Annotated in this window: 52 protein-coding genes; 23 read left to right on the top strand and 29 right to left on the bottom strand. The window is 66.6% G+C overall.

Annotated features, from left to right (window positions below; translation table 11 throughout):
* The 9 genes from KHY18_RS15125 to KHY18_RS15085 form a co-directional block, all read right to left on the bottom strand.
* Positions 1-300 (bottom strand): GTP-binding protein (locus KHY18_RS15125; protein ID WP_249729145.1); only part of this gene is annotated, 300 nt, incomplete at its 3' end.
* 152 nt (positions 301-452) lie between these two features.
* Positions 453-2,561 carry an elongation factor G gene (fusA, locus tag KHY18_RS15120; protein ID WP_213301414.1) on the bottom strand — a complete coding sequence of 703 codons (2,109 nt, stop codon included), beginning with the start codon at positions 2,559-2,561 and terminating at the stop codon, positions 453-455.
* Between the two features lie 143 nt (positions 2,562-2,704).
* Positions 2,705-3,178, bottom strand: a complete 474-nt coding sequence (gene rpsG / locus KHY18_RS15115) for a 30S ribosomal protein S7 (RefSeq protein WP_159911513.1) — start codon at positions 3,176-3,178, stop codon at positions 2,705-2,707.
* A gap of 162 nt (positions 3,179-3,340) precedes the next feature.
* Entirely contained in the window at positions 3,341-3,718 is a 378-nt protein-coding gene (gene rpsL / locus KHY18_RS15110; protein WP_159911512.1) for a 30S ribosomal protein S12, read from the bottom strand.
* Positions 3,719-4,062: 344 nt separating this feature from the next.
* On the bottom strand, positions 4,063-5,244 hold the full coding sequence (locus KHY18_RS15105) for a D-alanyl-D-alanine carboxypeptidase family protein (RefSeq protein WP_213301411.1): 1,182 nt from the start codon (positions 5,242-5,244) through the stop codon (positions 4,063-4,065).
* A gap of 88 nt (positions 5,245-5,332) precedes the next feature.
* Positions 5,333-5,974 carry an alpha/beta hydrolase gene (locus KHY18_RS15100; protein WP_213301408.1) on the bottom strand — a complete coding sequence of 214 codons (642 nt, stop codon included), beginning with the start codon at positions 5,972-5,974 and terminating at the stop codon, positions 5,333-5,335.
* 78 nt (positions 5,975-6,052) lie between these two features.
* Entirely contained in the window at positions 6,053-6,409 is a 357-nt protein-coding gene (locus KHY18_RS15095) for a (2Fe-2S) ferredoxin domain-containing protein (RefSeq protein WP_213301405.1), read from the bottom strand.
* 73 nt (positions 6,410-6,482) lie between these two features.
* Positions 6,483-7,595, bottom strand: a complete 1,113-nt coding sequence (locus tag KHY18_RS15090) for a VanZ family protein (RefSeq protein WP_213301403.1) — start codon at positions 7,593-7,595, stop codon at positions 6,483-6,485.
* Between the two features lie 23 nt (positions 7,596-7,618).
* Positions 7,619-8,047 carry a CopD family protein gene (locus KHY18_RS15085; RefSeq protein WP_213301401.1) on the bottom strand — a complete coding sequence of 143 codons (429 nt, stop codon included), beginning with the start codon at positions 8,045-8,047 and terminating at the stop codon, positions 7,619-7,621.
* Positions 8,048-8,199: 152 nt separating this feature from the next.
* On the opposite strand from KHY18_RS15085, the gene hemB reads away from it, so the two are divergent.
* Complete coding sequence (gene hemB / locus KHY18_RS15080; protein WP_213301400.1) at positions 8,200-9,210, top strand: porphobilinogen synthase; 1,011 nt, start codon at positions 8,200-8,202, stop codon at positions 9,208-9,210.
* Between the two features lie 14 nt (positions 9,211-9,224).
* The gene (locus tag KHY18_RS15075) at positions 9,225-10,325 is read left to right on the top strand and encodes a magnesium transporter CorA family protein (RefSeq protein WP_213301398.1); all 1,101 of its coding nucleotides are present in this window, start codon (positions 9,225-9,227) and stop codon (positions 10,323-10,325) included.
* Positions 10,326-10,470: 145 nt separating this feature from the next.
* Here KHY18_RS15075 and KHY18_RS15070 read toward each other — a convergent pair whose 3' ends face one another.
* On the bottom strand, positions 10,471-11,160 hold the full coding sequence (locus KHY18_RS15070; RefSeq protein ID WP_213301396.1) for a dienelactone hydrolase family protein: 690 nt from the start codon (positions 11,158-11,160) through the stop codon (positions 10,471-10,473).
* Between the two features lie 163 nt (positions 11,161-11,323).
* Here KHY18_RS15070 and KHY18_RS15065 point away from each other — a divergent pair, with 163 nt between their 5' ends.
* The gene (locus KHY18_RS15065) at positions 11,324-11,959 is read left to right on the top strand and encodes a MarC family protein (protein WP_213301394.1); all 636 of its coding nucleotides are present in this window, start codon (positions 11,324-11,326) and stop codon (positions 11,957-11,959) included.
* On the opposite strand, the gene KHY18_RS15060 is transcribed toward KHY18_RS15065, so the two are convergent.
* The 5 genes from KHY18_RS15060 to KHY18_RS15040 all read right to left on the bottom strand — a co-directional run bounded on the left by KHY18_RS15060 (position 11,956) and on the right by KHY18_RS15040 (position 16,183).
* Complete coding sequence (locus tag KHY18_RS15060) at positions 11,956-12,339, bottom strand: hypothetical protein (RefSeq protein ID WP_213301392.1); 384 nt, start codon at positions 12,337-12,339, stop codon at positions 11,956-11,958. The two genes, KHY18_RS15065 and KHY18_RS15060, sit on opposite strands and share 4 nt — an antisense overlap.
* Before the next feature lie 214 nt (positions 12,340-12,553).
* On the bottom strand, positions 12,554-13,219 hold the full coding sequence (locus tag KHY18_RS15055) for an ABC-type transport auxiliary lipoprotein family protein (RefSeq protein WP_213301389.1): 666 nt from the start codon (positions 13,217-13,219) through the stop codon (positions 12,554-12,556).
* A 9-nt stretch (positions 13,220-13,228) separates the two neighbouring features.
* Positions 13,229-14,206 carry an MlaD family protein gene (locus KHY18_RS15050; protein WP_213301386.1) on the bottom strand — a complete coding sequence of 326 codons (978 nt, stop codon included), beginning with the start codon at positions 14,204-14,206 and terminating at the stop codon, positions 13,229-13,231.
* Positions 14,206-15,063, bottom strand: coding sequence for an ABC transporter ATP-binding protein (locus KHY18_RS15045; RefSeq protein ID WP_213301383.1), 858 nt, complete (start codon positions 15,061-15,063; stop codon positions 14,206-14,208). The genes KHY18_RS15050 and KHY18_RS15045 overlap by 1 nt, the downstream gene beginning before the upstream one ends.
* 1 nt (position 15,064) lies before the next feature.
* Positions 15,065-16,183: an MlaE family ABC transporter permease gene (locus KHY18_RS15040; protein WP_213301380.1), complete on the bottom strand. Its 1,119-nt coding sequence runs from the start codon at positions 16,181-16,183 to the stop codon at positions 15,065-15,067.
* Positions 16,184-16,444: 261 nt separating this feature from the next.
* Here KHY18_RS15040 and KHY18_RS15035 point away from each other — a divergent pair, with 261 nt between their 5' ends.
* Positions 16,445-18,175 (top strand): GMC family oxidoreductase, encoded by a 1,731-nt coding sequence (locus KHY18_RS15035; RefSeq protein WP_213301377.1) that lies wholly within the window; start codon positions 16,445-16,447, stop codon positions 18,173-18,175.
* A 1-nt stretch (position 18,176) separates the two neighbouring features.
* Here KHY18_RS15035 and KHY18_RS15030 read toward each other — a convergent pair whose 3' ends face one another.
* Together KHY18_RS15030 and KHY18_RS15025 are read right to left on the bottom strand one after the other, a co-directional pair.
* Positions 18,177-18,482 (bottom strand): hypothetical protein, encoded by a 306-nt coding sequence (locus KHY18_RS15030; RefSeq protein ID WP_213301374.1) that lies wholly within the window; start codon positions 18,480-18,482, stop codon positions 18,177-18,179.
* A gap of 63 nt (positions 18,483-18,545) precedes the next feature.
* The gene (locus KHY18_RS15025) at positions 18,546-19,847 is read right to left on the bottom strand and encodes an ammonium transporter (protein ID WP_213301371.1); all 1,302 of its coding nucleotides are present in this window, start codon (positions 19,845-19,847) and stop codon (positions 18,546-18,548) included.
* Positions 19,848-20,294: 447 nt separating this feature from the next.
* On the opposite strand from KHY18_RS15025, the gene KHY18_RS15020 reads away from it, so the two are divergent.
* The 4 genes from KHY18_RS15020 to KHY18_RS15005 all read left to right on the top strand — a co-directional run bounded on the left by KHY18_RS15020 (position 20,295) and on the right by KHY18_RS15005 (position 23,541).
* Positions 20,295-21,053 (top strand): TSUP family transporter, encoded by a 759-nt coding sequence (locus KHY18_RS15020; protein ID WP_213301368.1) that lies wholly within the window; start codon positions 20,295-20,297, stop codon positions 21,051-21,053.
* A gap of 170 nt (positions 21,054-21,223) precedes the next feature.
* A complete protein-coding gene (locus KHY18_RS15015; protein ID WP_213301365.1) occupies positions 21,224-21,997 on the top strand; it encodes an ABC transporter substrate-binding protein in 774 nt (257 codons plus the stop codon).
* A 24-nt stretch (positions 21,998-22,021) separates the two neighbouring features.
* Positions 22,022-22,804 carry an amino acid ABC transporter permease gene (locus KHY18_RS15010; RefSeq protein WP_213301362.1) on the top strand — a complete coding sequence of 261 codons (783 nt, stop codon included), beginning with the start codon at positions 22,022-22,024 and terminating at the stop codon, positions 22,802-22,804.
* Positions 22,801-23,541, top strand: coding sequence for an amino acid ABC transporter ATP-binding protein (locus tag KHY18_RS15005; protein ID WP_213301359.1), 741 nt, complete (start codon positions 22,801-22,803; stop codon positions 23,539-23,541). Before KHY18_RS15010 ends, KHY18_RS15005 begins: the two co-directional genes overlap by 4 nt.
* Positions 23,542-23,555: 14 nt before the next feature.
* On the opposite strand, the gene mrdA is transcribed toward KHY18_RS15005, so the two are convergent.
* From mrdA to KHY18_RS14985, 4 genes are all read right to left on the bottom strand, one after another.
* Positions 23,556-25,640, bottom strand: a complete 2,085-nt coding sequence (mrdA, locus tag KHY18_RS15000) for a penicillin-binding protein 2 (RefSeq protein WP_213301356.1) — start codon at positions 25,638-25,640, stop codon at positions 23,556-23,558.
* Between the two features lie 49 nt (positions 25,641-25,689).
* Complete coding sequence (gene mreD, locus KHY18_RS14995; protein WP_213301353.1) at positions 25,690-26,208, bottom strand: rod shape-determining protein MreD; 519 nt, start codon at positions 26,206-26,208, stop codon at positions 25,690-25,692.
* A complete protein-coding gene (gene mreC / locus KHY18_RS14990; protein WP_213301350.1) occupies positions 26,205-27,215 on the bottom strand; it encodes a rod shape-determining protein MreC in 1,011 nt (336 codons plus the stop codon). Before mreC ends, mreD begins: the two co-directional genes overlap by 4 nt.
* 95 nt (positions 27,216-27,310) lie before the next feature.
* Positions 27,311-28,354 carry a rod shape-determining protein gene (locus tag KHY18_RS14985; protein WP_213301347.1) on the bottom strand — a complete coding sequence of 348 codons (1,044 nt, stop codon included), beginning with the start codon at positions 28,352-28,354 and terminating at the stop codon, positions 27,311-27,313.
* A 211-nt stretch (positions 28,355-28,565) separates the two neighbouring features.
* Between KHY18_RS14985 and gatC the strand changes: the two genes are divergently transcribed.
* From gatC to KHY18_RS14945, 8 genes are all read left to right on the top strand, one after another.
* Positions 28,566-28,865, top strand: coding sequence for an Asp-tRNA(Asn)/Glu-tRNA(Gln) amidotransferase subunit GatC (gatC, locus tag KHY18_RS14980; protein ID WP_213301343.1), 300 nt, complete (start codon positions 28,566-28,568; stop codon positions 28,863-28,865).
* A 12-nt stretch (positions 28,866-28,877) separates the two neighbouring features.
* A complete protein-coding gene (gene gatA / locus KHY18_RS14975) occupies positions 28,878-30,380 on the top strand; it encodes an Asp-tRNA(Asn)/Glu-tRNA(Gln) amidotransferase subunit GatA (RefSeq protein ID WP_213301340.1) in 1,503 nt (500 codons plus the stop codon).
* Between the two features lie 23 nt (positions 30,381-30,403).
* Positions 30,404-31,849: an Asp-tRNA(Asn)/Glu-tRNA(Gln) amidotransferase subunit GatB gene (gatB, locus tag KHY18_RS14970; RefSeq protein WP_213301337.1), complete on the top strand. Its 1,446-nt coding sequence runs from the start codon at positions 30,404-30,406 to the stop codon at positions 31,847-31,849.
* A gap of 80 nt (positions 31,850-31,929) precedes the next feature.
* The gene (locus KHY18_RS14965) at positions 31,930-33,039 is read left to right on the top strand and encodes an HPP family protein (protein ID WP_213301334.1); all 1,110 of its coding nucleotides are present in this window, start codon (positions 31,930-31,932) and stop codon (positions 33,037-33,039) included.
* Positions 33,040-33,271: 232 nt separating this feature from the next.
* Positions 33,272-33,556 carry a hypothetical protein gene (locus KHY18_RS14960; protein ID WP_213301331.1) on the top strand — a complete coding sequence of 95 codons (285 nt, stop codon included), beginning with the start codon at positions 33,272-33,274 and terminating at the stop codon, positions 33,554-33,556.
* 233 nt (positions 33,557-33,789) lie between these two features.
* Positions 33,790-34,023, top strand: a complete 234-nt coding sequence (locus tag KHY18_RS14955; protein ID WP_213301328.1) for a hypothetical protein — start codon at positions 33,790-33,792, stop codon at positions 34,021-34,023.
* Between the two features lie 85 nt (positions 34,024-34,108).
* A complete protein-coding gene (locus KHY18_RS14950; protein WP_213301325.1) occupies positions 34,109-35,260 on the top strand; it encodes a GTP pyrophosphokinase in 1,152 nt (383 codons plus the stop codon).
* A 49-nt stretch (positions 35,261-35,309) separates the two neighbouring features.
* The gene (locus tag KHY18_RS14945) at positions 35,310-35,684 is read left to right on the top strand and encodes a hypothetical protein (protein ID WP_213301322.1); all 375 of its coding nucleotides are present in this window, start codon (positions 35,310-35,312) and stop codon (positions 35,682-35,684) included.
* A gap of 7 nt (positions 35,685-35,691) precedes the next feature.
* Here KHY18_RS14945 and KHY18_RS14940 read toward each other — a convergent pair whose 3' ends face one another.
* A complete protein-coding gene (locus KHY18_RS14940) occupies positions 35,692-36,333 on the bottom strand; it encodes a DUF4124 domain-containing protein (protein ID WP_213301319.1) in 642 nt (213 codons plus the stop codon).
* Between the two features lie 8 nt (positions 36,334-36,341).
* On the bottom strand, positions 36,342-37,052 hold the full coding sequence (pyrE, locus tag KHY18_RS14935; protein WP_213301316.1) for an orotate phosphoribosyltransferase: 711 nt from the start codon (positions 37,050-37,052) through the stop codon (positions 36,342-36,344).
* 11 nt (positions 37,053-37,063) lie between these two features.
* Here pyrE and KHY18_RS14930 point away from each other — a divergent pair, with 11 nt between their 5' ends.
* The 3 genes from KHY18_RS14930 (at position 37,064) to KHY18_RS14920 (ending at position 39,491) form a co-directional block, all read left to right on the top strand.
* On the top strand, positions 37,064-37,867 hold the full coding sequence (locus tag KHY18_RS14930) for an exodeoxyribonuclease III (protein WP_213301313.1): 804 nt from the start codon (positions 37,064-37,066) through the stop codon (positions 37,865-37,867).
* Between the two features lie 125 nt (positions 37,868-37,992).
* Positions 37,993-38,973 carry a saccharopine dehydrogenase family protein gene (locus KHY18_RS14925; RefSeq protein WP_213301310.1) on the top strand — a complete coding sequence of 327 codons (981 nt, stop codon included), beginning with the start codon at positions 37,993-37,995 and terminating at the stop codon, positions 38,971-38,973.
* Between the two features lie 59 nt (positions 38,974-39,032).
* The gene (locus KHY18_RS14920; RefSeq protein WP_213301307.1) at positions 39,033-39,491 is read left to right on the top strand and encodes a nuclear transport factor 2 family protein; all 459 of its coding nucleotides are present in this window, start codon (positions 39,033-39,035) and stop codon (positions 39,489-39,491) included.
* Here KHY18_RS14920 and KHY18_RS14915 read toward each other — a convergent pair.
* Both KHY18_RS14915 and KHY18_RS14910 read right to left on the bottom strand, forming a co-directional pair.
* The gene (locus tag KHY18_RS14915) at positions 39,488-40,270 is read right to left on the bottom strand and encodes an SDR family oxidoreductase (RefSeq protein WP_213301305.1); all 783 of its coding nucleotides are present in this window, start codon (positions 40,268-40,270) and stop codon (positions 39,488-39,490) included. The two genes, KHY18_RS14920 and KHY18_RS14915, sit on opposite strands and share 4 nt — an antisense overlap.
* Complete coding sequence (locus KHY18_RS14910) at positions 40,267-40,596, bottom strand: nuclear transport factor 2 family protein (protein ID WP_213301303.1); 330 nt, start codon at positions 40,594-40,596, stop codon at positions 40,267-40,269. Before KHY18_RS14910 ends, KHY18_RS14915 begins: the two co-directional genes overlap by 4 nt.
* Before the next feature lie 99 nt (positions 40,597-40,695).
* On the opposite strand from KHY18_RS14910, the gene KHY18_RS14905 reads away from it, so the two are divergent.
* Positions 40,696-41,604: a LysR family transcriptional regulator gene (locus KHY18_RS14905; protein ID WP_213301301.1), complete on the top strand. Its 909-nt coding sequence runs from the start codon at positions 40,696-40,698 to the stop codon at positions 41,602-41,604.
* A 10-nt stretch (positions 41,605-41,614) separates the two neighbouring features.
* Here KHY18_RS14905 and KHY18_RS14900 read toward each other — a convergent pair whose 3' ends face one another.
* Positions 41,615-42,367, bottom strand: a complete 753-nt coding sequence (locus KHY18_RS14900; RefSeq protein ID WP_213301298.1) for an SDR family NAD(P)-dependent oxidoreductase — start codon at positions 42,365-42,367, stop codon at positions 41,615-41,617.
* A 128-nt stretch (positions 42,368-42,495) separates the two neighbouring features.
* Between KHY18_RS14900 and KHY18_RS14895 the strand changes: the two genes are divergently transcribed.
* Positions 42,496-43,404 carry an AraC family transcriptional regulator gene (locus KHY18_RS14895; protein WP_249729143.1) on the top strand — a complete coding sequence of 303 codons (909 nt, stop codon included), beginning with the start codon at positions 42,496-42,498 and terminating at the stop codon, positions 43,402-43,404.
* Here the strand turns inward: KHY18_RS14895 and KHY18_RS14890 are convergent.
* The 3 genes from KHY18_RS14890 to KHY18_RS14880 are packed head-to-tail and all read right to left on the bottom strand — an operon-like array spanning position 43,401 to position 48,992.
* Entirely contained in the window at positions 43,401-44,813 is a 1,413-nt protein-coding gene (locus KHY18_RS14890; RefSeq protein ID WP_213301295.1) for an efflux transporter outer membrane subunit, read from the bottom strand. The genes KHY18_RS14895 and KHY18_RS14890 overlap by 4 nt on opposite strands.
* 10 nt (positions 44,814-44,823) lie before the next feature.
* Positions 44,824-47,916, bottom strand: coding sequence for a MexW/MexI family multidrug efflux RND transporter permease subunit (locus KHY18_RS14885; protein ID WP_213301292.1), 3,093 nt, complete (start codon positions 47,914-47,916; stop codon positions 44,824-44,826).
* On the bottom strand, positions 47,913-48,992 hold the full coding sequence (locus KHY18_RS14880) for an efflux RND transporter periplasmic adaptor subunit (RefSeq protein ID WP_213301289.1): 1,080 nt from the start codon (positions 48,990-48,992) through the stop codon (positions 47,913-47,915). Before KHY18_RS14880 ends, KHY18_RS14885 begins: the two co-directional genes overlap by 4 nt.
* Before the next feature lie 283 nt (positions 48,993-49,275).
* On the opposite strand from KHY18_RS14880, the gene KHY18_RS14875 reads away from it, so the two are divergent.
* Entirely contained in the window at positions 49,276-49,869 is a 594-nt protein-coding gene (locus KHY18_RS14875) for a sigma-70 family RNA polymerase sigma factor (protein WP_502768964.1), read from the top strand.
* Positions 49,870-49,930: 61 nt separating this feature from the next.
* Complete coding sequence (locus KHY18_RS14870) at positions 49,931-51,067, top strand: FecR family protein (RefSeq protein WP_213301286.1); 1,137 nt, start codon at positions 49,931-49,933, stop codon at positions 51,065-51,067.
* The last annotated feature ends 294 nt before the right edge of the window (positions 51,068-51,361 follow it).

Raw genomic sequence — 51,361 nt, 5'->3', positions numbered from 1 at the left:
GTCCATTTGAGCAGCGCCGGTGATCATGTTCTTCACATAGTCAGCGTGGCCTGGGCAGTCAACGTGGGCGTAGTGGCGACCAGCGGTTTCGTATTCGACGTGCGAGGTATTGATGGTAATACCGCGGGCCTTTTCTTCAGGCGCCTTGTCGATTTCGTCGTACTTCTTGGCTTCGCCGCCGAACTTGGCCGACAGAACGGTTGCGATAGCAGCCGTCAGGGTTGTCTTGCCGTGGTCAACGTGACCGATGGTGCCCACGTTGACGTGGGGCTTGGTGCGTTCGAACTTACCTTTTGCCATGAGATTTCTCCAAAAGAGCAAAACCTGTGTGATGTTTAACGTCTGCATCGAATTGCTGATTCCCCCCGCACAGGAAACAGGGAGGCACTCAATCGCAGACCTGGCAAGCCCGAAGGCCATCCTTGCGGACAGCCGACGGACAAAAACCTATTTTACTTCGTGCGGGCAGCCATGATGGCTTCCGAAACGTTACGGGGAGCTTCAGCGTAGTGCTTGAACTCCATCGTGTAGGTAGCGCGACCTTGCGTTGCCGAGCGCAGCGAGGTGGCGTAACCGAACATTTCCGACAGCGGGACTTCGGCACGGATGGCCTTGCCGCCACCGACCATGTCGTCCATGCCCTGGACCATGCCGCGACGCGAGGACAGATCGCCCATCACAGTACCGGCGTAGTCTTCGGGAGTTTCCACTTCCACGGACATCATGGGTTCCAGAATCACGGGGCTGGCCTTGCGGCAACCTTCCTTGAAACCGAAGATGGCAGCCATCTTGAACGCGAGTTCGTTCGAGTCCACATCGTGGTACGAACCGAAGTGCAGCGTGACCTTGACGTCAACCACGGGGTAGCCAGCCAGCACGCCTTGCGTGACGGCTTCGTTGATACCCTTTTCGACCGCGGGGATGTATTCGCGAGGAACCACACCACCCTTGATCGCGTCGACGAACTCGATGCCCTTGCCGGCTTCGTTGGGTTCGATCTTCAGCACCACGTGACCGTACTGGCCCTTACCGCCCGACTGACGCACGAACTTGCCTTCGGCATCTTCGACGGTCTTGCGGATGGTTTCGCGGTAAGCCACTTGTGGCTTGCCAACGTTGGCTTCCACGCCGAATTCGCGCTTCATGCGGTCGACAATAATTTCCAGATGCAGCTCGCCCATACCGGCGATGATGGTCTGGCCCGATTCTTCATCGGAGCGCACGCGGAACGACGGATCTTCAGCGGCCAGGCGCGACAGGGCAATACCCATCTTTTCCTGGTCGGCCTTGGTCTTGGGTTCCACAGCCTGGGCAATCACGGGCTCGGGGAAGACCATACGTTCCAGGATGATGGGGAAGTTCAGGTCGGACAGGGTTTCGCCGGTCGTCACGTCCTTCAGGCCCACGCAGGCAGCGATGTCGCCGGCGCGAATTTCTTCGACTTCCAGACGTTCGTTGGCATGCATCTGCACGATACGGCCGATACGTTCCTTCTTGCCCTTGACCGCGTTCAGGACGGTGTCGCCCTTGGTCAAAACGCCCGAGTAAACGCGCACGAAAGTCAGCTGGCCCACGAAGGGGTCGGTCATCAGCTTGAAAGCCAACGCAGCGAACTTTTCGCTGTCGTCTGCCTTGCGCGTCAGCTTCTTTTCTTCGTCGTCAGGATCGGTACCTTCGATCGCAGCCACTTCCACGGGAGCGGGCAGGAACTGGATCACGGCGTCCAGCATGCGCTGAACACCCTTGTTCTTGAAGGCCGAGCCGCACAGCATGGGCTGGATTTCAACAGCCAGAGTACGCGTGCGCAGACCGCTCATGATTTCTTCTTCGGAGAGGGTGCCCTCTTCCAAGTACTTGTTCATGAACTCTTCGCTGGCTTCAGCCGCGGCTTCGACCATCTTTTCGCGCCACTCGTTCGCCACGTCGACCAGGTCGGCGGGGATGTCGCGGTATTCGAACTTCATGCCCTGCGACTTTTCGTCCCAGAAGATGGCCTTCATCTTGAGCAGGTCAACCACACCTTCGAAACCGTCTTCGGCACCGATTGGCACGACGACGGGCACGGGGTTGCCCTTCAGGCGGGTCTTGATCTGCTCGACGACCTTGAAGAAGTTGGCGCCGGTACGGTCCATCTTGTTCACGAAGGCCAGACGGGGCACGCGGTACTTGTTGGCTTGGCGCCACACGGTTTCCGACTGGGGCTGCACGCCACCCACAGCACAGTAGACCATGCAGGCAGCATCCAGCACGCGCATCGAGCGCTCGACTTCAATCGTGAAGTCGACGTGGCCGGGGGTGTCAATGATGTTGAAGCGGTGCTCGGGGAACGAGTGGTCCATGCCCGACCAGAAGCAGGTCGTGGCAGCGGAGGTGATCGTGATGCCGCGCTCTTGCTCTTGCTCCATCCAGTCCATGGTGGCAGCGCCATCGTGCACTTCGCCCAGCTTGTGGTTCACGCCGGTATAGAACAGGATACGCTCGGTGGTGGTTGTCTTACCTGCGTCGATGTGAGCAGAAATACCGATGTTGCGGTAGCGCTCAATGGGGGTCTTGCGAGCCATGGTGGATCCTTAATTGATCATCTGGAGAATCACTGCCACTCCAACAAAGTGGGCAACAGTTAATTTGGGGGCGCTCTGAATCGAGACAAGGCCGCAGGCAAAAATTTGCGAGCGGCCCCGTGTCAAGAAAGCGCTAACGCCGTTTAGAAGCGGAAGTGGCTGAATGCCTTGTTGGCTTCGGCCATACGGTGCACTTCATCACGCTTCTTCATCGCGCCGCCACGACCTTCGGTCGCTTCCAGCAGCTCGTTGGCCAGGCGTTGAGCCATGGACTTTTCACCACGCTTGCGAGCGGCTTCCTTGATCCAGCGCATGGACAGAGCCAGACGACGGACAGGGCGCACTTCAACAGGCACTTGGTAGTTTGCACCACCCACGCGGCGGGACTTGACTTCCACCATGGGCTTCACGTTGTTGATAGCAACCACGAAGGCTTCCAGAGGATCCTTATCGGGGTGCTTCTTGTGGATCAGTTCCAGGGCGCCATAAATGATGCGCTCTGCAACTGCCTTCTTGCCGCCTTCCATGATCACGTTCATGAATTTGGACAGCTCTACGTTGCCGAACTTAGGATCCGGCAGAATTTCACGTTTGGGGACTTCGCGACGACGTGGCATTTTTTACCTCTATCTTTGCTTCAGTTGGCATCTTTTCAGACACCGCGGGGGTCAACAGGACTCCCACTTACTCGACCCACGCAAAACATTTGCGCTTGGGGTCACTACGTTTGAACTACCTGCCCGGCAGGACAAACACCGAAAATCTGTCTACAAAAAGGCTTAGGCCTTCTTGGGACGCTTGGCACCGTACTTGGAGCGCGATTGCTTGCGATCCTTGACGCCTTGCAAGTCGAGCGAACCACGGACGATGTGGTAACGCACACCTGGCAAATCCTTGACACGACCGCCGCGAACCAGCACGACGCTGTGTTCCTGCAGGTTGTGGCCTTCACCGCCAATGTACGAAATGACCTCAAAACCGTTGGTCAGGCGCACCTTGGCGACCTTACGCAGAGCGGAGTTAGGCTTCTTAGGCGTCGTGGTGTACACACGTGTGCACACGCCGCGGCGCTGTGGAGAGTTTTCCATCGCAGGGCTCTTGGACTTGATCGTTTCGACCGAGCGCCCCTGACGAACGAGCTGGTTAATGGTTGGCATGTATACGTCCCTAAACGTAAAAAACGAAAACGTGAATCCCTTCGGAATTTCCGAAAAGCATTCGACTGTAGCAGCTTGGCTCAAGCAAAGCAAGCCGCCTCGCCAAGCACCCCTGCCTTCCTAGCATGTATTGGAGGCACTGGTGAGAAGCTGCGAGCAAGCGCGGGGAGCCAGGTTTTGCCGCCGGGCCGCCCCAAGGCAAAACGCGGCCCCCTCGGGGGGCAGCGACCACACGAAGTGAGGGAGCGTGGGGGCCAGTTTTGCCGCCGGGCCGCCCCAAGGCAAAACAGCCCCTCGTGGAGGGGCAGCGCAGCTACACGAAGTGAGCAAGCGTGGGGAGCCAGTTACTTTATCCAGAGGCGGATGGCGTCCCAGAGGCGGCCGAAGAAGCCGGCCTGCTCGACGGCTTCGAGCGCCACGAGTGGTACTTCGGCAACAACCTGGCCGTCCAGCGTCACCTTGAGCGTGCCCATGGCCTGGCCCTTGGTGAACGGGGCGATCAGCGGATCCTGGCGCACGACTTCGGTCTTGAGCTTGCCGGCCGAGCCTGCGGGCACGGTCACGACGATGGCATTGGGCTGGCCGATCTGGATGGTGCTGGCCTGGCCCTTCCAGACTTCGGGCGTGGCCACGGGCTGGCCTACGTCGAACAGCTTGACCGAGTCGAACGCGGTATAGCCCCAGTTCAGCAGCTTCTGGCTTTCGGTGGCGCGCGCATTGGAGCTCGAAGCGCCCAGCACGATGGACAGCAGGCGGCGCTCGCCCACCTGGGGCATGGTGCGCTTGGCGGTCGACACCAGGCAGTAGCCGGCAGCGGCGGTGTGGCCGGTCTTCAGGCCGTCGACCGTGGGGTCGCGAAACAGCAGCGTGTTGCGGTTGGTGCCGTTCGACGCCGGCGTGCCTTCGTAGTGGTACTGCTTGGTCGAGTAGTAGTGCATGTACTCGGGGAACTCCTGCATCAGGCGCTGGGCCAGGATGGACAGGTCGCGCGCCGTGGTCAGGTGACCGGGTTCGGTCAGGCCTTCGGGGTTCTTGTAGCTCGTGCCCTTCATGCCCAGGGCCTTGGCCTGCTCATTCATCAGGCGCACGAAGTTTTCCTGCGAACCGCCCACGCCTTCGGCCAGCGCCATGGTGGCGTCATTGCCCGACTGGACGATCATGCCCTTGATCAGGTCGTCGACGGGCACCTGCATCTTGGGGTCGATGAACATGCGCGAGCCGGGCATCTTCCAGGCGCGTTCGCTGACCGGGAAGCGCTGCTCGAGCGTGATTTTCTTGGCGCGCAGCGCATCGAACACCAGGTAGCCGGTCATCAGCTTGGTCAGCGAGGCCTGCTCGATGGGCGCGTCGATGTCCTTGGCACCCAGGACCTGGTTGGCGGTGACGTCGACCAGCAGGTAGTTGCGCGCGGCGATTTCGGGCGGCTGGGGCAGGCTGATCTGGGCCAGCGCGAAGTTGGGCGCGAATGCGGGCGCCATTGCCACGGTGACGGCAAGAACACGCAAGGTGTTGAATATCGGGGTCATGTAAGGCTCAGGGGAAACAGGAAAAAACGCCCGCCAGTGCAGCGAGCGGCGAAGCGTGGCTGGCGGCTGCGGCCGCCAACCTTGGACGTCACAGACCCGGCAGCAGGTGGCGGACCACCAGGCTCTTGAGCAGCGGCAATTGTCCGTGAAAGAAATGACCGCCTCCGGGGACAACTGTGACAGGGAGTATCTGCGGGCGCGCCCAGTCCATGACCGAGGACAGCTCCACGGTGTCGTCGGCTTCGCCATGCACGATCAGCGTGCGCTGCTGCGCATCGGCGGGCACGGGGGCGACGCTGAAGCGGCTGGTGGCCGTGCCGACCAGTACCGCACGCTCGATCCGGCCTTCGGGCCAGAGCTGGGCCAGCGCATGGCTGGTCACGAAAGCGCCGAACGAGAAGCCGGCCAGCGCGATCGGGCCTTCGGGCGCGACCTGGCGCACGACTTCGAGCAGGTCCTGCAGTTCGCCCTGGCCCGCATCGTGCGTGCCGGCGCTTGCGCCCACGCCGCGAAAATTGAAGCGCACGGCGGTGAAGCCGCTTTGCACGAAGGCGCGCGCCAGGGTCTGCACGACCTTGTTGTCCATGGTGCCGCCAAACAGCGGATGGGGGTGGGCGATGATGGCCACACCGCGCAGGGGCTGGCCCGCGTTCAGTACAGCGGCGTCGCGCAGCGCCTCGATGGCGCCGGCGGCGCCCGTCAGGGTCAAGCGTTCAGTCTGGGCATTCACGTTGCAATTCCATGGAAGCGGCGCGTGCCGAGGCCGGCGCGCGCCTGAAAGACAGGGGCTGGTCGGATGGAGTGGGTTTCAGCGGCCGAGTTCCGGCGGCGTGAGCAAACGCTCGACAATTTGTCCGTTTTTCAGGTGCGACTCGACGATTTCGTCGATATCGCTGTCATCGATGAAGGTGTACCAGGTGCCTTCGGGATAGACCACGGCGACCGGGCCGCCCGCACAGCGGTCCAGGCAGCCGGCCTTGTTGACGCGCACCTTGCCGGGACCGGACAGGCCAGCGGCCTTGACCTGCGACTTGCAGCGGTCAAAACCTGCCTTGGCGCCGTGCAGCGCGCAGCAGTCTTCACCTCCGGGGCGCTCATTGAGGCAAAAGAAGATATGGCGGGCGTAGTAGCCGCCTGCGCTCTGGTCGGAAGTGTTGTCGCTCATGGGTGTCCATTTTAGGTGCGCCATCCCGGCAAGCCGCTGCGCAGGCAGGCCGATGCGGATGGCGCGGGGTGAATCAGTGGGGCTGCGGCAGACGCGGCCGGTCGCGGCGCGCGACCTTGAGCAGCACAAAGCCCAGCGTCGCATAAGGCCAGAGCCAGCTCAGCCATTGCCCCAGGCCGTAGAAACGGATGAAGCGCCCCTGCTCCCAGGTCTGCAGGGTCTGCGCGAAGTAGGCGCTGGTGGGCGCCTGGTTGAGCAGGCTCAACTGCCACATCAGTACCAGCAGCAGCACGGCCGCGCAGGCCCGCCCGGGCAAGGCGACCAGCGCCGCGGCCAGCGCCAGCGCGAACCAGATCGCGAGCTGGGCCGGCAGGCCCAGCCACTCCCAGGCATGGACCGGGCCGTAGCTCAGCGCCCACGACAGCGCCGTGGCGGCAATGCCCAGGCCCACGCCCAGCACGGCCAGCACCGCGCGCCGGCCGATATGCGGCACCACGCAGTAGGCCAGCAGGCAGGGCGCGAGCAGGCCCAGCACTTCGCACAGCAGCTCGCCACCTGGCGACAGCGGCACCAGCGGCGCATCGCGCAGCGGCAGCCATTCCAGGAAAGGGGTGTCTTCGAGCAGCTCGATCAAGGCCGATTCGAGGCGCTCGAAGACCTGGCCCAGGCTGAACGGCACGGCCGCGGGCACCAGCAGCGCCATCGGCCAGAGCACTAGCAGCACGATGGCGCCGCGCGCCTGCGCGCTGAACCAGCGCGCGCGAAACACGCTCCAGCGATCGAGCGCGCCCAGGCGTTCAAGCAGCAGCGCCAGCAGCGCGCCTATCAGCGTTCCGCTGGCGTTGAGCACCAGGTCCATGTTCGACGGCACGCGCCGCGGCAGATAGATCTGCAGGAACTCCATCGCGGCCGACAGCAGCGTGCCGGCCAGCGCCGCCACGGGCACGGCCGCGCGCGGCATGCCCGAGCGCTGCAAGGCCAGCGCCAGCAGAAAGCCCAGCGGCCCGTAGCCGACGACGTTCATGTTGACGTCGAACCAGGTCCAGTAAGGCGGAGGAATGGTGGCCGTGAAAAACACCCAGGGGTTGATGCCCTGGGCGCGCCAGCCCGTGAAAGGAAACAGGCTCGCAAAAAAGATCAGCGCCGAATAAACCAGCGCCAGTGGCCAGGCAGAAGTCTTGTGCACTGCGCCGCGGCTCCCTGTGGCCCTCAAAAGGGCTTGACGACCACCAGCACGACTGCCGCGACCAGCAGCAGCACCGGCACTTCATTGAACCAGCGGTACCAGCGGTGGCTGCGCTGGTTCACGTCATCGATGAACTTGCGCAGCAGCCGGCCGCAGGCATGGTGGTAGCCCAGCGCCAGCAGCACGACGAACAGCTTGGCGTGCATCCAGCCGTTGCCCGGGCCGCGGCCTATGCCATAGCCCTGCCACAGCCAGAGACCGAGCAGCAGCGCCGGCACGGCGAGCAGCGTGGTGAAGCGCATCAGCTTGCGCGCCATCAGGAGCAGCCGCTCGCGCTCGGCGACCGAGCCCGGAGTGACCATCGCCAGATTCACGAAGATACGCGGAAGATAGAACAGTCCCGCGAACCAGCTCGCAACGAACACAATATGAAAAGCTTTGACCCATAGCATGTGCCCAGTGTACGGGCCCGGCCCGGCGCACAGCTGCGCCGCGGCGCAAAACCGTACGCCAGCGCGTGCTCGGCCTTGCGTTTCCAGCCTGGCGCCGCAGGTTTTGCCGCTCCCTGCCCCTGCGGCATGGCGAATGGGGCACAATTTTCCCCATGCATCTTTCCAGCCCTACCCCCTTTCCCCACAACCGCCCACGTCGCCTGCGCCGCGACCCGTTCACCCGCAACCTGGTGCGCGAGAACCTGGTGACGGCCCACGACCTGATCTATCCGGTGTTCGTGCACGAAGGGACGCAGCGGCGCGAGGCCGTGACGTCGATGCCCGGCGTAGACCGCCTGAGCCTGGACCTGCTGCTGCCCGTGGCGGAAGAATGCGTGAAGCTGGGCATTCCGGTGCTGGCACTGTTTCCGGCGATCGATGCCGCGCTCAAGACGCCCGACGGCAAGGAAGCACTGAACCCCGACGGCCTGATTCCGCGCGTGGTGCGCGCGCTCAAAAAGGAATTCCCCGACCTGGGCGTGATGACCGATGTGGCGCTGGACCCTTACACCAGCCACGGCCAGGACGGCGTGCTCGATGCCTCGGGCTACATCATCAATGACGAGACCGTCGAAATCCTCGTGGGCCAGGCGCTGACCCATGCCGAGGCCGGCGTCGACATCGTCGCGCCCAGCGACATGATGGACGGGCGCATAGGCGCGGTGCGCGAAGCGCTCGAAGCCCAGGGCCACATCCACACGCGCATCATGGCCTACAGCGCCAAATATGCGAGCGCCTTCTACGGACCGTTTCGCGATGCCGTGGGCACGCGCGGCGCGCTCGGCAAGGCGGACAAGAATGTCTACCAGATGGACCCGGGCAACAGCGACGAAGCGCTGCGCGAAGTCGCGCTCGACCTGGCCGAAGGCGCAGACATGGTGATGGTCAAGCCCGGCATGCCTTATCTGGACATCGTGCGCCGCGTCAAGGACGAGTTCAAGGTGCCGACCTTCGCCTACCAGGTGTCGGGCGAATACGCGATGATCAAGGCGGCCGCGGCCAACGGCTGGCTGGACCACGACGCAGTGATGCTCGAAAGCCTGCTGGCCTTCAAGCGCGCTGGCGCCGATGGCGTGCTCACGTACTTCGCGATCGACGCCGCGAAAAAGCTGCAGCAACGCTGATCACAGTCCGGGCCATGCGCACCCTTCACATCGCCGCCACCGGCCCGGCCCAGGACCTGGGCGAGGAGCTGCCGCTGGCCCCGCCTTCGTCTACGGGCTTCTACTGGGTCTCGTGCACGCGCTCCGAGTTCGCGGCCCATCTGCCGGCACTGCAGGCGATGCTGCACCGACAGTGCGGCGTGCCGCTGGTCGACCTGCATGTCTCCGACCTGCTCAACGCCCAGCTGCCGTCGAATTACGACGCAACATCGCAATACGACCTGCTGGTGTTCCAGCGGCTGGCGACGGCCGAAAGCGGCGACGCCGCGCCGGCCACGCCGCAGCACGGCCCGCCGGTGCTCACGCGCATCGTCACGCGGCCCGTGGGCATGGTGGTGTTCGACCAGCTGCTGCTGACCGTGCACCCCGACGCCTGCCCGGTGCATGCCTATTTCCTGCTGCGCCTGCTGTCGGAGCAGCCCACGGACGCGCGCGGAGGTCCGGCCAAGCGCACCAACAGCCCGGCCGACCTGATGCTGCGTCTGGTCAACCACATGGTCGATGGCTATCTCGAACTGCGGCGCGACCTCACGCGCCAGCTCGACCATTGGCAGTCGGCGCTGCTCGAACCCAAGGCGCGGATTTCCAACTGGAGCGCCATCCTGGACGCGCGCCTGGCGCTGCACCAGCTCGATGAAATCTGCGAGGACCAGCGCGCCGCGATACAGGAATGGATAGAGGCGCTCGACGCCTGGCCCGCCGAGTCGATGCCCACGCTGCAGCGCGAGCGCGAACTGCTCAAGGTGCGCTCGCGCGACGTGCTCGAGCACATAGAGCGCGTGGTCCACCATGTGCGCCGCCTGGAGCAGAGCGCCGAGACCGCGGTGCAGATGCATTTCTCGCTGCAGAGCAACCGCGCCAACGACATCATGCGCACGCTGACCACGATCACCGCCGTGTTCCTGCCGCTGAATCTGATTGCAGCGGTGTTCGGCATGAACTTCGAGTTCATTCCGCTGGTGCACAAGCAGGACGGCTTCTGGTGGGCCGTCGCGGGCATGGGCGTGGTGTCGCTGGTGCTGATTTCCTTCTTCTGGCGCAAGCGCTATCTGGACCGGCTGGAGCGCGCGCCGTAAGAGGCGCCGCTAACACGACCCAGCAAATCGAAGATTTGCGGTTGCTGCTAGGCGCGGCCGGCCAGGCGCGGTGCCGCAGGCAGTGCAAGTAGCACGACAAGGCGACGCAACGACGCAGCAAGGGTTGTGTTAGCGGCGCTAAGCGTCAGGCCAGGTGCTTGTCGAAGAAGGCCAGCGTGCGATCGCGCGCCAGCAGCGCGCTGCTTTCGTCATAGGCACCGCGCTGGTCGCAGTTGAAGCCATGGTCGGCGTCATACAGATGGACTTCGACTTCGGGATGGGCGCGGCCGAAGGCCTGCACCGATTCGACCGAAATCCAGTGGTCCTGGCGCGCGAAATGCGCGAGCACCGGGACCTGCGGCGCACGCGCCACTTCGGCCGGCGTGGTCATGCCGCCGCCGTAATAGCTCACGGCCGCCGCCAGGCCCGGCAGCGTGCAGGCCGCGCGCCAGGTCACCAGGCCGCCCCAGCAGAAGCCGACGATGCCGACCTTGCCGCCGCTGATCGCCGCCGCATGGGCGATCGCCGCCTGCACTTCGGCCATCGCGCCCGGCGCGGGCAGCGCTTCGGTCGCAGCTTTGAGCGCCATGCCGCGCTCCATGTCGGCGGGCTGGTAGCCCAGGTCGACATCGGGCTGCACGCGCGCGAACATGGACGGTGCCACGGCCGCGTAGCCGCGCGCCGCGAAACGGTCGGTCACGGCCTGGATGTGGGCGTTGACGCCGAAGATTTCCTGCAGCACCACGATGGCGCCGCGCACCGGGCCATCAGGCACAGCAACCCACGCGGGGGCGCTGAAACCGTCGGCCGAGGTCAAATTCACGAAATTTCCCATGCTCTGCTCCGTTCGATGTGGATTGGTCGTGCACCGGCATCGGCGCCAGGTGCTGTAATGGCGCAGCAAATGCGCGATCAACGTGCATTCTCACAGGAGACCGCATGACGCACCAGGCGCTACTTCAGATCGGCCGATTCGACCTCTGCGGAGGCGCGCGCTGATGGACCTCAAACCACTGATCACGCTGGTGGCCATCGTCAATCCGCTGGCCATCATTCCGTTCTTCATCCACTACACCCAGGGCTTCAGCGACGCCCAGCGGCGCGACACCATACGCACGGCGGCGTTCAGCGCGTTCTGCGTGATTTCGGCCTGCGCGCTGCTGGGCTTGCAGGTGCTCGACTTCTTCAACATCTCGCTGCAGAGCTTTCAGGTCGGCGGCGGCCTGCTGCTGCTGATCAGCGCCATGAACATGCTCAACGCGCGCCCGGCCGAAGACCGCCCCAGCGCGGCGACGCTCGAAGCCGGCGTGGAAAAGGCGGCGATGGGCAACAGCATCGCGGTCGTGCCGCTGACGATTCCGCTACTGACCGGACCGGCCGCGATGTCCACCGTGGTGATCTACGCCGACCAGGCGAAGGACATCTGGCAGCACCTGGCGCTGATAGGCTATGGCGTGGTGGTGGCGCTGGCGACGGCAATCTGCTTTTCGCTGGCACAACCGATTGCGCGCGTGCTGGGCCGCACCGGCATCAACGTCATGACACGGCTGATGGGCCTGATCCTGGCCGCTCTGGCGGTCGAAGTCATGGCCGGCGGGCTGATCAAGATGTTTCCAGTGCTGGCGATGCGCTAGCTGGCGGCGCGCGCCGCGCCGCCCGTGCAGCGCTGCCTGACCCGGCCCGACAGCGCATTGCAGCGCGCCTGGGCGATCTTGTGCTGCGATTGCGCCTGAATTTCGCGCGTCTGCCGGCCTTGGGCCAGGCGTTGGCGCCGGGTTTCGAGTTCGGCCTTGGCGACTTCGGCCCCGGCATGGGCCTGGCGCTCGCAGCGCTCCTCGGCAGCGCCATCGAGCTTTTCGCAGCCCAGCATGTCTTGCTGGAATTGCAGGGAAATCCGGCGTTTCGCCGCCATCTGTTCCGATGCGGCGGTGCCCATGGCCGTGCTGGCCAGGACCGCCACGCTCGTCAACACACCGATGATCAACAGCGCAGGTAATTTGCGCAGGGCTTGCATAACGTCACTCCTTGTTCGTCTCACCTTGCGCATGCACCGGCACGCGCTGCGTCAAGGTGGACGCAGGTAATAACTTATTGCAATCGAACAGGAAGAGTCGATAGTATGCAAAAGCTGGAGTGGACTTTAGAAGAAACGCCGCGCCAGCCGCGTAGGGAGAGCACAGGCAAGCGCCGTCAGCAACCGCCTACGCCCACTCGCAATTCGTGCCCGGTCAACGTCCGAGCTGCAGCAGCCAGGCCTGCATGTCGGCAACGACTTTGTCGGTCGCCTGGGTCAATGCGCGCACGCCGCTGGCCGCATCCGCGCCGGCTGCGGGCTGCTGCACGACGAAAGTCGTCTGGCCCACCAGCATGTCGCCCTGTGGCCGCCGGTCGACAAGCGAAGCGCGCAGGCGCACCCAGCCGACGCTTTCCTGGGCCGACAGGAACACATGGCTGAACTCCTCGAGTTCGACCCTCAGCAAGGCGGGCAACTGGCCCTGCACCTTGGGCTGCGACGGGCCGTCGCCTCCCAGCAGCACGACACGGTCACGGCCCAGGCCGCTGCTCAGGCGCTGCTGCACCAGCTGCGCGGGCGGGCGCGTCCAGCGCGCGAGCTGGTAGGGGCGCACCACCTGGGCCTCGGCGTAGGCCAGGCGGTAGAGCACCGAAGTTTCCGCGTCCCTGAGGCCAGGGGCCTCGATTTCGGCCAGCGCGATCGCGGGCCGCTGGGCCTGGGGCGCGGGCGCCGTGGCGACCGGCACCGGGCCGAAGTCATAGCGCACGGCGGCCGCGGGGGGCTTGGGCAGCACCGAACAGCCGACCAGCCACAGGCAGGCCAGCGAACCGGCGACCCGAAAAGCGTTGGTGCGCGCAGCCTCGAAAAAAGAAGCGGACATAACGGATTCCTAAGGCAAGGGGGTGGGGGCAACAAAACCGGGTTCGCCGGGACCGGCGACTGCGCTGCCGTTGCCGTAGATCACCGATTGCGGGTTGTCGCTGAAGGCACTCGCGGCAGTGCCGAGCTGGCGCGCGGCGCGCGACACGCCGTCGGCGGCGTTGGTCACGCGCGGCAAGGTGGTGCGGCTCAGGCTGTCGGCGGCGCGCTCCAATGACTGCGTGCCCGCAGCAATCTGCTGCAACGGACCGTCGGGAGCATTGATGCGCTGCACGGTCTGGCCCAGCTCGTTCGCCACCGCCGTGGTGCTCTTGCCGGCCTGGTCCAGCGATTGCAGCGTCTTGCGCGCATCGGCGGTGAGCGCCGGAATGTCGGCCAGCGCCGGATCGAGCCTCTGGGTCAGCGTGTGTTGCACGCCCGCGGTCAGGTCGCGCACGCCAGCGGCGGCGCCGGCAATGTTTTCCAGCGCGCTGCTGAAGCGCTGCTGGTTTTCATCGCCCAGCATGTCGTTGAGCCGGCGCGTGACTTCATCGACGCGGCCCAGCAGCGCCGGACCCTGGTCGGCAAGCATGCTCAGCGGCGAGGATTTGAGCCACAGGCGCGGCAGGCCGCTGGCGCCGGGCGGCAGCTGCGGCTGGGGTTCGGCGGCGTCGTCAAGCTGCACATGGGCCAGGCCCGTGACGCCCTGGTAGCCGAGCACCGCGAAAGTAGTGGGGGAAATCGGTGTTTCCGTGCCCACGGCGATGCGGATCAGCACATTGCCGGCGGTCTGTGGATCGAAGCCGATATGCACGACCTTGCCCACGGGCACGCCCTTGTAGCGCACGGCCGCCTGCGGCTGCAGGCCGCCTATGCCGTCCTTGGTCGTGAGTTCGTACTGGGTGTACTGGCTGTGGTCGCGGGTCAACCACATCGCGAGGCCGGCCAGCAGCGCTGCCACCAGCACCACGAACAGGCCCGCCGCCATTGCATGCGACTTGTTTTCCATCAGGTTTCTCCTGCGGCCGGCTGGCCGCTGCTCAGGGGCGCCATGGCACGCCGGCCCCGCTCTCCCCGGAAAAAGGTTTCGACAAAGGGATGGTCGAAGGCCGCGACTTCGCGCGGCGGGCCCGTGACCAGCACCTTCTTCTCGGCCAGAACGGCCACGCGCGAGGACAGTGCGAACAAGGTGTCGAGGTCATGGGTCACCATGACCAGCGTCAGCCCCAGCGCCGCGTGCAGCTCGCGCAGCAGCGCGCAGAATTCGTCGGCGCTCGTGGGATCGAGGCCGGCCGTGGGTTCATCGAGCAGCAGCAGCGGCGGATCCATGATCAGCGCGCGCGCCAGCGCCACGCGCTTGATCATGCCGCCCGAAAGATCGGAAGGCATGCGCGCCGCATGCTCGGGCTTGAGCCCGACCATCTGCAGCTTGACCATGGCCGCGTCGCGCACCAGGTCGTCGGGCAGGCTGCCCTGCTCGCGCAGCGCGAAGGCGATGTTGTCGAGCACGTTGAACGCCGAAAACAGCGCGCCATGCTGGAACAGCATGCCCACGCGGCTGGCCGCGCCTTCGCGCCCCATTTCGGCGGCCGGCCGGCCCAGCACTTCGACCGTACCCTTGCTCGGCTTGAGCAGGCCCAGCATCTGGCGCAGCAGCACGGTCTTGCCCGTGCCCGAGCCGCCGACGATGGACAGCATCTCGCCGCGCTCGACCACCAGGTCCAGGTCCTGGTGCACGGCGAACGCCTTGTCGCCCTGGCCGAACACGCTCCACAGCCCGGCGATGCGCACGACAGGCACCGACGTCGCGGCGTCGGGCACGGCCTGCGCGGTCGTGGAAGGGGCAATTTCGGTGGCGTTCGTCATGTCAGATTCCCACGTCCTTGAACAGAATCGCGAACACCGCGTCGACAATGATCACCATGGTGATCGCCGACACCACCGAGGCGGTCGTGCCCTGCCCCAGGCTCTGGGTATTGGGCTCCACGCGCAGCCCCCAGTGGCAGCCGATGAGCGCGATCAGCACGCCGAAGACCATGGACTTGCCCATCGCGAGCCATAAATTGGCCGATTCGACCGCTGCGGGCAAGGCCTGGGCGAAGTAGGCGGGCGTGATGCCCATTGTCAGATCGGCGGCCAACATACCGCCGGCCAGCGCGGCCAGCGTGGTCCAGACCGCGACCAACGGCATGGCCACCGCCAGCGCCAGCGCGCGCGGCAGCACCAGTCGGAAGCCATGGGAAATACCCATGACCTGCATGGCGTCGAGTTCTTCGTTGACGCGCATCACGCCGATCTGGGCGGTGATCGCCGAGCCGGAACGGCCGGCGACCAGAATTGCGGCCAGCAGCGGGCCGAGTTCGCGGATCAGCGAAATGCCCAGAATATTGACGATGAAAGATTCGGCGCCGAACTGGCGCAGTTGCAAGGCCATCAGAAAGGCCAGCACCACGCCGATCAGAAAGCCGACCAGGGCCGTGATCGGCAGCGCGGTCGCGCCCATGCTGTAGAGATGGCCGGACACATCGCGCCACGGCGCACGCTGCGGCCGGCGCAGCAGGCGGCCGAAATCGAGCAGCAGCTGGCCAATCAGCTCGACCAGCTCCTTGAGGTGGCTGCAGCCCGCCAGCACCAGCATGCCGAGCTGGTCGATCTGCTGGCGCGGGTGCCAGCCGGGCTTGGCCGGCTTCTCGCACTGGCTGTACTGTTCGACGTGGGAAAGAATTTCACGGTGCGCGTCGCTGACCTCGTAGCTCGCCGGCCAGGCACCGCCCCAGTGGCGCCAGAGAATCTGCGCGCCCACATAGTCAAGCCTACCGATGCCCGTGAGGTCCCAGGCCGAAGCGTCGGGCACGGCCTGCAGTTCGCGCTCCAGCCGGCGCCAGTCAGCACGTTCGGCAAAGCCCGCCGCGGTCCAATCGCCTTTTGGCAAGGCGCGGCCGGCAGCGGAGTCGAACACAACAGAAGGGGCAAGCGAAGGCGGCATCAAGTGTCAGTGGCGGGGAGAAAGAAACCGGGCCGCAGGGCTACCGGCGGCATCCAGTTTTGCATATTCCTCGGGCCCCGGCGCGCAGGACGCGACCTCGTTGTGCACTCTAGCGCAAGCGGCTGGGGTAAGGGAATTAAAAATGCCCGCTTTTCGCCCCGGGCAGAGGCAGTCTCCGCGCGCTTTCCCTATCGACAGGCTACGGCCTATCGGGACAATGGGTCGCAGCCCTCTCCAACCAGCGCCTAGCGACCCGGACCCATGAGCGACACCACTTTCGACTACATCATCATCGGGGGCGGCACGGCCGGCGCCCTGCTGTGCAACCGCCTGAGCGCCGACCGCAGCAAGCGCGTGCTGCTGATCGAGGCCGGACGCAAGGACGATTACCACTGGATTCACATCCCCGTCGGTTATCTCTATTGCATAGGCAACCCGCGTACCGACTGGCTCTACCAGACCGAAGCCGAGCCCGGGCTCAACGGCCGCAGCCTGCGCTATCCGCGCGGCAAGACGCTGGGCGGCTGCAGCAGCATCAACGGCATGATCTACATGCGCGGCCAGGCCCGCGACTACGACCAGTGGGCGCAGCTCACGGGCGACGACGCCTGGCGCTGGGAAAACAGCCTGCCGCATTTCATGCGCCACGAAGACCATTGGCGGCTCGATGTCGGCGGCAGCGCCGACGCGCGCTTCAAGAGCCTGCACGGCAACAAGACCACGGGCAGCACGGGCGAGTGGCGCGTGGAGAAGCAGCGCCTGCGCTGGGACATCCTCGACGCGTTCTCCCAGGCCGCGCAGCAAAGCGGCATTCCCGCCAGCGACGACTTCAACGGCGGCGACAACGAAGGCGTGGGCTATTTCGAAGTCAACCAGAAGGCCGGCTGGCGCTGGAACACGGCCAAGGCCTTTTTGCGCCCCACCTGCTACGGCCGCGCGAATTTCGAGATGTGGACCATGGCCCAGGCGACGCGGCTGATCATCGACACCCAGCCCGACGGCAGCCAGCGCTGCACGGGCGTCGAAGTCGCCACCGGCGACGGCCTCGACATCGTGCACGCGACCGGCGAAGTGCTGGTCTGCGCGGGTGCGATCAACTCGCCGCAGCTGCTGCAGCTGTCGGGCATAGGCCCGGCGCAGCTGCTGCAAAAGCATGGCATTCCCGTGGTCAAGGACCTGCCGGGCGTGGGCGCCAACCTGCAGGACCATTTGCAGATTCGCACGGTGTTCAAGGTGAAGGGCGCGCCCACGCTCAATGTGCTCGCGTCCAGCCTGCTGGGCAAGGCAAAGATCGGCATGGAGTACGCGTTCAAGCGCAGCGGGCCCATGAGCATGGCGCCGTCGCAGCTGGGCGCGTTCACGCGCAGCCGCCCCGAACTGGCCCACCCCAATCTCGAATACCACGTGCAGCCGCTGTCGCTGGATGCGTTCGGCGAACCGCTGCATGCGTTCCCGGCGTTCACCGCCAGCGTCTGCAACCTGAACCCCACGAGCCGCGGCACGGTGCAGATCCGCAGCGCCGACTACCGCCAGGCGCCGGCGATCGCGCCGAACTACCTCAGCACCGACGAAGACCGCCAGGTCGCGGCCGACAGCCTGCGGCTCACGCGGCGCATCGTCGCCCAGCCCGCGCTGGCGCGCTTCGCGCCCGAGGAATACAAGCCCGGCGTGCAGTTCCAGACCGACGAGGAACTGGCGCGCCTCGCGGGCGACATCGCGACCACGATCTTCCACCCCGTGGGAACCACCAAGATGGGCCGTGACGACGATCCCATGGCCGTGCTCGACAGCCAGCTGCGCGTGCGCGGCATCGCCGGGCTGCGCGTGGTCGACGCGGGCGCGATGCCGACCATCACCAGCGGCAACACCAACTCGCCCACGCTGATGATGGCCGAGAAAGTCGCCGAGTGGATTCGCAAGAGCCAGGCCAGGCCGGCCGGCAGCGCGGTGCACGAGCCCGCCCCGCCGCCGCGCGTTCCCGTGGTGGCCTGAACTAGCGGATACCGCCCACATAGCGCTCGACGCCGCCTGCAGGTGGCGTTCGGTTCAGCGCGGGCATGGCCGCAAAGCCCGCGGCCGGCGCCGTCGGCGCGAGCTGCATGGCGCGCTCGAGCTTGTCGGCCCATTCGCCGAGTTCGGGCAATGCGTCCTGCTGGGCACGCAGGCGGCAAAAGCGCACGACTTCGCGCGCGTAGTCGGCGTTGCAGGCCATCCATTCGGTGTCGGTCACGCGCCCGGTCTTGCGCCGCAGCAGCACATGCACATGGGCGGCCACGGCCAGTTTTTCACTGTCAAGCATCGCAAACTCCTGCTGCGGGATTGAACGCCCGCGCGTTGCCGCGCAGGTCCATGCGGTCTCTGGCTAACCCAGCCGCTCGCGGTGCAGCGAAAGGTCCAGCCCGGTCTGCTCGCTGGCATCGGACACGCGCAGCCCCACCAGACGGTCGGTGAGCCACAGCAGCACGCCCGTGGCGACAAAGCTGAACACCGCGACCACCAGCACCGTCAGCATCTGGGTGCCGATGTGGCCCTGCACGCCGGCGATGCTGCGGCTCGCGAACACGCCCGTGAGCAATGAGCCGACGATTCCGCCTACGCCATGCACGCCGAATACGTCGAGCGCATCGTCGGCGCCCAGCGCGCGCTTGAGGCCGGTCGCGCCCCAGTAGCAGACCGCGCCCGCGATCAGGCCGATCAGCAGCGCCGGGCCCAGGCCCACATAGCCGGCCGCGGGCGTGATCGCCACCAGCCCCGCGACCAGGCCCGAACACAGGCCCAGCAGCGACGCGCGCCGGCGCAGCAGCCATTCGGCGATCAGCCAGCCGAGCGCGCCGCCCGCAGCCGCGAGATGCGTCACGGCCAGCGCCAGCGCGGCGCGGCTGTCGGCGGCCAGCGCCGAGCCCGCATTGAAGCCGAACCAGCCGATCAGCAGCAGGCTCGCCCCCAGCATGGTCCAGCCCAGGTTGTAGGGCTCGAACGCCTCGCGGCCATAGCCCTGGCGCGGGCCCAGATACCAGGCGCAGGCCAGACCCGCCGCGCCCGCGTTGACATGCACCACGGTGCCGCCCGCGAAATCCAGCGCCCCGAGGCGCGCGAGCCAGCCGCCGGCCTCCCAGACCCAGTGCGCGACCGGCACATAGACGGCCAGCGTCCACAGCGCAACGAACACCAGCAGCGCCGTGAAACGCATGCGCTCGACCAGTGCGCCCACCAGCAGCGCCGCGGTGATCACCGCGAACGACAGCTGGAACATCGCGAACGCAGCTTCGGGCACATTGGGCGCCATGTGGCTCACGCTCACGCGCTGGCCCGCCCAGTCCGGGTCCAGCCCCGCAAAGCCCAGGCGCGTGAAGCCGCCCAGAATGCCGTCGCCGGGCGTGAATGCCAGCGAATAGCCGGCGGCGAACCACAGCACGCTGACCACGCAGGCCACGAGCAGCACGCTGGCCAGCGTGTTGAGCACGTTCTTGCGCCGCACCATGCCCGCATAGAACAGCGCCACGCCGGGCAGCGTCATCAGCAGCACCAAGGCGGTGCAGACCATCAACCAACCGGTATCGGCCGCATTCAGGGCGGCCATTTCAACCATGGTGGGGGCCACCAGCGGCGCGGCCGGCGCCGCGGCCGCGGGCAGCGCCCAGGTGGCAAGCACTGCTCCCCCCATGGCGAAGCCGGCTGCAGAGTAAGAGTGCTGCGCCTTGGCGTGCGAGTGTCTGGAGATGTCTTGCCTGCCTGTCATGTCCATGCCATGCCTCCGGGAAGAGTGGTTGCTGACAGAGACGCAAGCACAGGGCGTGCCAAAACAGATACAGAAGCGCGCTTTTATTTGCAAAAAGTCACACTAAATACACATATGCACTCCCCTGGATACCCGTTCACTCCGGGAAACTCCCAATGCACCAAGCGAGTGCAAGCGTTACAGTCCAACCACTCAAGTGCACCTCGGTGCGACGAAGAGGGGCCGAGGAGACACTACTCGACATAGAAATAGACCAATATTCAAAAAGCATACAGCGAGATGCCTTTACAGAGCGCCGGCCCAGTCCGGCGCTTTTTTATTGGTCGCTGCATACATGGGCATGCACCCTGACGGTGCGACAATCTCGCCCCTATGGAATGGCTCTTTGTTTCGCTGGCCTCGATGCTGGCCGGGTTTGTCGATGCCATCGTTGGCGGGGGTGGACTGATCCTCGTGCCGGCGATTTTCGCGGCGTTTCCCCATGCGCCCCCGGCCACGCTGCTGGGCACGGGCAAAAGTGCCTCCGTTTGGGGCACGACCATGTCGGCCTGGCAATACGGTCGGCGCGTGCGCATTCCCTGGGCCGCGCTGACGCCGGCGATCGTGATCAGCTTTGCCGGCTCGTTCGCGGGCGCCTGGGCGGTCACCGTCATCTCCTCCGATTTCCTGCGCAAGCTGCTGCCGGTGGTGCTGGTGCTGGTGCTGGCCTATACGCTGCTGAAGAAAGACATGGGGCGCAACCACGCGCCGCGCTTCGCGGGCCGCGCCGAAACCCTGGTCGCCTGCACCATTGGCCTGGTCATTGGCTTCTACGACGGCTTCTTCGGTCCGGGCACGGGCAGCTTCTTCGTGTTCCTGTTCGTGCGCCTGCTGGGCTATGACTTTCTCAACGCCTCGGTCTCGGCCAAGCTGCTCAACATCGCGACCAATGTCGCGGCCATCGTGCTGTTCAGCCTCAAGGGCCATGTCTGGTGGCATTTCGCGCTCCCTCTGGCACTGGCGAATGTCATGGGCAGCATGCTCGGCACCTACATGGCCTTGCGCCACGGCACGGGCTTTGTGCGCAGCATCTTCATTCTCGTGGTCAGCGTTCTGATCCTCAAGACCGGCTACGACGCGTTCCTGCGCTGAAGCCGCGCAACGGGCCTTAACAAAGCCCGAACGCAGACAAGTAAGCAAGCGCTCGCAACGACCACAGTCCTTGTATGGCAAGGAATTCCGGTTTTAGTATGTTGCGCCGGGCTTGCGGCGCGCGCCATCATGGCGACACAGGGTCCGGGCCCTGGTTCCAGGAGATGCGCATGAAATTTCTGCCAATCGTCACTTTTGCGGTCGCGCTGTGCGTGGCCGCCAGCGCCGCCCAGGCCAGGCCGCTGGAGGCCGTGCGCCAGGACGGCACGCTGCGGATCGCCACCGAAGGCCACTACGCGCCGTTCAATTTCTTCCAGGGCAAGCAGCTCACGGGCTTTGAAGTCGAAATCGCCGAACTCGTGGCGCAGAAGATGGGCCTCAAGCCCGAATGGAAAACGCTCAGCTTCGACGCGCTGCTCACCGGCCTGCAGCAGGACCGCTGGGATGTGGCCATTGCCTCGCACGCGATCACCGCCGAGCGCGCCAAGGCCGTGACCTTCGCCGCACCCCACTACTGCTCGGGCGGCACCATTGTCTCGATGGCGCCGAAATTGCGCCGCGCCAGCGACCTCGCGGGCAAAGTGGTCGCGGTGCAGACCGGCACCACCTATGCGGCCGAAGTGCAGCGCCTGCCGGGCGTGCGGGCGGTGAAGAACTTTCCCAGCGACACCGATGCGCGCAGCGCGCTGGTTTCCAAGCGCGTCGATGCAATGGTCACCGACCGCTTCATCGCCAAGGAGCTGCTGCGCAAATCGCCCCAGGCCGGGTTTCATATGGGCGAAATGGTGACGGTCGAGCGCATTGCCGCGGCCATGGCGCTGGGCAACACCGGCCTGGCCGACGCCTGGTCGCAGGCGCTGCAGGCCGTGATGGCCGACGGCAGCTATGCCAAGGTGGCGCAGAAATACTTCCAGGAAGATATCCGCTGCCCCGCCGGCCGCTGACCCGGCGCTGCCCGCAAGGCCCTTATGTCCATCGCTTTCCGGCCCGCTCACTGGTCGCGCCTGCAGCGCAGCAATGCGACGCTGGTCGCGGCGCTGCTGTCGCTGGTGCTGGTCATGGCCACGCTGGGCTGGCTGTTTTCCTGGCTGCCCGAACCCATAGGCTCGAGCGCAGAGATATTTGCCGAGGGCGCGCGCACCACGCTGTGGCTCACGCTGGTCAGCGGCGCCGTGGGGCTGGCGCTGGGCACGGCGACGGCGCTGGCGCGCACTTCGCGCTGGGCGCTGCTGCGCTGGGGCGCGCGCTTTTACCTCTGGGTGATACGCGGCACGCCGCTGCTGGTGCAGATCCTGTTCGTCTATTTCGCGCTGCCCATGCTCGTGCCCGGCCTGCGCCTGCCCGAGTTCGAAGCCGCGGTGCTCGCTCTGGGACTCAATGCGGGCGCCTACAACAGCGAAGCGATTCGCGCCGGCCTGCTGGCCGTGCCCCAGGGCCAGACCGAAGCCGCGCGCGCGCTGGGCCTGAGCCGGCGCCATGTGTTCCTCGACGTGGTCATGCCCCAGGCGTTCAAGATGGCCTTGCCGCCGCTGGTCAGCAACTTCGTCGCGCTGCTCAAGGACTCGTCGCTGGCCTATGCGATCGGCGTGGTCGAGCTGACCAATGTGGGCAACCGCCTGCAGTCGCAGACTTTCCAGCCCATCGCCACGCTGAGCACGGTGGCGCTGACCTATCTGGTGCTGACCACGCTGGTCACGCAGGCGACCCAGGCCATCGAATACCGCTTCGACATCGAAGGCCGTTCGCAATGAGTGCCGCGCCCTACATCGTCGTCGACCGGGTCTGCAAGTCGTTCGGTGCGCAGCCGGTGCTGCGCGACGTCTCGACGCAGTTCCGCACGGGCGAAGTCAGCGTGATCATCGGCGCCTCGGGCTCGGGCAAGTCGACGCTGCTGCGCGCCATCAACCGGCTCGAGCCGCACGACAGCGGCACGATCACCATTGCCGGCGTGCCCGTCGGGTCCAACGAGGCGACGCTGCAACAGCAGCGCACCGACGTGGGCATGGTGTTCCAGCAGTTCAACCTGTTCGGCCACATGACGGTGCTCGACAACCTGACGCTCGCGCCGCGGCGCATCCACCGCACGCCGCGCGCCCAGGCCAACACCCAGGCCATGGCCTTGCTGCGCCGCGTGGGCCTGCAGGAGCACAGCGCCAAGTACCCGTGGCAGCTGTCGGGCGGCCAGCAGCAGCGCGTGGCGATCGCGCGCGCGCTGGCGATGCACCCCAAGGTGATGCTGTTCGACGAGCCGACTTCGGCGCTGGACCCGGAAATGGTGCAGGAAGTGCTGGACGTGATGCGCGAACTCGCGCGCGCCGGCATGACCATGATCGTCGTCACCCACGAGATGGGCTTTGCGCGCGAAGTCGCCGACCGCGTGCTGTTTTTCGACCAGGGGCGCATTGCCCATGAAGCCCCTCCGGCCGAGTTCTTCGGTCAGCCGGCCAATGACCGCATTCGGGCCTTCATTGGGCGCATGGGCGGATAGCCGCGGGCCGCGGCTCAGTCTTCCGGTATCCAGCCGACCGCAGCCGCGGCCGGAATAAGCGGCTTCTGCGCCGCTGCCGCGGGGCGTGCGCCGCCATCCACGGGCGCGGCCGCGGGGAAAGGATCGGGCAGTGCCTTGCGCGGCAGGCCTTCGACGGACACGCTGTCGGCGGGTACGGCGATATCGTTCGCGCGGCGCGGCTGGCCCATGGGCAGGCGCGCCTGGCCGGAACGCACCGAAGCGATGTCTTCCTCGCTGGGGTACTGGCCCAGCAGCCAGTAGTCGAACACCCGGCGCGCGATCGGCCCCGCGGCGGCCGCGCCAAAGCCCGCGTTCTCGACGATCAGCGCGAGCGCGATCGTGGGCTTGTCGGCCGGCGCATAGGCCATGTAGAGCGAATGGTCGCGCTGGTATTCGGTGAGCTTGGCTGCGTTGTACTTGTCTTTTTGCCCCACGCTCACCGCCTGGGCCGTGCCGGTCTTGCCGGCCGAGGTATAGGGCGCACCCGCGAAAATGCCGCGTGCCGTGCCGTCGACCGTGACCGCCGCGACCGCGCGGCGCACGGCTTCGACGTTCTGCGGCTTGTAGCCCAGGTCTATGCCCGCGGGCTGGGCCAGCTGCTGGTAGCGCCGGGTCAGCGCATCGATCTTGCCCAGACCCAGATGGGGCTGGTGCTTGACGCCGCTGTTGGCCAGCGTCGCCGTCGCATGCGCGAGCTGCAGCAGCGTGAAGTTGTTGTAGCCCTGGCCGATGCCCAGCGAAATGGTTTCGCCCGCATACCATTTCTTCTGCTCGGGGCGCTTGTAGGTGTTGCGCTTCCACTCCTGGCTGGGCAGCACGCCGCGCACTTCGCCGCGCACGTCGAGGCCCGTGATCTGGCCGAAGCCCAGCGGCTTCATGAAGTCGTGCATCGCATCGACGCCCATGTCGTTGGCCAGCTGGTAGAAATACACATTGCTCGACTTGACGATCGCGCGGTGCAGGTCGACCGGGCCGTTGGGGTGACCGCTGCGGAACGTATGGCCGCCGAAAGTCCAGCTGCCGTTGTCCTGCGTGATGCTGTCGGTGCGGCGCGCGCCGCGTTCGAGCGCGCCCAGTGCCATGAACGGCTTGTAGGTCGAGCCCGGCGGATAGGTGCCGCGCAGCGCACGGTTGAGCATGGGCCGGTCTATGGATTCATTGAGCTGGGCCCAGCTTTCCTGGTCGATGCCGTCGACGAACAGGTTCAGATCGAATGCCGGACGGCTGACCATGGCCAGCACTTCGCCGTTGCGCGGGTCGATCGCGACCAGCGCGCCGCGGCGATTGCCGTAGAGCTGTTCGATCATGCGCTGCAGGCGGATGTCGAGCGACAGCACCAGGCTGTCGCCGGGCGTCGCGGCGCGGCTGCCGAGCTTGCGCACCGCATAGCCGCCCGCGGAGGTCTCGAGCTGCTCCCAGCCCGTGAGGCCGTGCAGGTCCTGTTCGTAACTTTGCTCTATGCCCAGCTTGCCTATGACTTCGGTGCCGCGGTAGTTGGCCGCATTCTCGGAGTCTTCGAGTGCTTCTTTTTCGCGCTGGTTGATGCGGCCGATATAGCCGATCACATGGCTCGCGGTCTCTTCGAGCGGGTAGGAGCGAAACAGCCGCGCCTTGATGTCCACGCCCGGGAAACGGTAGCGCTGGGCGGCGAAATGCGCGACTTCCTCGTCGCTCAGCCGCGTGCGAATGGGCAGCGACTCGAAATTCTTCGAGTCGTCGACCAGGCGCTTGAACTTGCGCCGGTCGCGCGGCGTGATTTCGACCAGCGTCGCGAGTTCGTCTATGGTGGCTTCGAGGTCCTTGACCTTGGAGCGCGTGATTTCCAGCGTATAGGCCGCGTAGTTGGTGGCCAGCACCACACCGTTGCGGTCGAGAATCTGGCCGCGGTTGGGCACGATGGGCACGACCGCCGTGCGGTTGCTTTCGGCGCGTTCGGCGAGGTCTTCGTGGCGCACCACCTGCAGCACCAGCAGCCGCCAGACGAGCAGGCAGAACGCGAGCAGCACCACGGCCGCGACCACCCAGATACGCAGCCGGAAACGCGACTGTTCGACTTCGGAGTCGATGACTTCCATCATGCGGCGCACCTCGCGCAGCGGACAGGCCAGGGCATCATGCGCAGCATGTTTACAGGGGCCGGTTTTCGTCGGCGTCGGGCGCGCGCCGCTGCGGTGCGAGCAGCACCATGCTGATCAACGGCCAGAGCAGGCCTTCGGCCAACGGGGCGATGACCATGCTCCAGCCGGGAAACACTCCGCCGCTGAGCAGACCCACGACCAGAGCCACCGCATGCGCCATGAAGAACAGCGGCAGCATCTGCAGCGCCTGCACCGGCAGGCTGAACCACAGCAGGCGGCGGCGCATGCTCACGGCACCGAACACCAGCAGGCAATAGACCAGCGCGTGCTGGCCCAGCAATGCGCTGTGCTGCACATCCATGCACAGGCCGAATATGAAGGCCAGGCCCATGCCCACGCGCTGCGGCTGGTGCACGCTCCAGAACGCGATCAGCATCATCAGCAGATCGGGCATCCAGGCGACGCGGCCCAGCGGCAGCATGTTGATGGCCAGGGCCGCGACCAGGCTCGCGCCCATGAACACCGGATTGACCGGCAGCAGCAATGGTTGACCACGCGGCATGATCATCGCGGATTCTCCTGACGGCCGCGCGCGGCTGCCGGGGCAGGCGCGGGCGTGGCGGGTTTCTCGGCGGGTTTAGCGGCCGCCGCGCGGGCTGGAGCCGCCGGCTTGGCCGCGGACGCAGCGGGCGACTGCGCCGTGGGAGCATCTTCAAGCGCCACCACGGGCGGCAGCACCAGCACGTGACGCGCCTGCTGCACGCGCGCCATGGGCTCGCAATAGATACGCGAAAACGCCGAATCGGCGCGGTGCTCGACGCGCAGCACGCGCGCCACGGGAATTCCCGCGGGATAGACGCCATCGACGCCGCTGGTGGTCAGCAGGTCGCCGTCGACCACATCGGCGTTGCTGGGCACGAAGCGCAGTTCGATGTTGCCGCCGCCGCCGGGCGAAGGGTCGCCATAGGCGACGCTGCGCGCGCCGGTGCGCGGGTTGAAAACGGGAATCGCCTGGTCACGGTCGATCAGCAGCGTCACTTCGCTGCGCAGCGCATAGACCCGCGTGACCTGGCCCAGCACGCCATTGGCATCGAGCACTGGCGAGCCCAGCGCAATGCCCGAAGTCTGGCCGCGGTCTATCACCACGCGGCGGGTATAGGGGTCGGGCGTGTCGTGCACCACTTCGGCGGCCTGGCCCGGACTCGCCAGGTGCTCGCGCAGCGCGAGCAGGGCGCGCAGATGCAGGTTCTCGTCGAGCAGCTGCTCCGCCAGATGCGCGCTCTGCGCGACCTGGACCAGGCGCTGATCGGCGGCACGGGCCTGCGCCTGGGCCTGTTCCATCGATTGCATGTATTCGGTGCCCTGATGGATCAGGGACACGGGCTGGATCACCAGCCACTGCACGGGGTAGAGCACGCTGGCCACGACCTGGCGCACCGGCTCGGTCAATTTGAAGCGCGCGTCGGCAACCATCAGAAACAGCGCCAGGGCGCTGTAGAAAGCCAGCTGCGACAGCAGCGACGGGCCCTGGCGAAACAACGAGGGCACGCGCCGATCAACGGATCCCAAAGGCATCAGACGTGCCCCTGCGCTGCATGCGTCGCATGCAGTGAAAAATCGTGCGCCTGCATGTCATTCACTTCTCGCCCCCCGCCGCAAAGCAGCCTGGTTCACTCGCTGACGAAAATGCTTCCGTAGCGATCGAGCTCATCCAGGGACATGCCGCAGCCGCGCACCACGCAGGTCAGCGGCTCTTCCGCCACCAGCACCGGCAGGCCGGTTTCCTCGGCCAGCAGACGGTCGAGGTCACGCAGCAGTGCGCCGCCACCGGTCAGCATCATGCCGCGCTCGGCGATGTCGGCGCCGAGTTCGGGCGGAGTCTGCTCGAGCGCGTTCTTCACGGCCGAGACGATCTGGTTGAGCGGTTCGGTCAGCGCTTCGAGCACTTCGTTGCTCGAGATCGTGAAGCTGCGGGGCACGCCTTCGGAAAGGTTGCGGCCCTTGACTTCGATCTCGCGCACTTCGGAGCCGGGGAAAGCCGAGCCGATCTGCTTCTTGATCAGTTCTGCCGTGGGCTCGCCGATCAGCATGCCGTAGTTGCGGCGGATGTAGCTGATGATGCTTTCGTCGAACTTGTCGCCGCCGACACGCACCGAGCCCTTGTAGACCATGCCGCCCAGCGAAATGACGCCGACTTCGGTCGTGCCGCCGCCGATGTCGACGACCATCGAGCCCGAGGCGTCGAACACCGGCAGACCGGCGCCAATGCCCGCGGCCATGGGTTCTTCGATCAGGCGCACGGTGCGCGCACCCGCGGCTTCGGCTGCGTCCTTGATCGCCCGGCGTTCGACCTGGGTCGAGCCGCAGGGCACGCAGATGACGATGCGCGGGCTCGGAGCAAAAATGTTCCGGGGGTGCACCATCTTGATAAACTGCTTGATCATCTGCTCGGTGATGACGAAGTCGGCAATGACGCCGTCTTTCATCGGGCGGATGGCCTCGATGTTGCCTGGCACCTTGCCGAGCATGGCCTTGGCCTCGCGGCCAACGGCCTGGATCACCTTCTTGCCGTGCGGCCCGCCTTCGTGGCGGATCGCGACTACCGAGGGTTCGTCCAGGACAATGCCCTTGTCGCGGGCGAAAATAAGCGTATTTGCTGTGCCAAGATCAATGGCCAGGTCGGTGGAGAAATACCGACGGAAAGCTCCGAACATTCAAAAGTCCTCTCAGGCACGGTCGGCGCGTCGGCCGGCCATCGCCAGGTATCAGGGGGGGTGGGAGTGCAATTGGGTTCAATGCTGCAAATACCGCCTCAAAAGATGGTAATGCGGCAAAGCCGAGATAATACCGTATCCCCTGTGAATAACCCCTGCCGACTTGACCCGGATCACAGCTTTACTTCTGGTTTCCTCTTTCTAAAACCCTATGGCACTGACCTCTCAAGACATCGAGCGCATCGCCAATCTGGCACGGCTCGAACTATCTTCCACCGAGAGTGAGCGCATGCTCGCACAACTCAACGGCTTCTTCGGCATCGTCGAGAAGATGCAGGCGGTGGACACTTCGGGCGTCGCGCCGCTGTCCCACCCCGTGGCGGCCATCGAAGACGTGCAACTGCGCCTGCGTGAGGACATTGCCAGCGAGCCGAACAACCGCGAAGCCAACCAGCGCAACGCGCCGGCCGTCGAACGCGGCCTGTTCCTGGTTCCCAAAGTGATTGAGTAAGGCTTTCCCCGCATGACTTCGCATTCCACCGATCTGCACGATCTGAGCGTCACCGCGCTCGCCGAACAGCTGCGCACCCGCCAGGTTTCCGCCGTCGAGACCGCCCAGCACTTTCTGAACCGCGCCAAGGCGCAGCATACGCTGGGTGCCTATGTGGCGCTCAACGAAGAAGCCACACTCGCCCAGGCCCGCGCCGCCGATGCGCAGCTGGCCACGGGCAATGCGGGCACGCTGACCGGTGTGCCCATCGCCCACAAGGACATCTTCGTCACGCGCGACTTCCCCACCACGGCCGGCTCGAAGATGCTCGCCGGCTACCAGTCGCCGTTCGACGCGACCGTGGTCACGCGCCTGGCCGAAGCCGGCGCCGTGACGCTGGGCAAGCTCAACTGCGACGAATTCGCGATGGGCTCGGCCAACGAAAACTCGGCCGTCGCGCCCATAGGCTTCGATGCCCCCGCGCCGGTGCGCAACCCCTGGGACCTGTCGCGCGTTCCCGGCGGCTCGTCGGGCGGCTCGGCCGTGGCCGTGGCCGCGCGCCTGGCGCCGGCCGTGACCGGCACCGACACCGGCGGCTCGATCCGCCAGCCCGCATCGTTCTGCGGCATCACGGGCATCAAGCCCACCTACGGCCGCGCTTCGCGCTACGGCATGATCGCTTTCGCGTCGAGCCTGGACCAGGCCGGCCCGATGGCGCGCAGCGCCGAAGACTGCGCGCTGCTGCTCAGCGCCATGTGCGGCCCCGATCTGGACCGTGACTCCACGTCGCTGGACCGCCCGGTCGAGAACTTCGGCGCCACGCTGAACAACGACATCGCGGGCCTGCGCATAGGCGTGCCCGAAGAATTCTTCGGCGACGGCCTGTCGGCCGACGTGCGCGCGGCCGTGGACGCCGCGCTGCAGGAATACGTGAAGCTGGGCGCCAAGCTCGTGCCCATCCAGCTGCCGCGCACCGAGCTGTCGATTCCCGTCTATTACATCCTGGCCCCGGCCGAGGCGTCGTCCAACCTGTCGCGCTTCGACGGCGTGAAGTTCGGCCACCGCGCCAAGGACTACGCCGACCTGGTCGACATGTACAAGAAGACGCGCGCCCAGGGCTTCGGCGACGAAGTCAAGCGCCGCATCATGATCGGCGCCTATGTGCTCAGCGAAGGCTACTACGACGCCTACTACCTGCAGGCGCAGAAGATCCGCCGCATGATCGCCGACGACTTCCAGGCCGCGTTCCAGCACTGCGACGTGATCGCCGGCCCGGCCGCGCCCACGGTGGCCTGGGAGCTGGGCGCCAAGAGCGACCCGCTGGCCAACTACCTGGCCGACATCTACACGCTGCCCGCATCGCTCGCCGGCCTGCCCGGCCTGAGCCTGCCCGCGGGCTTCGGCGCCGGCGGCATGCCCGTGGGCCTGCAGCTCATCGGCAACTACTTCCGCGAAGGCCAGCTGCTCAACGCCGCCCACCGCTTCCAGCAAGCCACCGACTTCCACCTGCGCCAACCGGCCGGCCTGGCCCTGTAATCACGCGGGAGAACCACTTACCCATGACTGCCAAACTCATTCACGGCTACGAAGTCGTCATCGGCTTCGAAACCCATACCCAGCTCGCGACCCAGTCGAAGATCTTCAGCCGCGCGGCCACGGCCTTCGGCGCCGAGCCCAACACCCAGGCCTGCGCCGTCGACCTGGCCCTGCCCGGCACGCTGCCGGTGATGAACAAGAAGGCCGTCGAATGCGCCATCAAGCTCGGCCTGGCGCTGGGCTCGAAGATCGCGCCGCGCAGCATCTTCGCGCGCAAGAACTACTTCTACCCCGATCTGCCCAAGGGCTACCAGATCAGCCAGTTTGAAATTCCCGTGGTGCAGGGCGGCGAAGTGTCGTTCTTCCTCGGCGAGGAAAAGAAGACCGTGCGCCTGGAACGTGCCCATCTGGAAGAAGACGCGGGCAAGTCGCTGCACGAAGACTTCATCGGCCAGTCGGGCATCGACCTGAACCGCGCCGGCACGCCGCTGCTCGAAATCGTCACCCAGCCCGACATGCGCTCGACCGAAGAGGCCGTGGCATATGCGCGCGAGCTGCACAAGATCGTGACCTGGATAGGCATCTGCGACGGCAACATGCAGGAAGGCAGTTTCCGCTGCGACGCCAACGTCTCCGTGCGCAAGCCCGGCGGCCCGTTGGGCACGCGCCGTGAAATCAAGAACCTCAACAGCTTCAAGAACATGCAGCAGGCGATCGACTACGAGATCCGCTGGCAGATCGAGGAGATCGAGGACGGCCGCACCATCCAGCAGGCCACCGTGCTGTTCAACCCCGACACGGGCGAAACCCGGTCCATGCGCACCAAGGAAGACGCGGCCGATTACCGCTACTTCCCCGACCCCGACCTGCCGCCGCTCGTCGTCGCGCAAAGCTGGGTCGACGAAGTGCGCGCCGGCATGCCCGAGCTGCCGCGCCAGCGCGCCGCGCGCTTTGTCGCCGACTACGGTCTGCCCGAGTACGACGCGACCACGCTGACGCAAAGCCAGGACATGGCCAGCTATTTCGAAGCCGTGGCCAAGGCCTGCGGCCAGGCCAAGCTGGCGTCGAACTGGATCATGGGTGAAATCTCGCGCCGCCTGAACACCGAGGAAATCGGCATTGCCGACGCCAAGGTGGGCAGCGCCCAACTGGCGACGCTGATCGGCCGCATCTCCGACGGCACGATCAGCAACAACGCCGCGCGCCAGGTGTTCGAGACGCTGTGGGACGGCGAAGCCAGCGACGTTGATGCTGTCATCGAAGCCAAGGGCCTCAAGCAGATGAACGACAGCGGTGCGCTCGAAGCCATCATTGACGAAGTCATCGCCGCCAACCCCGGCAACGTCGAGCAATACCGCGCCGGCAAGGACAAGGCGTTCAACGCGCTGGTCGGCCAGGTGATGAAAGCCTCCAAGGGCAAGGCCAACCCCGGCCAAGTCAACGACCTGCTCAAGGCAAAACTCGCCTGAGTTCCCGCGCCCGCACCCTGCTTGCCAGGGCCGCGGGCGCCGCTTTTCCGGGCCGCGCCTTGCGGCGTGGCCCCGTAGTCATGCAATCTCTCACGCGCATCCTGGGCAGCTGGGGCCCGCTGGCCCAGCGCCCTTCGGGCGGCGAACTGCTGCACAGCTCGCTGGGCGCGGCCCTGGGCCTGGCGCTGTCCGGGCTGCTGGTCTGGCTCGGTGCGGCCGACAAGCTGCTGTTCCTGTTCGCGCCGCTGGGCGCGAGCGCCGTGCTGGTGTTCGCCGTGCCCAACAGCCCGCTGGCCCAGCCCTGGCCGGCGATCATGGGCAATACGCTGTCGGCGCTGTGGGCCTTGCTGCTGCTCGCCGCCCTGCCCCACCTTCCCAGTCCCTGGCCCGAAGCCCTGGCCGTGGGCGGCGCCATCGCCGTGATGCTGCTGTGCCGCGCGCTGCACCCGCCGGGTGGGGCGATGGCCTTGCTGGTCGTGCTGGCCGCGGCCAAGCTGGTGCCGCTGGGCTGGCATCTGATCGCCACGGTCTTTCTGCTGACGCTGGCACTGGTGCTGGCCGGCGTTTTCTACCACCGCGCGACGCGCCGCACCTATCCGCTGCGCCGCACGCCGCCCGCACAGGCGCGCCAGCCGACTGCGGGCCGGCTGGCGCTGAGCAACGACGATCTCGCGGCGCTGCTCACGCGCTTCGACCAGTCGTACAACCTGAGCCCCGATGATCTGGGCGAACTGCTGGCCGCGGCCGAAGAGCAGGCGATACAGCGGCGCTTCGCGGCCGTGACCTGCGGCGAAGTCATGTCGGCCCAGCTGCTGACCGTCGCGCCCACGGATTCGCTGGAAACCGTCGCCGATCTGTTCCACCGTCATCTGGTCAAGAGCCTGCCCGTTGTAGGACCGCAAGGCGAACTGCTGGGCCTGCTGCTGCGCTCCGACCTGTTCGACTGGCTCTGGGAAGGCCACCGGCGCAGCCGCTGGCGTCAACTGCTGCGCCCGCGCACGCCCGCGGCCACCGTGCGCAAGCTGATGCGCGCGCCCGAGATCTGCGTGCAGGAAGCCACGCCGCTGGGCGAACTGCTGGGCACGCTGGCCCGGCACACCGTGGCCTTCATTCCCGTGCTGCGCGGCAACCAGCTCGCAGGTCTGATCACGCGCACCGACGTGATCCGCGCGCTGCTGAAACTGCGCTAGGCCCGACCGACGTTACCCCCCAGGTAACGTGACAAGCAACGTAACGCCGCGGCGCATCGCGCGTCGCGGCGCTTGCGATACGCCAATGAAATCAACCACTTAGCGAACCAACGGAGTACGGGGATGCGCCGATATCGGGTGGCATGGATGTTGCGAAGTTGTATGCGAATCAGGAAAACCGGAATTTTTCGTTCGCGCCACCGCTTTACGTTCAGCTATCAGGAGCCTCCGTATGTCCGCACTCTTCGCCCCCAACCACCTCACCCAACAGAGCATGTGGACGCCCGGCCTGGACCCGGAGGCCATGGAAGGCCCGGCCTCCGTGCCCGAAGCGCGTCTGGCGGGCGTGCGTGAACGGGCGATCTGCTACGCCCTGAGCCGCCATGTGCCTGACATGGCGCATGGCTTCGTGGTGTCCGTCAACCAGCGCCATTGGCAGGTCAGCGGCGATCTGGCGATTCGCATCGCGTCGCTGATACGCGAAGCGCTCATGGACGAACTGGCCAAGACCGAATAGCTACACGGCCGTGTCAGCACGGTCCCTGGGCAAAGCTCCCAAGATTCTGGCAATCCGATAACCTCGATGAGGTTGCGGCCTTCTGGACCATCGCCCGCGTTCCCCGGCGTAAGTGGATGCCGCGTCCGCCGATCCAGGCCTCCCGGCCTTGCGCGCAGTGACCTACACTATGCGAATGCAGCGGCCTGCAGGTCGCAACGGGTTTGATTGCGTTGACAGAAAGGGATACCGCCATGAGTACCACCATTGCCCAGCTCGATCTCGACAAGCTCCGTCACATCGTGCAGAAGTTTGACGCCTCCTCGTTCACTGCCGCCGGCATCGCCAGCGAGTACAGCCAGGGCGCGGCCTCCGAAGAAGAGGTTGCGCTGATCGAGGAACAGCTCCAGCGCCACGCTTCGGTGCTGGGAATCCACGCGCTGCCCGCACAAGGCAGCGCCAGCGCCACGGTCTGGCGTACGGTTTAAACCCCCAAGCCCCCCGGCTTGCACCCAATGGGTCGCCGCCCAGCGCCGCGACCCTTCCCCTTTTTCCCCAGGATCCCCCTTTTCTATGCCCTCTTTGGATTTCAAGCTTGAGAAAAAGCTCTTTCGCCAGTTCTACGACCAGCACCTCGATACGCTGGACGAGGCCAAGGAGACTTTTGCGGCGCTCGCTCGCTCGTTGCTCAAGCAGGTCCCGGGACTGCAGCTGTCTAAGATCGAAGCGCGCGTCAAGGACAGGGAAGAGTGCATCCACAAGTTCCAGAGCAAATACCTGCTGGCGCTCGAAGCCGCGCAGCAGCCCTATACGATCCAGGAGCATGTGACCGACCTGATCGGCCTGCGCATCGTGTGCCTCTACGAAGATGAAGTGCACCGCATCAAGAAAGTGCTGTCCGAGCATTTCGAAGTCATAGACACCACCGACAAGTCGGCCTCGCTCGAAAGCACTGAAGGCGAGTTCGGCTACAAGGGCCTGCACCTGGACCTGCGCCTGGGCGCGGCGCGCCGCAGCCTGCCCGAGTACGCGTCCTATGCCGACTCGCGCGTCGAAGTGCAGATTCGCACCATCATCCAGGACTCGTGGAGCGTGCTCGATCACCAGATCAAGTACAAGAAATCGATTCCCGGCAGCCTCAAGCGCCGCATCAACACGCTGGCCGCGCTGTTCGAGCTCGCCGACCGCGAATTCCGCGAAATCCGCGACGCCACCGCGCAGGAACTGGCCGAGGCCGAAAGCCCCAACGCCTACCTCGAGCTCGAGGCCGAGGAGGAGCCCAGCGCCCCGCCGCCGCGTTCCAGCGATACTTCCCACGACGAAGATGGCTCCACGCCCGCGCTCGCCAGCGCGCCGTCTGCCACGCGCGGCCAGCAGCTCGATGCGTTCGGCTTTCTGCGCATCGCCAACCACTTCTTCAACGGCTTCGAGTTTGCGCCGCACAAGGTCGACAGCTTCACCCAGGAAATCAACAGTTTCCGCCCCGGCCTCACGCGCACCGGCTTCAACCAGAGCATGCGCACGCACATCAGCACCGTCAAGGATTACAAGAAGCAGTTCGAACTGCTGCACCCTGGCGACGCCATGGGGCCGTATGAAATGATTCGCCACTGCATGTACCTCAGCGACAAGCGCAGCTTCCAGCACCTGCTGGGTGCCGACATGCGTCAGGCGTTCGAGCGCTGGCTGGCAACCCAGCAACCGGATACTGCGCCGGCGCATTGAAGTGCCCGCCCGAGCGTGGACGCTGCGCCAGCGTTTATGCTCTTGCCCCATGGATTGGTCTGAATACCCTTTTGCCCGGCTCTATGCCTCCGTGCTGGCCGCGCTTTTCATCACGCTGGCCGCCGTCTGGCGCGTGCAGCGCGCGGCCTCGGCCGTGCTCGCCGATTCGCCGCAGGGGCGCACGGCGCGGCGGCTTGCCTGGAGCTATGCCATGGGCGCGCTGGTCTGGTGGGGCTATGCCGCCTATTCGGGCTATGGACGGTTTCTGACCGACGCGGCGCTGGCGCAGCTGATGAGCACCGATACGCTGGTGTCGTTGGCGCTGTTCATCGGCGCGATCGCCTGGGGCGGGGCATTCATGCTGCAGCTGGTGCTGCGCCTGCTCAAGACAGAACAGCAGCGCGGCAAGCGCAGCCCGCGCTGAAAGCAACTCAGGGCGGAGACGCCCACAGCTGGCGCAGCTGTGCGAGTTCGGCGTCGAAGCGCTGGTTCAGACGGCGTTTTTCCTGCTCCTGGGCCGCGAGATAGCGCTGCTGTTCGGCCAGGGCCTCGTCGCTTTGCGTGAGCTGGCGGCGCAGCGTCGCCGGCGCGCGCGCCGGTTCCTTGGCGTAGAACTCCATTTCGGCGTCGAGCTTGCGGCGCTCGGTGCGCAGATCGTCCACACGCCGGTGCGCCAGCGCCGATACATCGTCGATCTGGGCGATCGCCGCCGCGCGTTCTGCATCGTGCGCGGCCTGGTCGGGATAGCGGTAGGCCAGTGCGCGCTGGCGTCGGATTTCGTCCTTGGCGCGCTGCTCGGCCTGCAATTGCTGGCGGCGCTGCGCGGCCTGGGCTTCGCGCTCGGCCTCGGTCAGTGTCGGGCCCAGGCGAGCGCGCTCCACGCCCGAAGGTCCCAACAGACGCTGTTCACGATCGACGCAGGCGGCAATCGGGCGGTCGGCGGTCAGCCGCCGGCCCTGGGCATCAGTACAGCTGTAAATGCCGGCTTCCGGCGGATTGGCCGCCATTGCCGCAGCCGCCACCAAAGCGGACGCCAGCCCCAGGAAACTCGCGATGATGGACACCCACTGCATGAACCGGATTAACCTTTGTCGTTGACTCCATAGCGTTGGCGATAAGCCAGTACGCGCGCATGGTGTTCCTGCATGGATTGTCCTGCATCACCGCTGCCTTGGTCCAGATAAAGCAATAAATCGGCCAGGTTGGCGATGGTGCACACCTGCATGCCCAGCTGATTGCGTACATACTGCACCGCGCTGTGCGGCACGTCCTGGCCGTTCTCGGTGGCCATTTCCTGGCGGTCCAGTGCAATCGCCACGCCATGGGGAATCGCACCCGCGGCCTGGATCAGCGCGATCGATTCGCGCGCCGCCGTGCCCGCCGACATCACGTCGTCGATGATCAGTACCCGGCCCTTGAGCGGGGCGCCGACCAGGCTGCCGCCCTCGCCATGGTCCTTGGCTTCCTTGCGGTTATAGGCAAACGGCACATTGCGGCCCTGGCGCGCGAGTTCCACGGCGACGGTCGCGGCCAGCGGAATGCCCTTGTAGGCCGGGCCAAAGACCATGTCGAACTCGACGCCGCTGGCGATGATCGCTTTTGCATAGAATTCTGCAAGCCGGCCCATTTTGGCGCCGTCATCGAACAGGCCCGCGTTGAAGAAATACGGGCTCATGCGCCCGGCCTTGGTCTTGAATTCGCCAAAGCGCAGCACGCCTGCGTCCACGGCAAACCGTACAAATTCCAGCGCCAAAAGATTCTTGTCGTCCTGACGCGCGTCACCTATCACCATTGGATCCATCCTTGTTCAAATTAACCAGCCTCAACCTCAACGGCATCCGCTCCGCCACGACCAAAGGCGTCGAGTCCTGGATCGCGGCCACTGCGCCGGATTGTATTTGCGTGCAGGAAGTCAAGGCCCAGGCCGCTGATATAGCCGGGCGCTTCGAAGTGCTCGCCGGTTTGCGCGGGCACTTCCATTTTGCCGAGAAAAAGGGGTATTCGGGCGTCGGCGTCTACAGCCGGCATGAACCCAGCGACGTGGTGATCGGCTTCGGCTCGCCCGAATTCGACGCCGAAGGCCGCTATGTCGAAACGCGTTTCGACACCCCGACGCGCAAGCTGTCGATCATCAGCTCGTACTTTCCCAGCGGCTCGTCGGGCGAACTGCGCCAGGGCGCGAAGTTCCGCTTTCTCGCCGAAATGCACCTGCACCTGATGCGCATGAAGGGCGAGCGCGAGTTCATTCTGTGCGGCGACATCAACATCGCCCACCAGAACAACGACCTCAAGAACTGGCGCAGCAACCAGAAAAACAGCGGCTTCACGCCCGAGGAACGCAGCTGGATGACAACTTTGTTGCACACAAGCGAGCCTACCGGCGGCCTGATTGACGTTTACCGTCACCTTTGCCCCGACACCACCGACGCTTGCTACACCTGGTGGAGCAACCGCGGCCAGGCCTATGCGAACAATGTGGGATGGCGCCTGGATTACCACCTCGCAACGCCAGCCATGGCCGCGCTGGCGCGCGCCGAGCACATCTACAAGGATGTGAAGTTCTCGGACCACGCGCCTATCACGGTGGATTACGACTTCACGCTGTAGTCGCAGGTCGCAGAATCACGGCGGCCCAAAAAAGCAGAATCGGGCAGGCATGGAAGACAAACGGGCAGACGCCGGTGAGCGCTACTGCCTATCGTTGAGGAATAGATCCATCAACGAAAGCTTCCATGAGCCTCCTCATCTACGGCGCTGCCGGCTACACGGGCAGCATGATCGCGCGGCACGCGCGCGCCAGCGGCCTCGACATCGTCCTGGGCGGACGCGACGCGGCAAAGCTGGCACCGCTGGCCGCTGAACTCGGCGTGCCGTATCGCGTCTTTCAGGCAGACACCGACGCCGCAGTTCAGGCACTGAACGGTGCCCATGTACTGCTGAACTGCGCCGGACCCTTCGCGCAGACCGCCGAGCCGCTGATGCGCGCCTGCATCGCGGCGGGCGTCCATTACCTCGACATCACCGCCGAGATCGGCGTCTACCGCCTGGCCGAGCGCCTAGGCGCCGAAGCCGAAAAAGCGCGCGCCATGCTGCTGCCGGGCGTGGGCTGGGACGTGGTGCCAACCGATTGCCTTGCCGTGCAATTGGCGGCCCGCGTGGCGCGCCCGACAGCGCTGCGCATCGCGCTGCAGGTCGCAGGGTCCATGTCGCGGGGGTCGGCCGTCAGCGCCGGGGAGATCATGGCCGCGGGCCTGCTCGCGCGCGTGGCGGGCGAACTCGTGCCCACGCCCAACGCCCAGCCGCGCGCCTTCGACTTCGGCCAGGGCCCGGTGGCGTGCGCGCCCTTGTCCTTTGGCGATCTCGTCACGGCCTGGCGCTCCACCGGCATTGCGGACATCGCCATGTTCGTGAACGTGACCGGCGACGCCTTTCCGACCGGCGATCTGGCCGCGCTGCCGGCCGGCCCTAGCGCGCAGGAACGCGCCGCGCAGCCGGCGCGCGCGGTCGTCGAAGTCACGGGCGCGGACGGCGCGACCCTCCGGGCCGTGATCGAGACCGTGAACGGCTATTCGTACACGCCGCTGGCCGCCGTGGAAGCCGCGCGCCGGGTGCTGGACGGCAGCGCCCGCCCCGGTTTCGAGACGCCGGCGCGCGTATTCGGCCCGGGCTTCGCGCAGGCGATTCCCGGAACGCGCGTCATCGAACTCGCGTAAGCCTGCGGCTGCACTGGCTGCAGGGCCGTGCGCCATCCACCTTCGATCTGGAAACCCCAATGACCAACCTTCAACTGATCTCCGACCAACTCGCCGTGGCGGACACGCTTTACCGCTTCGCGGCCGGCATAGACCTGAAAGACCCGGGCCTGCTGGCCTCGGCCTTTGCCGAAGACGCGATCTCCGACTTCCGGCCCGCGGCCGCCAAGGCCGGCTTCGACTACCCCGTGCTTACGGGGCGCGACACCATCGTCGCCGCGCTGTCGAACTCGCTGACCGCCTTCGACACCACTCACTCCGTCAGCAACCCCCGCGTGAGCGTGGACGGCGACAAGGCGCATCTGGACGCGCTGGTCGAGGCGCAGCATGTGCCCCGCGCCGATCACTCGCGCCACTATCTGATGAAGAACCGCTACGACGTCGACCTGGTGCGCCAGGGCGACATGTGGGTGATCCAGCGCGTGACGATAGACAACGTCTGGCGTTCAGGCGACCCGAGCGTGCTGGCCGGGGTCTAGACCGTAGGCACCGTGCCGCCGTCGATCAGATGCTCAGAGCCCGAGATCGACCCCGCGCGCGGTGACACCAGAAAGGTGATCAGGTCGGCGACTTCCTGCGGCCTAGCCGGCCGGCCCAGCGGAATGCCGCCCAGCGACTGCATGATGATGCGCTTGCCGCCCTCGTAGTCGGTGCCTGAATCGCGCGCCAGGCGTTCGGCCAGCGCGACCGATGCTTCGGTCTCCACCCAGCCCGGCGAGACGCGCAGCACGCGCACGCCCTGGGGCGTCACCTCCTTCGACAAGGCCTTGCTGTAGGTCGACAGGGCGGCCTTGGCCGCCGCATAGGCCGTGGTCGACTCGGGCAGCGGCAGCAGGCGCTGGATGGAGCTGACATGCACGATCACGCCCGCGCCCTGCGCCAGCATCGCGGGCAGCAGCGCGCGGTCCAGGCGCACGGCCGGCATGAGGTTCTGGTTCAGCTCCTCGAACCAGCGCGCATCATCGAGCGCCGCAAAGCCGCCGCCCGGCGCGCTCGAGCCGCCCAGCACATTGACCAGAATGTCGACCCCGCCCCAGCGTTCCTGCACTGCACGCGCCACTTCGGCCGCGCCCTGGGCCGTCGACAGGTCGGCCGCCACATGCCACACGCCTTCAGCAGATTGCGCGGGCACGGAGCGCGCCGTGGCCATCACCTGCACGCCCGCGGCGCGCAGACCTTGCACCACGGCCGCGCCCACGCCCTTGGTGCCGCCCGTGACCAGCGCCCGCCGGCCTTGTAGTTGCAGATCGAAGCTCATGCCGTGATCTCCAGCGACGCAATCAGGCCGCGCTCGAGCGCAAAGCGATAGCGCAGATCGACGGGGCTGCCCGGAAAGTTGCCGGACACGCGCGCGCGCACCACTTGCAAACCCGCATCGCGCTCCACAGACAGCGGCTGCGTCGTATAGGTGTACTTGGTCGATACCGCGGCCTTCCAGGCCTGGATCTCGGCCAGGCCGGTATGGGTATGGCCTTCGTCCTTGACGCTGGCCTGCGCAGTGAAACAGCGCGCAAAGGCTTCGGGGGTTTGCTGTTCGGCCACGAAGTAGGCGGCAATCGGTTCGGGAAGATTCAGGGAACGCATGGTGAAGACTCCTTGGTGGCGAAGACCTCAGGATGCGCGCCGCAGAGAAATTAGAGAATCTTCTAGAATCCGCATGAGCCATGTAGCTGGGAATACAGAATGCGCGGATCGGAATTCACCGAACTCAAAGCCTTTGTCGCGGTGGTCGAGCGCGCGAGCTTTGCGCGCGCCGCCGAGCATCTGGGGCTTTCGCCTTCGGCGCTGAGCCAGACCATAAGGCTGCTCGAAGCCCGGCTGGGCACGCGGCTGCTCAATCGCACCACGCGCAGCGTCGCGCCCACCGTCGCCGGGGAGCAGTTGCACGCGCGCATCGCACCGCTTTTCAGGGACATGGCCCAGGCCGTGGCCGAAGCCAGCGCGGCGGCCGGCAAGACCGGCGGAACGCTGCGCATCAACACGCTGGGCATGGCCGCGCGCCAGCTCATCGCGCCGCGGCTGGGGCGCTTCCATCGCGCGCACCCGGAAGTGGCGCTCGACATCGTCGTCAACGACGGCCTCAGCGACATCGTAGCCGGCCGCTTCGACGCGGGCATACGCGTGGGCGCGCGGCTGGAAAAAGACATGATCGCCGTGCGCCTGACGCCGGACGTGAAGATGGTGGCCGTGGCCTCGCCCGACTACCTCGCGCGCCGCAGCACACCGCAATCGCCCGCGGACCTGCAGGCCCACGCCTGCATCAACTGGCGGCTGCAGGCCGATGGGCGCGCCTACCGCTGGGAGTTCGAGAAGAAAGGCCAGCGCATCGAAGTGGAGGTGCAGGGCCCGCTGGTCACCAATCATTCGGACATCGGCGTCGCCGCTGCATTGCAAGGCCTTGGCATTGCCTATGCGTTCGATCGCGAGCAGGTCGATGCGCATCTCGCGCAAGGGCAGCTGGTGCAGATCCTGGCCGACTGGGCCATCACCCGACCGGGGCTGTTTCTGTACCACCCCAGCCGGCGCCACGCGCCCGCCGCGCTGCGCGCCTTCATCGACTGCCTGCGGGACCAGGACCTGCGCGTGGAATGAATGCAGCGGGTCAGATGTTGTAGCCGCCCGCCACTTCGATGTTCTGCGCGTTGACCCAGCCGTAGTCGGCGGACAGCAGGCTGGCGATGACGCGGCCGACATCGTCGGGCGCGCCTATGCGGCCCAGCGCGGTCTGTCCGGCAAGCAGGGTCTCGAACTCCGGCATCTGATCAAAGGCGCCGCTGGTCATGTCGGTGCGTATCGCGCCTGGAGAGATCGAGTTGGCGCGAATGCGGCGCGCGCCGAACTCCTTGGCCATATAGCGCGTGAGCACTTCGAGCCCGCCCTTGAACGCCGCATAAGGCGCGGCGCCCGGCGTCGCCACGCGCGTCGTCGCGCTGGTCAGGTTGATGATCTGGCCGCCATCGGCCATCAGGGGCAGCAGCGCCTGGGTCAGAAAGAACGGTCCCTTGAGATGCACGTTCAGCAGGCCGTCGAATTCGGCTTCGGTCACCGATTCGATGGCATTGAAAGCGCCGTAGCCGGCGTTGTTCACCAGCGCGTCGAAGCGATCCCGGCCCCAGGTGGCGGCAAGTGCCGCGGCGACGCGGTCGCGAAAATCGGCGAACGAAGCGACCTGGCCGACGTCGAGCGCCAGCGCCACGGCCTTGCCGCCGCCGGCCTCGATCTGGCGCACGACTTGCTCGGCACCCGCGGCATGGCTGTTGTAGGTGACGATGACGCCCATGCCGCGCTGTGCGGCCTGGAGGGCGGTGCTGGCTCCGAGACCGCGGCTGGCGCCGGTGATGATGGCGATGGACATGTGTTTTCTCCGTTCGGTATGTGAAGCCTGAACGATAGATTCCGCTGCGGCTGCAGGCCTGCCCGTTCCTGCCTCAAGCCTGCCTGATCCTGCTTTCGCGCTTGCGCCATGGCGCGGATTGGGGTCTGATGCAGTCCATGGAAGAACAACTCAAGGAACTGCGCGCCCTGGCCGCGCCAAGGGCCAGGAACCGCTTCACCGAAACCGGCATTCCGCGCGTGGCCATGGTGCAGGGCAAGATTCCCGAGCACGAGCTGAGCGCGGTCTACGACCCCATGGTCAACCTGATTCTGCAGGGCAGCAAGTCGATGACCATAGGCGATCGCACGCTGCACTACTGCCCGGCGAACTACTTCGTCATGTCGGTCGACCTGCCCGCGGTCGGCACCGTATGGCCGTCGGCCAGCGGCGAACCTTACCTCGCCGTGGCCTTGACGCTGCAGCCCGCGGTGCTTGCCGCGTTGATCGCCGACTTGCCCAAACCCGCCGCCAGCGGCAAGTCCGGCGAAGCCGGCTTCTCGGTCGCCGCCGTGACCGAAGACCTGATGGATGCCTGGGTGCGCATGCTGCGCCTGATGGAGCGCCCGGCCGACATCGCGGCGCTGGCGCCGGTCTACGAGCGCGAAATTCTCTACCGAGTATTGCAGGGGCCGCAGGGTGCCATGCTGCGCGACATCGCCATGCCCGACAGCGCGCTGGGCCGCATCAGCCTCGCGATCCAGTGGATACGCCGCGACTTCGCCCAGCCCCTGCGCGTCGAGGCGCTGGCACAGAAGGCCGCCATGAGCGTGTCGGCATTCCACCGGCATTTCAAGGCCGTGACGGCGCTGAGCCCGGTGCAGTACCAGAAGCGCATCCGCCTGCTGCAGGCGCGCACGCTGCTGGTGGTGGGCGGCCAGAGCGTGACCCGCGCCGCGTTCGAGGTGGGCTATGAAAGCGCGACCCAGTTCAGCCGCGAATACGCGCGCGCGTTCGGCCTGCCGCCGGGGCGCGACGCGCAGCAGCTCATGGCGAAGTACGCGGCGCCCGAACGCTAGGAAACGCCGCCCAGGCCCCAGCCCAGCGCCTTGTAGAGCGCGATCACATGCAGGTAGGAAGCGGTCTCGGCCTGGGCGACTTCCTGGCGCAGCGCCGACAGGCTGCGCTGGTTTTCAAGCACCGCGAGATAGCTGCCCGCGCCCGCTTCGTAGCGGCGCGTGGCGATCGCCAGCGCGCGCTCGGCGTGCACCGCAGACTGCAGCAGCGCGGACAGCTGCTGCTGGTGGCGGCCCAGCTGCGTGACCGCGTTCTCCACATCTTCCTGGGCCTGCAGCAGCGACTGCTCGTAGCGCGCCAGCGCGCCTTCCGACTGCGCGCTCGCGCCGCGCAGCTGGGCACGCGCGCTGCCCATGCGCAGGGCCGGCCAGGTCAGGCCCGGCGACAGCGCGAAGGCCTGCGTGCCCAGGCCCGCGTCGGCGCCGCGCAGCGCGAAGAAGCCGATGAAACCGCCGAGATCGAGCCGCGGATACAGCGCGGCCGTGGCCGCGCCCACGTCTTCGGTGCTGGCCGCGAGCAGGCGCTCGGCGCGCACCACGTCGGGCCGCTGGCGTATCAGCTGATCGACATCGCCCAGCGGCAGCTGCCTGGCCAGCGGCGCGGGCGCGAGCGTCTGCGCGGCGATCGGGTGCTGGCCAGGCCGCTGGCCGGTCAGCACATCGAGCCGGAACCGCGCCTGATCGCGTGCCGTCGCCAGCGGTGCCAGCGCGGCCTCGCTGCGCGCAAGTTCTGCGCGCGCGCTTTCCACCGCGTCGGGTGCGCCGTTGCCGGCCGCGCGGCGCGACTGCAGCAGCGCCAGCGTGGCGCGCCAGCTGTCGGCCTGGCCCTGGGCCAGCGCGAGCCGGCGCTGCAGGCCCTGGGCTTCGTAGTGGTGGCGCGCGACATCGGCGGCCACGGTGAGCCGCACCAGCGCGAAATCGGCCTGGGCCGCGTCGGCGCGCGCCTGGGCCGATTGCGCCAGATGGCCCAGGCGGCCGAACAGGTCGATCTCCCAGGCCACATCAAAGCCCGCGCGCCAGCTTGCGGACAGGCTGCGCTGCGGCACGCCGCCCGTGCCCGCGGCTTGCTCGCTGCTGCGCTGGTAACCCGCCTGGGCCGTGACCGCGGGAGTGCGCTCTAGCTGCTGCTGATCGAACACGGCGCGCGAAACGCGCAGACTCGCCTGTGCCTGGCGAATGTCGTGGTTGTGCGCGAGCGCGCGTTCTATCGCCTGGGCCAGCACGGCGTCGTCGAGAAAAGTCCACCACGGCGCCTGCAGCGCGGCGTCGCTGAACGCGCTTTTTTGCGTGCTGGCGAGCGTGATGGGCGCGACTTCGGGTGGGGCGTACTTCGGGCCCACGGCACAGCCCGCGACCAGGACGCAAAGCAGGACCATCGCCCGCAGGCTGGCACGTTGGAGTTTGTTTTTCATGGCGGTCTTCTCAAGGTGCGGCAGGCGCGGACAGATCGGCATCGGCCAGCTGCCGGTTGCGCGGCGTGGCGGCGCTGGCCGCATGGTTGCGCGCGAGCAGCGAGTAGACGGTGGGCAGAACGAACAGCGTGAACGCCGTGCCGACCAACATGCCGCAGACGATCACCACGCCCAGCCCGAAGCGGCTGCTCGCGCCCGCGCCCGAGGCGAACAGCAGCGGCACCAGACCGAACACCATGGCCGCGGTGGTCATCAAAATGGGCCGCAGCCGGATCTGCGCGGCGCGGCGTATCGCCGCGTTGCGCTCCAGGCCTTCTGCGGCCTGCAGTTCGTTGGCGAACTCGACCATCAGAATGCCGTGCTTGCTGATCAGGCCGATCAGCGTCACCAGGCCGATCTGGGTGTAGATGTTGAGCGTCGCCAGGCCCATGGCCAGCGGAATCAGCGCGCCGCAGATCGACAGCGGAACGGTGATCAGAATGATCAGCGGATCGACCAGGCTTTCGTACTGCGCGGCCAGCACCAGGTAGATGATGACCAGCGCCGCGAGAAACGCGAACACCAGCGCATTGCCTTCCTGCGTGTACTGGCGTGCGTCGGATTGCCAGTCGTGGCTGAAGCCCGCGGGCAGCTCGCGCGCGACGCTGTCGAGGAACGCCACGGCCTGGCCCAGCGATACGCCGGGCGCGGGAATCGCCTGGAAAGTCGCGGCGTTCTGCTGGTTGAACTGCGTGAGCCGGTTGGGCTCCACTTGCATGGACACCTGCACCACGGTGGACAGCGGCACCAGCGTCTGGTCCTGGGTGCGCACGAACTGGCGCGCCAGCGCCTGCGGCGTGAGCCGCTGCTCGCGCAGGCTTTGCGGAATCACGTCGTAGGCGCGCCCATCCATGGCGAAGCGGTTGAGATAGTTCTCGCCGACCAGCACCGCCAGCGACTCGCCTATGTCCTGCATGCGCAGGCCCAGGCTCGCGGCCTTGGCGCGGTCTATGCGCACCTGCACCACGGGCTTGTTGTAGTCGAGGTCGCTGTCGACGACCACGAACAGGCCGCTGGCGCGCGCGCGCTGCTTGATCTCCTCCATGGTCTGGAACAGCGCGTCATGGCCCTGGGCGCTGCGCAACACCATCTGCACGGGCAGTCCGCCGGTGGAGCCCGGCAGCGCGGCCATCTGGAACACGAAGATGCTCGTGCCTTCGACATCGCCCACCGCGGCCTGCAGATCGGCCTGGACCTGGGCCGCGGAGCGCTCACGCTCGCCCCAGGGCGAAAGGTTGATGCCGCCTATGCTCGACGCCGGGCCGTCGCTGCCGTTGATGATCCAGCGGCCCACGGTTTCGGGAATGCGCTGGTAGACCGCGTCGAGCTGGTCGGCGAAACGCTCCACATAGTCGAGGCTCGCATGCTCGGGCGCCTTGATCGCGGTCAGCACGCTGGCCTGGTCTTCGGCGGGCGCGAGTTCGCGCTGCGGCAGTTGGTAGAGAAAAGGCAGGCTCGCGAACACCAGCAGCGCCACGCCGCCCGTGAGCCAGCGGTGGCGCAGCGAAAAGCCCAGCGCCGCGCCGTAGCGCCGAGTGAGACCGCCGAAGAAACGCTCGGCCGCGTGCGCCATGCGCCCTTCGTTCTGCGCGGGCGGCAGCAGGAACGAGCTCATCACCGGCGACAGCGTGAGCGCGACCACGCCCGAGACCACCACGGCGCCGGCCAGCGTCAGCGCGAACTCCTTGAACAGCGCGCCCGTGAGCCCGCCCATCAAGCCGATGGGCGCATAGACCGCGGCCAGCGTGATGGTCATGGCGATCACCGGCCCCGCGACTTCGCGCGCGCCTATCAGCGCCGCGGCCACGGGCGTGCGGCCGGCTTCGATATGCCGGTGCACGTTCTCCACGACCACGATGGCGTCGTCGACCACCAGGCCGATCGCGAGCACCATCGCCAGCAAGGTCAACAAATTGACGCTGAAGCCGAAGGCCAGCATCAGCCCGGCAGCGCCCAGCATCGACAACGGAATCGTGGCCACGGGAATCAGCACCGCGCGCATGGAGCCCAGGCACAGGTAGATCACGACCACGACGATCAGCAGCGCTTCGAGCAGCGTGTGCATCACTTCGGTGATCGAGGCCTCGATGAAGCGCGCGGTCTCGAAGGCCAGATCGACTTTCACGCCCGGGGGCAGCGTCTTGCGGATCTCGGGCAGCAGCTTCTTGATGCCGGCGACGATCACCAGCGGATTGCCCGCGGGCGTGGGCTGCAGGCCCAGGTGCACGGCGGGCACGCCGTCCATCTGCGCGCTGCTGTCGGTGCTGGCCGCGCCCAGCTCCACCGTGGCCACATCCTTGAGCCGCACCAGGCCCGCGCCGTCGCTGCGCACCACCATGTCGCGAAAGCCTTCGACGCTGCTCAGGTCGCTGTCTACGCGCACGTTGGACACCACGTACTGGCCCTTCACCTTGCCCGGCGCGGCCTGGTAGTTGTTGCGCCGCACGGCCTCGGCGACATCGGCCGCCGTGAGCCCGCGTCCCGCGAGCCGGTCGGCGTCCAGCCACAGCCGCATCGCCAGGCGCTGGCCGCCAAAGACTTCCACCTTGGCCACGCCGTCGATGGTCGCGAACATGGGCTCGACCACGCGCGCGAGGTAGTCGGTCAGCGCGGGCATGGACAGCGTGTCGCTGGAGAAACCGACATAGGCCACGGCCGTGGACTCGCCCGATGAACGCTCGATCACCGGGTCATAGGCCTGCTCGGGCAGCTTGTAGCGCACCTGGTTGACCTTGGCCATGACTTCGGTCAGCGCCTGGGTCGAGTCGCGGTTGAGTTCCATGCGTGCCGTGACCACGCTGCGGCCCTGCACCGATGACGACGACAGGTAGTCTATGCCTTCGACCGACGAGATCGCCTGCGCGATCGGCTGGGTCACGAAGCCCTGCATCAGCTCCGACGACGCGCCCGGGTACTCGGTCGACACGGTGATGGTCGAGCTTTCGAGCATCGGATACTGGCGTATCGGCAGGCGCTCGAGCGCGAGCAGTCCCAGCAGCAGGATCAGGGTGCTCACCACCAGCGCCAGCACGGGCCGGCGCACGAAAAGGTCGGTGAACTTCATGTGCGCTCCTCGAGCGTATCGGCGACGGCCTCGACGGCCATGCCGTCGACCAGTTTCAATTGCCCCGAAGTGACGACCTTGTCGCCCGCGCTGAGCCCGGAGACGATCTGCACGCGACCGCCCTGGCGCGCGCCGGTCGTGACGGCGATGCGCTTAACGCTCAGCGCCTGCCCTTCGCCTGGCTGCGCGATGAACACCGTTTCGCCGTAGGCGGTGTAGGTGACCGCGGTCTCGGGCAGCGTGAGCGCCTGCCTGGCGTCGGGCCGCGCGACTTCGACCTGGGCGAACATGCCGGGGCGCAGCGCGCCGTCGGCGTTGCCCAGCGTGGCCTGCAGCTGCACCGTGCGCGAACGCGCGATCAGCGGATCGACGGCCGTGATGCGCGCGCTGAAACGCCGCTCGGGGTAGGCATCGATGCGCAGCGTGACCGCCTGGCCGGGCTTGAGTTGCGGGCTCGCCTGCTCATCGAGCGCGAAGTTGGCGTGCAGCGTGCGCGCATCGACCAGGCTCACCACGGCGTCGGCGGGGTTCAGGTACTGGCCTTCATGCACGCGGCGTATGCCCAGCACGCCCGCGAACGGCGCGCGTATGGCTTTCTGCGCGATCTGCGCTTCGGTATGGCGCAGCGCGCCCAGCGCCATGTCGCGCTCCATCGCGGCGTTGTCGACCTGCTCCTGCGTCGCGGCGTTGTCGGCGAGCAGATCGAGAGCGCGCGCATGCAGCGTCTGGGCATTGCGCGACTGGGCCAGCAGGCGCTGGCGCTCGGCCTGTTCGGGCGCGTCGTTGAGCTGCACCAGCAGCTGGCCGGCCTGCACGGACTGGCCCGATTCGAACGCGATCTTCGTCACCCGCCCCCCGACTTCGGCCGCGACCTGCACCTGGCGCGACGACTCGAGTTCGCCCACGCCCGAGAACACCTGGGCCAGGGTTTCGCGCTGCACCGTGGCCAGCGCGACCTTGGTCGCGGGCGGCGCCGCGGCCGCCGGGCTGGGCGCGGGCGCGGTGCTGTAGACGATGGTGGTGAATGCGAGCGCCGACAGGACGATCGTGAAGAAGAAAACGGTTTTCTTGCGCATGGTGATGGAGGCAGGCCGCCAGGGCCCGCGGCGTGTGGGAAAGGCCGGAGGCGGCGGCCCTGCTGCTGTCGGGCGACGCCACCTAATTTCAAAGTAATTGCTTGGATAATAGGTTTGACGCACGAATTAAGCAAGATATAACTTGGTTAATTAAATGGGCGTGGCCACGGCCTGGCGACGAAACACGGGAATGGAGGCGGCGCAGCGCGTGGGCAGGACGCCACACCGCGGGGAATGCGCGGCGCGGGCCCGGGCGTGGATGATAATAAGAACAATTCCCAACATGGTCGGACCGATACGCGGCCCGGCCGCCATGGACTCCCGGGTCGATACCGCCGTCATAGGGTGTGTTTTGCTAGAGCGCTACTACCGCGAACTGCTTCATTTTCTGCAGCGCCAGGTGAGCGACCGCGATACCGCGGCCGACCTGGCGCAGGAAAGCTACGCCCGCGTTCTGGCCGCCCAGCATTCGGGCCGCGCCATTCTCGATGTGCGCGCCCTGCTCTATCGCACCGCGCGCAACCTGCTGGTCGACAGCCACCGGCGCGCCGAAGTGCGCCGCCACGACGACCTCGACGCCATGCCCGACGCCCAGCAGCCGCCCGCGCCGCGGCATCTCCAGCCCGACGAGGCCCTGGCCTCGCAGCAAATACTGCGCGCCTATTCCGGCACCATCGACAGCCTGCCGCCGCGCTGCCGCGAAGCTTTCGTGCTGCATGTGTTCGACGATCTGAGCCATGCCCAGGTCGCGCAGAAGATGGGCATTTCGGTCAGCATGGTCGAGAAGCACATCGTGCGCGGCATGCTGGCCTGCAAGCTCTGCGAGCGCAACGTGCGCGAGCAGGACAGCCCCAGCGCGGCGCGCACGCCCGCGTAATGGCGCCCGCATCGGCGCGCGTGTGCGTCTATAGTCAAAGCAGCCGACGCTGGACCTTTTCATGAATCTGCCCATTTCCGATCGCCATGCCCTTGCCTCCGAGGCAGAGCACGCACAGGCGCGCGCGTTCGAGGCCTTCGCGCAGGAACAGGACGCGCTCGACATCGAAGCCGCGACCTGGGCCGCGCGCCGGCGCAACGGCCTCGACGCCCAGGGCCAGGCCGCGTTCGACGCCTGGCTCGCCGCCGCGCCCGCGCATGCCCGCGCGCTGCAAGACATGGAGGCCACGCTGGGCCAGGTGCGACAACTGGCCGCTGCCGATGTCGCGCAGCTGCGCCGCGGTTTCGAGGGGCGCTCCCGGCCGGCGCCCACGCCCGAGCGCCGCGGTTGGCGCGAGCGCCTGGGCCTGGGCCTGGGCACGCAGCGCACGCCATGGCTGGCGCACGCGGCCGTGGCGCTGCTGGTGGTGGTGGTCACGGGCGCGGGCTGGATGGGCGTGGACCACTGGCGCCAGCAGCCCACGTTCACGCAGGCGTTTTCGACCGAACGCGGCCAGCAGACCGTGGTCACGCTGCCCGACGACGCCGCCCAGGGCAGCACGCTGCAACTCGACACCTCGACGCGCCTGCAGGCCCGGCTGTTTCGCGACCGGCGCGAAGTGCAGCTGCAGGACGGCCAGGCACTGTTCTCCGTGCATTCCGACGCCAGTCGGCCGTTCCATGTGCGCGCCGGCAATCTGCAGATCACCGTGGTCGGCACCAAGTTCTCGGTGCGGCATACCGCGACGGGACTCGATGCGGGCCGCACCGTGGTCTCGGTCGAGGAAGGCCATGTGCGCGTCGCGCGCACCGACGCCGCGACCGAAGCGCCGGTCGAGCTGCTCGCCGGCCAGATGGTCACGGGCGACGACCACGGACCTATTGGCGCCGTGGCCCAGATTCCGCCTTCGGCGATCGCGCCCTGGCGCGCGGGCCGCGTGAGTTTCGACAACACGCCGCTGGCCCAGGCGTTGGCCGAGTTCGAGCGCTATCGCAGCACGGGCCTGGTGATCAACGACCCGGCCGTGGCCGAACTGCGCGTGGGCGGCAGCTACAACGTGCAGCATTTCGCGCGCTTTGTCGACAGCCTCGCGCTGATGCTGCCGGTGCGACTGGTGGCGCAGGGCGAGCAGCGCGAGATCGTTATGCGCCGGCCCTGAAATATTTTCGAAAATCGGCATTTTCGACCTGAGGTTTGCGCGCGCTGGCGCGTCTTCATAGGCAGGAACAGACACGCGCTTGCGCGAGCCGCGCCTGACAAGACCAACGACCGAGAACGACTCCATCCATGCCTGCCGCGCGCTTCAACCCTGCCCCATGGACGCTGGCGGCCGCCATCACCGCGGCGTTCGTCGCCTGTCTCGCGCTGCCGGCGCAGGCCCAGGGCGGCGCGGCTGCCGCCGGCTCCGCGCTGATTTCCATTCCGGCCCAGCCGCTGGGCCAGGCGCTCAATG

This window comes from Acidovorax sp. CCYZU-2555 (genome assembly GCF_018413525.1).
In the GTDB taxonomy this organism is placed as follows: domain Bacteria; phylum Pseudomonadota; class Gammaproteobacteria; order Burkholderiales; family Burkholderiaceae_C; genus Comamonas.
Note: the sequence above shows the minus strand (reverse complement) of the source record. Positions and strands in the feature narration are given on the sequence as shown.

Coding starts and splice junctions, on each gene's coding strand:
- KHY18_RS14955 (WP_213301328.1), top strand. CDS start 33,790: ATGAGTACCACCATTGCCCAGCTCGATCTCGACAAGCTCCGTCACATC.
- KHY18_RS15005 (WP_213301359.1), top strand. CDS start 22,801: ATGAGTGCCGCGCCCTACATCGTCGTCGACCGGGTCTGCAAGTCGTTC.
- KHY18_RS14960 (WP_213301331.1), top strand. CDS start 33,272: ATGTCCGCACTCTTCGCCCCCAACCACCTCACCCAACAGAGCATGTGG.
- KHY18_RS15015 (WP_213301365.1), top strand. CDS start 21,224: ATGAAATTTCTGCCAATCGTCACTTTTGCGGTCGCGCTGTGCGTGGCC.
- KHY18_RS15105 (WP_213301411.1), bottom strand. CDS start 5,244: ATGACCCCGATATTCAACACCTTGCGTGTTCTTGCCGTCACCGTGGCA.
- KHY18_RS15075 (WP_213301398.1), top strand. CDS start 9,225: ATGCGCACCCTTCACATCGCCGCCACCGGCCCGGCCCAGGACCTGGGC.
- KHY18_RS14870 (WP_213301286.1), top strand. CDS start 49,931: ATGAATCTGCCCATTTCCGATCGCCATGCCCTTGCCTCCGAGGCAGAG.
- rpsG (WP_159911513.1), bottom strand. CDS start 3,178: ATGCCACGTCGTCGCGAAGTCCCCAAACGTGAAATTCTGCCGGATCCT.
- KHY18_RS14950 (WP_213301325.1), top strand. CDS start 34,109: ATGCCCTCTTTGGATTTCAAGCTTGAGAAAAAGCTCTTTCGCCAGTTC.
- pyrE (WP_213301316.1), bottom strand. CDS start 37,052: ATGGTGATAGGTGACGCGCGTCAGGACGACAAGAATCTTTTGGCGCTG.
- KHY18_RS15050 (WP_213301386.1), bottom strand. CDS start 14,206: ATGGAAAACAAGTCGCATGCAATGGCGGCGGGCCTGTTCGTGGTGCTG.
- KHY18_RS14875 (WP_502768964.1), top strand. CDS start 49,276: ATGGTCGGACCGATACGCGGCCCGGCCGCCATGGACTCCCGGGTCGAT.
- KHY18_RS15010 (WP_213301362.1), top strand. CDS start 22,022: ATGTCCATCGCTTTCCGGCCCGCTCACTGGTCGCGCCTGCAGCGCAGC.
- KHY18_RS15025 (WP_213301371.1), bottom strand. CDS start 19,847: ATGGGGGGAGCAGTGCTTGCCACCTGGGCGCTGCCCGCGGCCGCGGCG.
- KHY18_RS15060 (WP_213301392.1), bottom strand. CDS start 12,339: ATGCAAGCCCTGCGCAAATTACCTGCGCTGTTGATCATCGGTGTGTTG.
- KHY18_RS14920 (WP_213301307.1), top strand. CDS start 39,033: ATGACCAACCTTCAACTGATCTCCGACCAACTCGCCGTGGCGGACACG.
- KHY18_RS14885 (WP_213301292.1), bottom strand. CDS start 47,916: ATGAAGTTCACCGACCTTTTCGTGCGCCGGCCCGTGCTGGCGCTGGTG.
- KHY18_RS14880 (WP_213301289.1), bottom strand. CDS start 48,992: ATGCGCAAGAAAACCGTTTTCTTCTTCACGATCGTCCTGTCGGCGCTC.
- KHY18_RS15065 (WP_213301394.1), top strand. CDS start 11,324: ATGGACCTCAAACCACTGATCACGCTGGTGGCCATCGTCAATCCGCTG.
- gatB (WP_213301337.1), top strand. CDS start 30,404: ATGACTGCCAAACTCATTCACGGCTACGAAGTCGTCATCGGCTTCGAA.
- mrdA (WP_213301356.1), bottom strand. CDS start 25,640: ATGATGGAAGTCATCGACTCCGAAGTCGAACAGTCGCGTTTCCGGCTG.
- KHY18_RS15040 (WP_213301380.1), bottom strand. CDS start 16,183: ATGCCGCCTTCGCTTGCCCCTTCTGTTGTGTTCGACTCCGCTGCCGGC.
- hemB (WP_213301400.1), top strand. CDS start 8,200: ATGCATCTTTCCAGCCCTACCCCCTTTCCCCACAACCGCCCACGTCGC.
- mreD (WP_213301353.1), bottom strand. CDS start 26,208: ATGATCATGCCGCGTGGTCAACCATTGCTGCTGCCGGTCAATCCGGTG.
- KHY18_RS15035 (WP_213301377.1), top strand. CDS start 16,445: ATGAGCGACACCACTTTCGACTACATCATCATCGGGGGCGGCACGGCC.
- KHY18_RS15070 (WP_213301396.1), bottom strand. CDS start 11,160: ATGGGAAATTTCGTGAATTTGACCTCGGCCGACGGTTTCAGCGCCCCC.
- KHY18_RS14890 (WP_213301295.1), bottom strand. CDS start 44,813: ATGAAAAACAAACTCCAACGTGCCAGCCTGCGGGCGATGGTCCTGCTT.
- KHY18_RS15055 (WP_213301389.1), bottom strand. CDS start 13,219: ATGTCCGCTTCTTTTTTCGAGGCTGCGCGCACCAACGCTTTTCGGGTC.
- KHY18_RS14900 (WP_213301298.1), bottom strand. CDS start 42,367: ATGTCCATCGCCATCATCACCGGCGCCAGCCGCGGTCTCGGAGCCAGC.
- gatA (WP_213301340.1), top strand. CDS start 28,878: ATGACTTCGCATTCCACCGATCTGCACGATCTGAGCGTCACCGCGCTC.
- KHY18_RS15045 (WP_213301383.1), bottom strand. CDS start 15,063: ATGACGAACGCCACCGAAATTGCCCCTTCCACGACCGCGCAGGCCGTG.
- rpsL (WP_159911512.1), bottom strand. CDS start 3,718: ATGCCAACCATTAACCAGCTCGTTCGTCAGGGGCGCTCGGTCGAAACG.
- KHY18_RS14925 (WP_213301310.1), top strand. CDS start 37,993: ATGAGCCTCCTCATCTACGGCGCTGCCGGCTACACGGGCAGCATGATC.
- mreC (WP_213301350.1), bottom strand. CDS start 27,215: ATGCCTTTGGGATCCGTTGATCGGCGCGTGCCCTCGTTGTTTCGCCAG.
- KHY18_RS15030 (WP_213301374.1), bottom strand. CDS start 18,482: ATGCTTGACAGTGAAAAACTGGCCGTGGCCGCCCATGTGCATGTGCTG.
- KHY18_RS15085 (WP_213301401.1), bottom strand. CDS start 8,047: ATGCTATGGGTCAAAGCTTTTCATATTGTGTTCGTTGCGAGCTGGTTC.
- KHY18_RS14940 (WP_213301319.1), bottom strand. CDS start 36,333: ATGCAGTGGGTGTCCATCATCGCGAGTTTCCTGGGGCTGGCGTCCGCT.
- KHY18_RS14895 (WP_249729143.1), top strand. CDS start 42,496: ATGCAGTCCATGGAAGAACAACTCAAGGAACTGCGCGCCCTGGCCGCG.
- gatC (WP_213301343.1), top strand. CDS start 28,566: ATGGCACTGACCTCTCAAGACATCGAGCGCATCGCCAATCTGGCACGG.
- KHY18_RS14985 (WP_213301347.1), bottom strand. CDS start 28,354: ATGTTCGGAGCTTTCCGTCGGTATTTCTCCACCGACCTGGCCATTGAT.
- KHY18_RS14910 (WP_213301303.1), bottom strand. CDS start 40,596: ATGCGTTCCCTGAATCTTCCCGAACCGATTGCCGCCTACTTCGTGGCC.
- KHY18_RS15020 (WP_213301368.1), top strand. CDS start 20,295: ATGGAATGGCTCTTTGTTTCGCTGGCCTCGATGCTGGCCGGGTTTGTC.
- KHY18_RS14945 (WP_213301322.1), top strand. CDS start 35,310: ATGGATTGGTCTGAATACCCTTTTGCCCGGCTCTATGCCTCCGTGCTG.
- KHY18_RS14915 (WP_213301305.1), bottom strand. CDS start 40,270: ATGAGCTTCGATCTGCAACTACAAGGCCGGCGGGCGCTGGTCACGGGC.
- KHY18_RS15095 (WP_213301405.1), bottom strand. CDS start 6,409: ATGAGCGACAACACTTCCGACCAGAGCGCAGGCGGCTACTACGCCCGC.
- KHY18_RS14905 (WP_213301301.1), top strand. CDS start 40,696: ATGCGCGGATCGGAATTCACCGAACTCAAAGCCTTTGTCGCGGTGGTC.
- fusA (WP_213301414.1), bottom strand. CDS start 2,561: ATGGCTCGCAAGACCCCCATTGAGCGCTACCGCAACATCGGTATTTCT.
- KHY18_RS14965 (WP_213301334.1), top strand. CDS start 31,930: ATGCAATCTCTCACGCGCATCCTGGGCAGCTGGGGCCCGCTGGCCCAG.